The following is a 57,671-nucleotide window of genomic DNA, read 5'->3' on the forward strand; positions in this document are numbered from 1 at the left end:
CTTATCCCGTTTACCAAGAAGAAGAAGCATTGTTTAGGCGGGGAGTGAAAGCCACGAATCCCTCTGTTCAAGCCTCGACTGCTTTTCTCGATTCTTGGGTTGATACGGAAAAAGCCACCAAAATTGCCACGGATATGGTTGCCTCTGGAGTAGATGTTTTGACTTTCAACGCGGGTGAGGCAGGGTTAGCCGCCCTAATAGCCGTTTCGCAAAAGCCAGGAGTCTTTGTGATTGGTAGGACAAAGGATCAGTATGAAGTGGCTCCCGGCAAAGTCCTCACTAGCGTTCTGCAGGACATTCCCAATCTGGTGCTAAATGTGGCAGTGTTAACCCAGCAAGGTCGCTGGGAAGGAAAACTTTACAAGTTTGGGCTCAAGGAAAAGATCTACGACTTTGCCCCTTTCCGTGGTAGTCTCACGTCTCAGGAAGAGGACACTTTCAAGACCATCCGAGAAGCTGTGACGACTGGCCAAATTGATGTGTCTCCTTAGTGCGCGCATTAATTGATTTACCAATATTGATCCTTAAGTCCGATGCAAAATCAACGCAACGATCGCGCTCTGCCGATTGCCAAAAGCTCCCCTTCACATCTCTGGCAACGCTTCTTTTCTATTGCACATCAGCTCCGCTATGGTTTGATATTTTTGGTTCTCCTGAGCTTACTGCCCACAGGTGGCTTGCTGATCTACCTCAGCTTTCAGGCCCAGATCCAGCAATCGCGATCGCTCCAACAAGCGCGTAGCCAGACAGCAGGAGGGCAGATTGATAATTATCTAGATGACTTGAAACGAAAACTGAGCTATTTAGCTAGGGTCAAAGGACTCACCAACTTTCAATCTCAAGTGCAGCAGAGCCTGTTGGAAGGGTTGATTCGTCATAATGATGCTTATGAAGCCGTTGCCATTTTGAATAGGAAGGGACAATTTGTTGCGTCAGTTTCACCCTATAAACCGCTTCAATTAGAAAATCCAGCCAATTCGCCACTGTTTATTCGTGCCTTCAAACAGCAGGAAGATTATGTCAGTCCTGTAGAAATTAATCCTCAAACCAACCAACTAACAACAATTATGGCGGTTCCGATTCGGAATGATCGAGATGAGGTGGATGGGGTGCTATTAGCAGAGATAAATCTCAACTTTCTCTGGTTTATTGTTTCCCAAACGGAGGTTGGCAAGACGGGTTATGTCTATGTAGTTGATGAGCGTAATTTTCTCATTGCTCAAAAGGGTAGTAAGCCAGAAACGTTTCAGCTTCAAGATATTTCTAAGCGTCCCTTTTTTCAATTTTTGAAAGCATCGGAAGATACTAAGCACCTTAATGTTTATCTGGGTCTAAAGCAGGTAGAAGTATTGGGAGCCAGTACCTTAGTTCGGAGCGTGAATTGGACGGTGGTTGTAGAACTGCCAACGGCTGAGGCCTATGCTCCCGTTTACCAAATGCTCTCAATTATGGGAGGCTCATTGACGCTGGTGACGATCGTCGCTGTTGGCATTGGGTATCTATTTATTCGGCAAATTGTGGTGCCGCTACAGCGCTTAACCACGGCAGCTACTGAACTCAGTGCGGGGGAATTAGAGACGCGGGTCAACATCGACAGCCAAAACGAATTGGGGACATTGGCGATCGCCTTTAACAATATGGCAACTCAGTTAGAGGAACTGATTACAGCAGTTGAAGTGGAACGCAATTTTGTTTCAGCCATTCTTGAAATTGCAGGTGCCCTGGTAGTTGTGCTCGACCCGCAGGGACAAATCGTTCGCTTTAACCGAGCTTGCGAACAAATGACTCATTACTCGTTTAGTGAAGTGAAGGGGCGCTACTTTTGGGACTTGTTCCCGAACTCAGACTTAGCTAGACAAGCCAAAACTACTTTTGAGTCTTTAAAAGCTGGTAATTTTCCGCTGCAGTATGAAGGCAGTTGGGTGAGTAAAGATCAACAACTTAGACTTATTGCCTGGTCAGATACTGCTTTAGTCGATGATCGAGGTGAAATTGAGTACATCATCAAAACAGGGATTGACATTACTCAACGGAAACAGGCAGAAGAAGAACTCAAAGCGTCGGAGCAGCGGCTATCTTTTTTATTCTGCCAAACTTCACTGGCAGTTGTGGAATGGGATTTAAACTTAAAAATCACTGCCTGGAATCCAGCGGCCGAGAAGATTTTTGGTTACACGGCGAAAGAGGCGATCGGACACCATCCCCCAGAATTAATTGTGCCTGCGCCGACCAGAAAGACTGTCGATCGAGTTATGAACGAGCTGTTGATTGAGACCGGAGGACGCTACAGCGTCAACGAAAATCTTACGAAAGACGGCAAAACCATTATTTGCGAATGGTTCAATACGCCTTTAGTAGGGGATGGTGGAGAGATTCTTGGAGTTGCATCCTTGGCACTGGATGTTACTGAGCGCAAGCAAGCCGAAGCTGCGTTAAGGCAAGCAAAAGAGGAAGCTGAGGTTGCACTCAAAACCTTACAGCAAACTCAGGCACAGCTTATTCAGGCAGAGAAAATGTCTGGTTTGGGGCAACTTGTTGCTGGTGTTGCTCACGAAATTAATAATCCAGTCAACTTTATCTATGGCAACCTGAGCCATACTGCGGACTATACGCAAAATTTACTAAAGTTGATTCAGCTTTACCAGCAAACCTATCCAACTAATACCGAAATTCAGGAAAAAATTGAAGAGTTCGAGCTGGACTTCATTAGTGAAGATTTACCCAAAATCCTGACTTCAATGAAGGTAGGAGCCGATCGCATTCGTGAAATTGTCCTGTCGCTACGAAACTTCTCGCGGCTGGATGAGGCAGAAATGAAGCCAGTTGATATCCACGAGGGAATTGACAGCACATTGATGATTTTGCAAAATCGACTGAAGGCGAAACCGGATCATCCTGCTATTGAAATTGTTAAAGATTACGGCGACTTACCTCTGGTAGAGTGCTATGCCGGACAGTTGAACCAGGTCTTTATGAATCTTCTGGCAAATGCGATCGATGCTTTAGAAAACTACGACAATCAGCGTTCTCGAAAAGACATCCAAACAAATCCCAGTCGCATCACTATTCGGACGAAGCTAGTCACAAAGGAAACTGGGCCCAATTGTTCTAAAAACGTGGTGATTCAAGTTCAAGACAATGGGCCAGGGATGACGGAAACTGTTAGACAACAGGTGTTCAATCCCTTTTTTACCACCCAACCAATTGGTAAAGGAACTGGATTAGGACTATCCATCAGCTATCAAATTGTAGTTGATAAGCATGGTGGCTTACTCCAGTGTTTCTCTCAACCCCATCAAGGAGCAGAGTTCCGCATTGAAATTCCTGTGTTACAAAGCGGTGCTGTAGCATTCGTGGGTAAATAACTGCGATCGCATTCTCTGAAGTGGTTGTCACCCCGTTTGAACCAGGAGGCGAATGAGTAGCAAGGGAGACGATCGCCGCCAAGTGATTCAATACCAGCAGATCGCCCCCAACCACCTCAAAACCGACTTAATATCACCCGGTAATCAAACGATTTTCTCGCTAGAAAGTTCGCCACTAGCAGGAGGCTCTACTGTATCGCCAAAGGCAACCCGCAGAAAAGGCGGCGCTAAAAATGTCGTCAGAATCACCATGATAATAATCGAGACTTCTAACGGTTTATCCAAAATCCCACTCGCGGAACCGATGCCAGCAAAAACTAACCCGACTTCGCCCCGAGGAATCATCCCCACTCCGATCGCCAATCGATTGATTCCCGGCAGACCAAACACCACCCAACCAGTAATCAGCTTGCCCAAAATCGCAACCACAATCAAAAATACGGCAATCAAAAGGCCAGCCCGATTATCCGGCACTGTTGGGTTCAAAACCCCCAAATCCGCGCGAGCTCCCACGGTTACAAAAAAGATGGGAACCAGCAAATCCGCGATCGGCTTCACCAGTTCATCCAACTCGTTGCGGGCATCGCTTTCATCCAACACCAAACCAGCCGCAAACGCACCCAAAATCGCTTCGAGATGAATTGCGTTGCCCAGAAAAGCCATGAAGAAAGCAAAGACAAATGCCGGGATGACTATATTGCCGCGAGTTTTGAGTTTCTCCACCACCGCAGTGAAGCTTTTGTTGAAGATGCCGCCCAACAGAATAGAACCCAACAGAAACGCAGTTGCACTGACAATCAAATAGATGACATTAACAACATCAATTTCACCGGTTTTGGCTAAACTGGCGACAACAGCCAGGACAATAATTCCTAGCACATCATCAATCACCGCTGCACCAACAATGATTTGACCTTCTTTAGATTTGAGTTGTCCTAATTCCGACAAAACTTTGGAGGTAATTCCGATGCTGGTTGCCGTCAAAGCAGCCCCCGCAAAAATCGCCGGAATCGCCGCCGTGTGGAAAATTATCATCAAGCCCGCAGTACCAGCGGCAAAGGGAACTGCCACGCCGGCACAGGCGACAACGACGGCTTGAACCCCCACTTCTTTGAGTTGTCTGATATCCGACTCTAAGCCAATTTCAAACAGCAGAATAATCACGCCTATTTCAGCCAGCACTGAAATGACTTCACTCTGCGATTCAAACACACTGGTGAGGGCGGCAGGAGACAGATGATTAATCGATTGCACAACTGTCATAATCCCTGAGTCTGAGGCTGACAGCCCTGCTTCGGGAAAAATGACCAGGTGTAAAGCAGATACGCCAACAATTACCCCTGCTACAAGTTCACCCAAAACCGGTGGCAAATCGAACTTTTTAGCCGCTTCCGCGCCTAATTTACTGGCGAGATAAATCACTACCAAACTGAGCAAAACTCCGCTCAGAACGATCGGCGAATTTTCGGCTTCGACTGTTGCTAACAAAGGTATGGGAGCAACTAGGGATGCCATACCAGAACTTAAAGCTGTAATTGTATGGTTCAAAAACATGGTTACGATGATGGTAAGAAATACGATTCTACGCTGACTGTTGACTGTGAGTCGGAAAATTGATAACTGTTACATATTGGGTAGCCAGTTAACTCGACATGATTATCAAGCAAAGCTTGAAGAACCCAAATCTGGGGGTACATCCTGCCACCGCCCTTGTCCGACTGCTTGAATTGCTTCTTTTAGCAAGATATCGCCGGTATAAATTGCCCTACCGACGATCGCACTTTTGACACCAATTGGTTCCAAAGCCAGCAAACTCAATAAATCGGCGATCGAACTAACGCCACCGGAAGCAATCACCGGAATCGAAATAGCGTTAGCAATTTCGCGTAAAGAGTCCAAATTCGGCCCTTCCATAGTACCGTCACGGTGAATGTCGGTGTAAATAATTTCAGCCGCCCCTAACTCGGCCATTTTTTGCGCCAATTCTGTCGCTAAAACTTCCGAAGTTTCTAGCCAGCCTCTAGTAGCAACTTTACCATTTCTGGCGTCGATGCCAACCAGAATTCGATCGGGAAATTCGGCGGACAATTCGCCGACTAATTGGGGTTGTTCGACGGCGACAGTGCCGAGAATGACGCGGCGGACGCCTAAATTGAGGATACCAGCAACCGAGGCGCGATCGCGCATTCCGCCACCTACTTGACAAGGAACGTCTACTGATCGGACGATCGCTTCAATGGCTGCTTGGTTGACTGGATGACCGGCTTTGGCGCCGTCGAGGTCTACTAAATGCAGCATTGTCGCGCCTTCACTTACCCACTGTCTCGCGACTTCGACGGGGTTGTCGTTAAAAGTTTGAGACTTCGCGTAGTCTCCCTGATATAATCTGACGCATTTTCCATCCAATAAGTCGATCGCTGGAATTACATTCATGATTTTTGCTCAAATTGCTAATTATACCAGTTAAAAAACACAATGCAACTTTAACATCCCACCCATACATAATCATTCATTATAAACTTTATAAGCTAAAGTAAAACATTATTACCATTCGTTAATACCATTTATCTTTGACATTCGCAGCCGCTATTTAAATGAAACATAATCGCCGAAGAAAGCGTTGACCATAAAGGAGTATTGACATCGGCTTTTTCCAAAGCTTCTGCCGTCCAGTCATTGCAAGTTTTCCAAATAGAGTAACTGCCTTTTGCTTCATAAAAACTATCGCTGTTGTCGTAGCCGTAGCTAATTTTAATTTTATTACCGGCTGCGTCTAATTGGAATGAATTTTTAATAACTTTTACCAGTTTAAGATAACTTTTGCCGCTAATTTTCACACATTTGGTTTCTATACTTTGGGGGAAAACCCGATAAGTTTGAACGTGTAGGGTAGACGGAGTAGGGAGAAATAGAGCTTTGAAAGCTGTAACTGGGTTGATACTTGCTGATGTGGGAGTTTCCAACATAAAAGCTCGATCTCCCCAGCCAAAAGACAAATATTTATAATCAGAATTCGCCTCCCGCCCTATTTCTATTAGCGGTAAAAATTGATTCCAGTCAAAATATTTATTTTTAACTGGAACAATGATTTCGGTGTGAATGCCTTGGCTGGAAACGTATAGAGACATGGTGCAATCTGCTTGCGAGTAATTTCCCCACTTTGTGGGAGTGAGATAGCCAATTGTTAGGAAAGCGCTTAAAGATAAGATGACAATTCCTAAGCGCTGTATGCTTTTTCTCATTTTAACCGTGGGTTTCAAATTCTGGCTTCTGAGGGCGGGCGCTGCATCTTTGTGGGAAAGAATTCTTGCAAGGCAGAATTGCGCTGTTCCGGGGTTTCCTTCGCCCAATTCGACAAACTTTCGTAGAAAAAGAACGACACGCCAGCGAAATCTCTTTTTCGCACTTCTTGCACTTGTTCTTGAATTTGTTTGAGGGGAACAGAATTATTTTTAAGACCTGTTAAAATGCCGATCGCAGTTGGAATATTAAGTTTAGCCAGTTTAACTTCTTCCCGTTCCAGTTCGGCACTAAAACGCTTGATATCGCTGCGATAAACCTGCAACACAATTTCGTCGATGTAGCCGCGTCTTTCCCAGGTAAACCAGTCCTGCAAGTGGGCGGGTAAAGAAAAGTGAAAAGGGTTGGGAGATAAGCTGACAATACATTTTTCTTTGCGGGATTTGATGTCGCGGGAAACTCGTCCCACGAAGTCGTTGATTTTGTCAGCGCGCCAGCGCACCCAGAAGGTTTCGCGGGGGTCGTTGGAGGGAGGACTTTTGATTTGTTGCTGATACATTGACACGGTTAACGGCTCGTAGCCAAATTCTACGGGCAAGCCGAAATGGTCGTCAAATTGAATGCCATCTATATCATAATTATCGACAATTTCTAGAATTAAATCTGAGATGAATTGCTGGACTTCGGGATGAAAGGGATTCAGCCAAACTCGATCGTGTTTGCCTTCTTTCCAAATAGTTGAACCGTCGCGCCGCTGCGCCAGCCAGTCGGGGTGAAGTGTGGCTAATTCCGATTCGGCGGGAGCCATGAAACCAAACTCAAACCAGGGGATTACTGCTATACCTTTTTGGCGGGATTGTGCTATAATTTCTTTGAGGATGTCTCGGTCTTTCAATCCGGGCGAGGGGTCGATCGACTGTCCGAATACTCGTTGGGCTGCATCGCTGGGATAAAGCGTATAGCCTCCTTGCCACACCGTGGGATAGATGGTATTAAAATTGAGTTGATCCAGTCGATTTACAGCGTCAATGATGTTGTTGCGGGAGAAAATAACGTCGCTGTCAATGTTCGTCAGCCAGACGCCGCGCAATTCGGTTGTTGGGGCTTTGGGCGGGGTTTGAGCCAAAAGACGCGGAGATAAAATCGCGGAGGAGGTAAGGGCGATCGTAAAAACAACTATTAAAGCCAGTATCCGCTGCCATTTGTGCAGTTTAATCATCAATTTGTCGCAAATATGATTATTGTGAGAGTTCTATTTTACCTCACTCAAGAGCACCATTCTCAGCAACAGGCTTTCCGGCCTGTTCCACAAGAGTGAATTTTTTTCTTGTGGGCCGTTGCTCCTCGCCGGCCCTTAAAAAGCTTATTCAAAATGATGCAATATCTCAGTTTTACCTCACATCTTGCACCATTCTCAATAATCCTTTTATGAACAGGTAAGATGCCTGTTCCACAAGAAAATTTATCTTTTGTGGAACAGGCCGGAAAGCCTGTTGCTGACAATGGTGCAACATCTCAGTTTTACCCTACTAAGAATAACCTTGCAGTTTCATCACTTGCCGATAGTGCGCTTCAATCTCGCTCACCGTTTGCGATTGACGCTTGCTCGTCCACTCGCTGCGATCGAATAATTCCCGCCTCAAAGCATCAACATCGATCGTTTTCACCTTACCTTCGGCGACAATTTGCTTGCCGTTTACCCAAACGCTGTCTACCGCATTAGTCGGGCGCCCCAAAATTAGCAAGCCAATCGGGTCGGTGCGCGGCAGCAATGATAAACTGGTTAAATCATACAGCACAAAATCTGCTTTTTTACCCACTGTCAGCGAACCCATTTCATCGGCGAGATTCAAGCCTTTTGCTCCTCCCAGGGATGCCATTTCTACAGACTGGCGCGGTGTAATCCATTGGCGGTAATCCAAATCCGTGATATTGTGCAAAATTGAACCAATTTTAATCGCTTCCAGCAAATCTTGAGAGTCATTGCTAGCAGCGCCGTCGCAGCCAAAAGATACGTTGACTCCCGCTTGACGGTATTTCAAAATCGGTGCAATCCCGCTTCCTAGCCGCAAGTTACTGAGGGGATTGTGTACAACAGTCGCTCCCGTTTCTGCCATAATTGCAATGTCGGAATCGTCCAGCCAAACGCAGTGCGCTAAAGAAGTTCGGGGACTCAAATAACCAATTCTTTGCAGGTGTTCGACAGCGCTACAGCCGTATTTTTCGTAAGCTAACTGTTTTTGAGCGGGGGTTTCCAAGAGGTGGGCGTGCCGACAAAGATTGTAGCGATCGCTCAAATCGATGCAGCCTTCAAACAAAGCATCGGAACACAGTTGAATTCCCGTCGGCGCCAATAATATATTAACACCTTTTTCGGGATTGTGAAACTGTTTTATGGCTGTTTCCATTAATTCCAAAGTGGCCTTAGTCGATCGAATGTAAGCCGCGTGTTCGATACCGCTATCGCCCGCAGGCATTCCCGCCGTCAGGGATTCATCTTGAATTAACGGCCCGATAAAAGCGCGGATACCGATTTCTTGATAAGCGCGAACTGCGGCGGCGATCGTCTCTAATTCTTGCCCCGGAATCAAAACTAAATGATCGACTACGCTTGTACCGCCCGACAGCAAAGTTTCTACCGCAGTTCCCAAGGCGCTCAAATAAACTTGTTCGGGATCGAGAGGTGTAAAATCGTATAATTCGGCAATCCACAACTCTAGGGGCAAAGGCGGAATGATGCCTCGTTGCCACATTTCTGAAGAGTGAGTGTGCGCGTTGACAAAACCGGGCAGCAGCAGCTTATTTTTGCCGTTAATAACTGTTTGACCCCCCCTATCCCCCCCTTGGTAAGGGGGGGAATTAGAGGTGGAGTTATTGGGCGCGATCGCACTTATGCAATTATCCACCACTTGCACATCTGCGGTTTCATAACCGCTATCAACCGGAATTAAAGTATTTTGAATTGTCAAGCTCATAGATTTACCCTTTTTGTAAATTTACATTGATTTTTATTGTATGATTCCCTGGCGCTAACATTGGCGATCGCCCAACGAGAATAAAGTTAATAAATCCTAAACTTTCTCAAAAAGTTACCCCGGATACTTAATTATAACCAAGATTTAAGATATGACAAGTTAGTGACAATCAAATAGTTATAAGATTGAAATTGTTTTTGAGTCAAAATCAATATGAATCCTGATTCTCTCCGCACCTTGGGCGTACCGCCGAATGCTTGGAAAGTTGATGCCAAAATTGCCGATATCACCCGATCGCCGATCGCGCCTGCACCTGTTACCCTGGAAACAGAAACTAAAACCCTGCGTTTAGACTTAGCAAAAGCAGCGATGTTGGTGATAGATATGCAAAACGATTTCTGTCATCCCGACGGTTGGCTAGCACATATTGGCGTAGATGTAACGCCCGCCCGAACTCCAATTAATCCTTTAAAAAATTTGCTGCCAAAATTGCGATCGCACGCAGTACCAATTATTTGGATAAACTGGGGAAACCGCCCCGATTTGCTCAATATTAGTGCAGCTTCCCGTCACGTTTACAATCCCACAGGATCCGGCGTAGGTTTGGGAGATCCGCTGCCAAAAAACAACGCACCTGTACTGATGGCAGGGAGTTGGGCGGCGCAGGTTGTCGATGAATTAAAACCCAAACCGGAGGATATTTGTGTTGATAAATATCGGATGAGTGGCTTTTGGGATACTCCTTTAGATAGTATCTTGCGGAACCTCGGCAGAACTACACTTTTCTTTGGAGGAGTAAACGCCGATCAGTGCGTCATGGCTACCCTGCAAGATGCTAATTTCCTCGGTTACGACTGTATTTTAGTCAAAGATTGTACAGCTACGACATCTCCAGAGTATTGCTGGCAAGCTACTCTGTATAACGTTAAGCAATGTTTTGGTTTTTTGTCGGATTCTCAGGCTATGTTAGAAGCAATTAAATAGTAGTCAGCAATGATTCCTAGAATGAGTGTAGGGGCAATCCCCCGTGGTTGCCCCTCTTGATTAAGAAACTGAGTAGGCGGGTACGGGGCTGGGGGGGGCACGGGGCTGGGCGGGCACGGGGGCACCGCCCCTACGATAATTAACAATTAAGCACAAAAAAATGACAAACCAGTGCGTGATTCCTGTTATAAAGTCTCCGAAAGACTACCAAGCATTTCGCATCAGTCCGGGCGATACTAATAGATTAGCGATCGTCTTCGATCCGGTAATAGCTAATGTTTCATTAACAGTTTGCGTGGAGATTTTCGATGCGGGCGGCAAAACTCCTCCCAACCGCCATCAATTCGCAGTAGAAATGTTTTTTGTACTCAAAGGAACCGGGCAAGCAACCTGCGACGGCAAAACAGTTAGTATTCAACCGGGAGATAGTTTGTTAGTGCCTCCAACGGGGACTCACGTAATTGAGAATACGGGGAGTGAACGTTTGTACACTTTGTGCATTATGGTGCCGAATGAAGATTTTGTGGAACTAATTCGCAGCGGTACACCAGTCGAACTCGATGAGGAAGATATGAGAGTTCTTGGGCGATCGGATGTACTCGTATCCTGCTAGGTTTGTAGTATAGCAGTTTTTAATTGGATGAAATACAGGACACGGCATTGCCCAAAGCGTGTCAACTTAAGCTATCAGTCCGCCAGTCCTCCCGCGCACCCGCCATTCCGCCAGGGACTGAAGTCCCTGTCTAATAGCTAAAGTCCTCTAAAGAGGACTAATGAGTTGAAAAGTGTTTTTCTTAGTCCTCTTTAGAGGACTTTAGCTTTGAGGCAGGGGTTTCAACCCCTGCCGGAATATGGGTTGTACGTTAATTGGACACCAATGGGCAGTGCCGTGTCCCTACGAACAATTATCAGGTTTGTAGTAAGGATCTCAGTCCTTTATCAGAACTTTTTTATTTGATGTTTTGTAGGATTTATGCTGAAACTTCGTCCGAAAGAAACAGCGTCAATGCTAACTAAAGATGGGGTTCGTTTAGATGCTGACATCTACCGCCCCGATGCGGAGGGCGAATTTCCAGTATTATTAATGCGGCAACCTTACGGAAGGGCGATCGCCTCTACAGTAGTATATTCCCATCCCGCATGGTACGCCAAACACGGCTACATCGTTGTCATCCAAGACGTGCGGGGACGCGGCACTTCCGAAGGCAAATTTAACCCCTTTGTTAGCGAAACACAAGACGGTTTTGATAGCGTCAATTGGGCAGCTAATTTGCCGGGAAGTAACGGCAAAGTCGGAATGTACGGTTTTTCCTACCAAGGCATGACTCAACTCTACGCGGCGGCTGCTAAACCAAGCGCATTAATCACAATTTGTCCGGCAATGGTAGGCGGCAATTTATACGCAGATTGGGCCTATGAAGGCGGCGCATTTTGCCTGCAATCAAATCTCGGCTGGGCAATTCAGCTAGCGGCAGAAACCGCTCGCTTAAAAGCCGATATTTCTGCCTATCAAGCCTTTTATGCAGCTTCGAGAAATCTCCCGCTATACGATACCGTGCCCGCGCGTCCTGACATTATTAAAAATCTCGCACCCGACTCATATTATCATGATTGGTTGGATAATTATCGACCGAGCGAGTATTGGGAAAAGTTATCGCCAAACATCAAAGATTTAGACTTGCCAATGCTGCACGTTGGCGGTTGGTTTGATAATTATTTGCGAGGAACAATCCATATTTACAAGGAAATGGCGAGCCGGAGTTCCTGTCCGCAGCATTTGATAATTGGCCCTTGGGCGCATTTACCTTGGGGGCGAAAAGTGGGAGAGTTGGATTATGGTTTGGCAGCTTCAAATCCTGTGGATGAGTTGCAAATTCGCTGGTTCGATCAATTCCTCAAAGGAGTTGATACAGGAATATTAGACGAGTGGCAAATTTCACTATTTGAGATGGGGAGGAATGATTGGCGGAAATTTGATAAATGGCCTAATAATAATCATAAATCTTATTTTTTAGCAAGTACCGGACTTGCCGCGATGAGAGAAGATGCTGGTATTTTAACAGATAGTTGCGCGGATGTTTGCACTGATGATATATTCGTACATGACCCTTGGCGACCGGTGCCATCCTTGGGAGGTCACGCTGCATTTCCTGCCGGTGCGATCGAGCGATCGACTATTGACTGCCGCACCGATGTGTTAACATACACTTCGGCACCGCTAACAGCAGATTTGCACTTAGCTGGAGATATAATTGTCGAAGTATTTTGTACCGCAGATGCGCCGAGTTTTGATTTGTGTGCGATACTTTCTGAGGTCAAAGATAGCGGCAACGTCTACAATTTTACTCAAGGTTACGTCCGGGTAAATTCAGGTGAAACACCTGTAAGAATTGTACTGCAAGCAACTTGTATGCAAATTGCCAAAGGTAATGCGTTGCGTCTGAGTTTGAGTGCGGCTTGCTTTCCCGCTTACGACGTGAATCCGGGAACGGGCGCGCCGGACGGTGAAGCGCGGGCGATCGATGCTAAAATTATCACGCTGACAGTAAGTTGTGGCGGGAATTGTCCCTCTCAAATTTTGCTGCCAATTCTCCATTAAACCTAGAACTTATTCAATTATGAGCGTTATTTTTCACATCACCCGCAGCCAACAGTGGGAAGAAGCAAAACAAGTTCAATCCTATCGCGGCGATACGCTAGATACTGAAGGATTTATCCACTGTTCGACTCTGCCACAAGTTCTTAAATCTGCTAATAAATTTTTTGTGGGACAAACAGGATTGCTGCTGCTTTGGATTGACTCGGACAAAGTGCAAGCTGAACTTAAGTATGAATTGGCGGCGGGTGAGAATTACCCGCACATTTACGGGCCGCTGAATGTTGATGCTGTGTTGAAAGTTGTTGAGTTTGAACCGGGTGCAGATGGCAAGTTTGAATTGCCGGAAGAATTAAGGGATGTTGTTTAAGATTCTGATTTTTTAGCATTGTAAACTAACTTTTTAGGGCGGGCTAGAAGCCCACCCCACGGGAAAGTTGAATTTTGTGGAACGGGCATCTTGCCCGTTCTAATTTATGAAATATATCAATTTAAACTTACTGATTCACCAACTCTGCCGCCAATTTCAGTGCATCTTCGCGAGTCGCAATTCTCCCCTCCACTCGCGCTAATTGAATGTCCATCAACAATTGACCGATGCGCGGACTTCTGGGCAATTTCAAATATTCCATTAAATCATTGCCGCTAACTAATTGTGTGGCATGAGCAATAATATCATCAGCATCCAGATAGCGATTAATTAACAGTGAAATCTCCTCAACAGCAACTCCCGTCGCCACCGCCAAAACTGCTAAAACTGGAAATACTATTCCCACATCCCGAAACAAAAAATACTGTTCTCTCAAAGACATTTCCGCGATAGGTTTTGCTGGCAATTGTGGTAAGTATTTCAAAAGCCCGATCGCACTTTTAATCTCCGCATTGCTGTACTTCAACCGCAGCAACTGCGTTTCAGCAATTGTCGGATCAGAATCTGCCAAAATAGCCAACTTCGCAACCGCCAACAACGGCGTTTTAATCGTATCTCGAATCTGACGCCCGAATTCCTTCCCTAATTCCGGGTAAATTGCCGCTAATTGGTCAGCAGACGCATCAATTTTTGTCAAAATATCAAAACGGTCGATCGCACTTTCAAACCAAATCGAAAACAAACCATCTTCGCAACCGCGACAAATCCAAGGAACACCGTCAGGATTGCTCAACAAATAACCTAATTCCGTCCGCACCCGTTCCACGGCTACCCGACTCAACAGCGGCGCCAATTCCCGAATCGCCGATTGAGTTTCAGCTTCGATCGCAAAACCCAACTGCGCCGCTTGGCGGTAAGCTCTTAATAACCTTAGCGGATCGTCCTCCAAATTTGACCGCGAAATCATCCGCAGCACACCCAACCGCAAATCAGTTTGACCGTCCAAAGGATCGATGATTTCTCCTGTAAAAGGATTGCAGGCGATCGCATTTATCCGAAAATCCCGGCGCAGCAAATCCCCCTCCAGACTCCCCCCTTCCGCCTGCGCCAAATCCACCGTACCGCCCGCAAATACAACCCGCGCAATTTGCCGTTCCGCATCCAACAAGACAAATCCACCTTTCGTGCGATCGGCAATTTTTTGAGCAGTCTTCACGGCCCGTGTTAGCATAACGAAATCCAAATCAAAATAGTGCGATCGCCTCCCCAGCAGCGCATCCCGCACCGCACCGCCCACCAAATAAGCAGGCGGTGTCAGCAGTTCCAAATCAAACGGCCAAGAATCAGGAGATAATGAAGAGGGCAAATTAATCGGCATCGCAACAAAAATCTACTTTCCTTACAAACAATTAAACTCTTGCTACGCTAGATTAACAGAAAGCTCAAATTTCACCAATCTTTTTGAAATGCACAGAGGATATCAAGAATGTGTATTTGTATTAACTGCCACTATGTAGACCGCTGCTTCACCTACCACGCCGTAGAAGAACAGCACGAACAGCTTCACCTCACCGAAACACCCGATTTCGACCCCGTAGAACCCACCATCAACGTCAACATCCGCCCCCGCCAAGACGAAATTGAAATGGAATGGGATGTAGTTGGGTGTCAGAGTTTCAAGCAAGAGACCGGCAAATGGGCCTCATTGCGGCCAGGCGAACTCGTACCAACTTAAGGAAGAAGTCATTAGTCAGTAGTCATTAGTCAGTAGTCATTAGTCAGTAGTCAGTAGTCATTAGTTATTTGTTGGTTGTTGGTTGCTATTTGTTGTTTTTTATAGGTTTTTTGTGAGTGGTTGGCGATAACAACCAATAACCAATTCCCAATTCGCAATGCCCGATGCCCAATTCCCCATTTTCAATTACCAATCTAAAATCTAAAATCTAAAATCTAAAATCCAATGTGCTATTGCTTAAACCCAACTTGTCAGAATCCGCAAAACCCAGGGGATGCAGAATTGTGCAAAAGTTGTGGATCAAAATTGTTGTTGACTATTGACGCAGAAACACCCTCCGCATCTCGCTACCGAACCATAAAGCCGATCGGGCAAGGAGGCTTTGGCCGAACCTTTCTAGCAGTTGATGAAACCAAACCCCTGATTTTTTCGCAGTGCGTAATCAAGCAATTTTTGCAGCAAAATACCGCAGCCGAAAAAGCCGCTCAACTATTTCACCAAGAAGCAGCCCAGCTACAAACCTTGGGAAAACATCCCCAGATTCCCGAATTAATCGCGCATTTTGAACAAGACGGGAGACAGTATTTAGTACAAGAATTTATAGACGGCAAAAACCTAGCCAGAGAATTAGAACAAAAAGGAGCATTCACCGAAACTCAAATTCGGCAAATCCTCAACGATTTATTGCCAGTGCTCCACTTCGTCCACAAATCCAAAGTTATTCACCGCGATATCAAACCCGAAAATATCATTCGCCGCCGACTAACTCCAACTCCTTTACCCGCCTTAGAAAATTCCTATCAGCCCTCTCCTTTCCAAAAAGATATTGTTTTAGTAGACTTTGGTGCAGCTAAGAAAGTAACAGCAACCGGGTTGCCGCAAACAGGTACAATCATCGGCAGTGCCGCTTATACAGCCCCAGAACAATTGATGGGGAAAGCAGTTTTTGCCAGCGATATCTACAGTTTGGGCGTTACCTGCATTCACTTGCTGACTGAAATTCCTCCCTTCGACTTGTTCGACAGCACAGAGGATTCTTGGGCTTGGCGAAATTATTTGAAGACTGCTGTTAGCGATGATTTCGGCCGCATCCTCGACACAATGCTTCAAAGTGCCACCAATCGGCGCTACAGTTCAGCATCAGCAGTCATCCGGCACTTGAACCCCAAACCGGTGTATTTAGACGCACCGCCGGTGCTAGACGCGCCGGAAACGCCTGCAGAACGGGTGCTTACACCTGCGCCCGGTGTGTCGCTTTTCACTCGCCAACAGAAAGCCGAAATTCAGCAAGCTTTGCAAGAGGATCTCGCCCCCTACAATGTTACAATCCAAGTCAGTCAAGCCAAGCAACAGCTCACTATCGTCATCAACAGAACCGAAGACAACCCCGTTTACTATCCGCACTTATCTCAAATAATTGCCACCAGACTCACCGATTTGCAGTTAAATAAAGTCGCAGCCGTGAAGCTGTTGGGAAGAGTCAACAATTCTCGCCGCCCGGAGTGGAAGCAAATATTGCAAATCGATCCCAAGATTAAATTGAGAAACAAACTGTTGCGGCTGCAACACAATCAATTACTCAAGAAAATCGCCTCTGTTACTACCCAAGAATTTTGGCTGCCGAAGTTGAAAACTCAGGATTTTTGGATAGATGCGCTAATGTTTGCGTTAGTTTGGTTTATCTTTGGCTCTCAAATAGTCATTTTTAATTCGTGGTTTGCGCTAATAGTTTCTTCGGGTTTTATGACGGTGAAACATCAAGTTTCCCAAAACAAAGAATTTGCCAATAAAAATTTATTTGCAAGTTTAGTAGTGCTGTTTTTGATGACTGGAGGAATGGGTAATTCTAGGATTTTAAATACGGGAATATTTGGCATTCTTTTGGGTTGCTTAGTTGTGGCTCTGCCTCTGTTTTTTGTTAAGGAAAATTATCAGTAATCGTGAATAGCAATCCCCAAGACGGAACATCAGTTAAAAAATACGGCTTAGCCCTGCACACAGCTAGTCGGGAACTCGGTTTAGCCATCAGCAATTTTGCCGGGGATTCTCGCTGCAAAACTTGGAATTTGGATCGGGATTTAGCGACTCATTTGCATCAGTATTTAGTCGAGTTTATTGGGCCGCAAACTTGGGCGGATTTGGCTTTTATTGCAGTGGCGAAGGGGCCCGGAGGTTTCACGGGGACTCGGATGGGTATGGTGACGGCGCGGACTTTGGCTCAACAGTTGGATATTCCTGTTTTTGCGGTTTCAACTTTGGCCGCTGTGGCTTGGGCGGAACCCCCCCAACCCCCCCTTGCTAAGGGGGGGCTTTTGAGTGCAGAATCCCCCCTTGCTAAGGGGGGGCTTTTGAATACCGAACCCCCCCAACCCCCCCTTGCTAAGGGGGGGCTTTTGAGAGATGATATCGCGGTGCAAATGCCTGCACAGCGGGGACAATTGTTTGGCGCTGTTTATTCAATTAACAAAGATTCAGGTTTAACTGAGTTGTTTCCTGATACTGTGATGACGGCGGAATCCTGGCAGGAAAAGTTGGAAAGTTGGGAAAAATCTTATCAGTTGATTGAAGTTGGTAGCGAGTTGGGTTGGTCGGTTTCTAGCGTGTTGGAATTGGCTTATTTGGAGTGGCAAATGGGAAGTCGTCCTGATTGGTCGGATGCTTTGCCTTTTTACGGTCAACATCCGGTTAAGGGACACTGAATATTGGTAATTGGTAATTGGTAAATTGTTTATTTAAGGGCGATACAAACTTCGAGGCAAAAAGTTAATGTTAGCGGGTCTGGGTTTTCGGTTCGCAATCGATCGATCTCAGCTCGATCGCAGCCGCGAGATTCCATAAAATCGAGCATCCAGTTCGTTATTGTGGCGAGATCGATGTATTTTGCTCCGAGACAAACAGGGCAAATTTCTGGGCTAAGGGTACCGGTGCCGCCGCATTCGGGGCAATCCCAGTGGGTTGTTACGGGATCGGGGGTAGTTAGGATGTTGTTCATGCTGGGAAACAGTACGCGCCGCGTAGCGATCCCGCAGGGAATCGCACTACTCGTTAACTCTAGCAAAAATGCCGATCGCCCTGACTTCTTCCTGCCTTAACACTAAGCAGCCTAGCGACTAAAATTGACAAAAATACAAAAGGGGTGGCTATGTTCGATCGCACTCAATGGTTTTTGGCTGGTATGTCGATCGCGCTTTCGCTTCAGCTAAGTCAGCCAGTGGCAGCAGCCGTGCCCGTTGGTAAAGTCGTACAAACAGCACAAACTAACAGTAGCGAGGCGGCTGAAAAAGCTTTAAAAGAAGCAGCACAACTCTACAATCAAGGAACAGCGGAAGCAAAAAGAGGTACGATCGTCAAGTTGGAAGAAGCCTTAAAGCTGTATAGAGAAGCGGGCGATCGCCGCCGGGAAGCTGTCACCTTCAGCAACATCGGCTTAGTCTACTCAGGTTTGGGAGAAAAACAAAAAGCGCTAGAGTATTACAGCCAGTCGCTTCCCCTGAGTCGGGCAACAGGCGATCGTGGTGGGGAAGCTATCACCCTCAACAACATCGGCAGTGTCTACTCAGAATTGGGAGAAAAACAGAAAGCGCTAGAGTATTTCAGCCAGTCGCTTCCCCTGAGACGGGCAGTAGGCGATCGCCGTGGGGAAGCTGTTACCCTCACCAATATCGCCACTGTCTACTCAGGTTTGGGAGAAAAACAAAAAGCGCTAGAGTATTACAGCCAGTCGCTTCCCTTATTTCAGGCAACCGGCGATCGCGGTGGGGAAGCTGTCACCCTCACCAGCATCGGCAGTGTCTACTCAGAATTGGGAGAAAAACAGAAAGCGCTAGAGTATTACAGCCAGTCGCTTCCCCTGAGACGGGCAGTAGGCGATCGCAGCGGGGAAGCTAGCACCCTCAACAACATCGGCTTAGTCTACTCAGGTTTGGGAGAAAAACAAAAAGCGCTAGAGTATTACAGCCAGTCGCTTCCCCTATTTCAGGCAACCGGCTATCGCGGCGGAGAAGCTACCACCCTCAACAACATCGGCAGTGTCTACTCAGCATTGGGAGAAAAACAGAAAGCGCTAGAGTATTACAGCCAGTCGCTTCCCCTGAGACGGGCAACAGGCGATCGCCGTGGGGAAGCTACCACCCTCCACAACATCGGCAGAGTCTACTCAGATTTGGGAGAAAAACAGAAAGCGCTAGAGTATTACAGCCAGTCGCTTCCCCTATTTCGGGCAACCGGCGATCGCCGTGGGGAAGCTACCACCCTCTATGGTATTGCCTATGCCAAACGCGCTCAAGGCAATCTCACTGAAGCGCTCACTAACATTGAATCCTCTCTCAAAATCATCGAAAACCTCCGCACCAAAATAGCCAGCCCAGAACTCCGCAGCTCATACTTTGCCACAGTACAGAACCACTACGAATTCTACATCGATTTGTTAATGCAACTGCATAAAACTAATCCTAAATCCGGTTATGATACAAAAGCCTTAGAAGCCAGCGAACGTTCGAGGGCCCGCAGTCTCCTCGAACTCCTCCAAGAAAGTAACGCCAACATTCGCGAAGGTATTTCCCCCGATTTACTGCAACAAGAAAAGAGCGTGCAACAGCAACTCGATGACATTGAAAAACAGCGCATCGAAACAATCAGCAGCCCCAACCCCAACGCAACTAAAATCGATGAAATCGACAAACAGCGCCTCGCACTTTTGCAACAATATCAGGAAGTTCAAACCAAGATTCGTACCGCCAGCCCCCGCTACGCTGCCCTCACCCAACCCCAACCTTTAACGCTACCAGAAATTCAGAAACAGATTCTCGATGAAAACACGATTTTATTGCAATATTCCCTCGGCAAAGACCGCAGTTATTTGTGGGTTGTGACATCAACAGGAGTAACCAGCTATGAATTACCAAAACGCGCAGATATTGAAACAGCAGCTAAGAACTTCCTAGAGACAATAACTAGCCCAATCCAGAGAGATATTCCCCAACAAGTTGCCCAAGCGAGTGCCAATCTAGGTCAAGTGATTTTACAGCCCGCAGCAGCCCAATTAGGAAACAAACGCTTATTAATTGTTCCCGACGGCGTGTTGCATTATACCCCTTTTCAAGCTTTAAATATTTCCCAAACCGCCGGACAAAATACCAATGTTCCCTTAATAGTCGAACATGAAATTATCACTCTGCCTTCTGCCTCAACTCTCGCCATTCTCAGGCAAAATTACGGAGATAGAAAACCACCAAGCCGAAATTTAGCAATTTTAGCAGATCCTGTTTTCAGTCCAGAGGATGAAAGAATTAAAGGAAAAATTACCCAAGCAACAACAGAAAAATTAGAAGCAAATAACCTCGGTTTAAATCAATCGCTTCGTGCTTCTAATCGGCAATGGCCACCCGAACGCCTCGCATTTACCCGCCAAGAAGCCCAAACGATATCCAGCTTATTTCCCTCAGCTTCTAGCACTCAAAAGATTGATTTTGATGCCAGCCGCACTACTGCTACCGACGGCAGTTTAGCTAATTATCAAATCGTTCACTTCGCCACCCACGGCCTTGCCAACAGCCAAAATCCCGAACTGTCAGGAATTGTGATGTCGATGGTAGATGACAAGGGCAATCTTGTCAATGGTTTTTTGCGCCTCACGGATATTTTCAACTTGAAACTGGCGGCAAATTTAGTAGTTTTAAGTGCTTGTCAATCGGGCATGGGACAGAATGTTAGAGGCGAAGGAATGGTGGGATTAACAAGGGGTTTTATGTATGCGGGGGCGCAGCGGGTGGCGGTGAGTTTGTGGAATGTGGATGATGAAGGAACTTCTGTGTTAATGCAAAAGTTTTATCAAAAAATGGTGCAACAAAAGTTAGCGCCGGCGGCAGCTTTGAGGGCGGCGCAGATTGAAATGATGCAGGAGGAAAAATGGAAATCTCCCTATTATTGGGCGGCTTTTACCCTTCAGGGCGAGTGGAAATGATACAGCACTTTTGCTGGTAAGTAAGTACATAGCCCTTGTAGGGACACGGCAATGCCTATTGGTGTCAACAAACACGTTAAATCGGTAGTCCGATAGTCCGACAGTCCGACAATCCGACAGTCCGACAGTCCGACAATCCGACAGTCCGACAATCCGATAGTCCGATAGTCCGACAATCCGATAGTCCGACAATCCGATAGTCCGATAGTCCGATAGTCCGATAGTCCGACAATCCGATAGTCCGACAATCCGATAGTCCGATAGTCCGATAGTCCGACAATCCGACAGGGAATGAATTCCCTGTCTAATAGCTAAAGTCCTCTGAAGAGGACTAATGAGTTTAAAAATTCGGCGTTGCTGGGCGTTGCTAAATACAGGTAGGAATTCAGATTTCCCAATTGCTATAAAACCAGTATGGTCAGTTTTGTAACATCAAGCAAAAAGTTGATTCCTACCGCGAATCAGCAACGTCAAAAATTCTTCTTCCCAGTCCTCATAGCGAGGACTTTCACTATGAGACAGGGGTTTCAACCCCTGGCGGATTGGCGGACTAACGGGTGGGCGGCGTGAATCAGCAACGTCAAAAATTCTTTTTCCCAGTCCTCTTTCAGAGGACTTTCGCTATGAGACAGGGATTTAAATCCCTGGCGGATTAGCGGACTATTGGGTGGGCGGCGTGAATCAGCAACGTCAAAAATTCTTTTTCCCAGTCCTCATAGCGAGGACTTTCGCTATGAGACAGGGATTTCAATCCCTGGCGGACTACCGGGTGGGCGGGCGGACTACCGGCTGGGCGGGCTGACAGCTTAAGTTGACACCAATGGGCCGAAGAGCCCGGAACGGGCAAGATGCCCATTCCACAAAGAATGAGTTTTCTTGTGTGTTGGGCATCTTGCCCGCCCAGAAAAGGGTTTATCGCCCGCTAGCCAAAGCCTCCCGCAATTTGCGGTCCCGCGATTTATCCCGAAGTTCGGGAGTCGCCATCCGCAACACAAAATCCAGCAACCAAGGCGCAATTCGGTGACACCAAACTGCTAGATGACTTTGCCATCCTACCAAGATTTCTGGCGCATCTTTCTGCAATCCCGCGACAAGTGCTAGGGCAACTTTTTCGGGAGTTGTGGGCACTACCCAGCGGAATTGCTCCAAGTCTCGCACCATGTCGGTATCTGTTAGAGATGGCAGCAAAGCTGTGACTCGAACATTGTACTGAGTTAACTCGCTCCGCAAAGCTTGGGTGAATCCCAATATGGCAAATTTCGTAGCAGAATAAGTCGCCATTGTCGGAGCGGCAATTTTGCCCATCAAGCTCGAAACATTGACGATTGTTCCCTCTTTTTGAGTCGCCATTCGCCGAGCTATCAAGCGGGTAATTGTGTAGGTTCCGAGCAAGTTTAAGGCGATTTCTTCCTCGATTAACGGCAGCGGGGAACGCAAGAAAGATGCTTGGTGGGCGACGCCTGCACAGTTGACTAGCAGGTGAATGGGGCCGCTATCTCGCCAAGCTTGGGCGATCGCAATATTCACCGCTACTGACTGAGTTAAATCCAAAGCTAACGGCACTACTTCTGTGCCCAAAACATCGATTTCCTCTGCCAGTTCAATTAATTGCCGGCGGTTGCGCGCCACAATCAACAAACGTTTGACTCCTTGTCTCGCTAATTCCAGGGCGATCGATCGCCCAATTCCGCGCGAAGCCCCTGTAACAAGAGCTGTTTTTCCTTGAAGTTGCATAGATTAAACCTTTTGGTAGATGCTCACCGCGGCACGGAGTTATGAGTTGTGAGTTGTGAATTATTAGTTATGAGTTGAATGTTTTGGCGGTAACAACTCATAATTCATAATTGTTGAAAAGGCTATCTTGTTTCGATAGACCTCATTTACTTGTGGGGTTAACTCAAAACTAAAAACTTTTGAATCGCTAACGTGCGCGTGAGCTGAACTAAACTTTTGGTTTGCCAGAAATCAGTTAATTATCTGGTCTTTTAACCTCATGCCAGCAGACAAAGCTGAGATGGGCAAACCTAGTCGATAATCATGTCAAAGCGGGCTTTATTACCGCTTTTTCTTCAGTCTGCAGAGGCGGACTTTGCCTGTGTAGCCGCGAATTTATTCGCCAGGTATTGGTTTCCTTCAGTCTGCAGAGGCGGACTTTGCCTGTGTAGCCGCGAATTCATTCGCCGGGAATATTCGCCGGGATTAGTTATTCGCCAGGGCTTAATTACCCCTCTTTTTTTAGTCCGCAGAGGCAGACGAAATCCTGTGCAGCGGCGACTTACAATCGCCGGGGATTCGTGCGAATTGGCACAGGATAATTGAGCAATGCAGATTATCAATTCCACACCTCCTAGATATGAGAATTTCCTATCTACACACACCTTAACAACTTGACAGAGAAGCGGCAACAATTTTTAATAAATCTTCCGCAACACTTCTTTACAATTTTCTCAGACTGCCGATTTCCAAGTGCCGTGAAAGCCCAAAGGTATGACACCGGGCAGTTCTAGCTTGCAAACAGGTTCGCGATCAAGCCCTTCGCTGTCAAATATCCAGACTTCGCTGCTGTCAGAATTGCCGTCGTAAACAACTGTTACTATCCAACCTTTCTCCGAGGAAATATCTGGAACGTAGATGGGCTCTGCGGGATAGCGATTTTCGCCACAGTCGGCAATTGTGAGATTGCGGCTTTGCGTGTCGAAACGGGCGATCGCACCGAAACGTTCCGGTACAATATCAACGTCAGGGCGATACATTGCCAGATAAATATATCGTGAGTCTTGCCCTATTTCGGCAGCAGGTACGATCGGAAACTCACAAGGTTTATCCAACAATTCTTCTATTCCTGTCACTTTCGCCGTCAGAGGATTGAGATGCACTCGGCAAAGAGTACCCTCCGCATCCGTGCTAGTTTCACCAGTCGGTACTTCTTTCAGTCGCTGATTAGTTTGAAAGTCAGCGAAGCGCACAAAATCTACAGCCACGGAACCATCTTCCTTGACAAAACCGTTAGCAAAATGCCACTGAAACCAAGGTTCAGTTTCGCCGCGACTAACTAAAGAGAGAGTTTCTGAGTCAAAAATTAATATCTGAGTACCTAACTCCGGTTTCCACTGAAAGGACTCGCTATAACTGCTAATTCCCGTTAACAATGGCAAAAAATTGACTTGCACCGGCGGGATAAAAAATATCAGATATTTACCCGCCAAAACAAAATCGTGGAGCGCGTAAATTCCATCTAAAGCAACTGTTGATTGTTGCACGACTTGGCCAGTAAAATCGCTTTTATACAGATTCAACTTTGTAGTCGCACCGTTGGTAACTCCAAAGTTGAAAATATTGCCAGTAATCGGGTCGCGCTTGCAGTGAGCAGAATAAACAAATTTACTATCTAAACTGCCTAAATCGTCCGTTCCCTGAGTTTCCAGGGTTTGCAAATCGAGGCGGTGAGGCGGGCCACCTTCCCACAATGCCAAAAGGCGATCGGGCAAAGCTAAAACAGAAGTATTGGCAGCATTTTTAACAGTTTTAGTCCACCGCAACCACACAGGGCCCGGTGCTGTCATGCCATAATTACTGTAGAGAAATTTATCAGCTTTTTCTTCAGCTAGATATCCCGCTGTTTTCACGTAGCGATAAACAGCCGTAGCACCGACATCGGTAAAATGTACAGCCAAAATTGCACCGTCGCCATCAAACCAGTGTCCCGCAGCAACACCGCCACGTTCCAAACGTCCGGGCCCGTTGCGGTAGAGAGTGCCGCGCAATCCGTCGGGAATTTTACCAGTTTTAACCGATAGCTGAGTCAGCGGAAACTCCGCAGCAGGACGGGCTAAAGCTTGAGCCCAAGATTTTTTAGCTGAGATTTTAGTGTCTGTTTTCATTGGAAACTCGCAATTTTAAACTGATCTGACAGATATTTTGCTATACAATTATAGCAAAAACCATCTATAACAGTTCTCGCGTGAGCCATTCATCAATGAATTAACAATTGCTCAATCCCCCAATCTAAAATCTAAAATCTAAAATCTAAAATCTCAACCTGTACCTCACTTAATCGAACAAGGGTATAACACTTATGACTCTCCGCCGCCGTGCTCTGATCAGAACTTTTGGGCTGACTGCTATTGGTACTCAGCTTTTGCCACTCGCCCAAACTAGCCTATCTCCCAAAACTGCGATCGCTAATCCGCGCCGCCTGCAAGTCGGCGATACTGTAGCCTTAATCAATCCTGCCGCTTTCAACTACGAAAAAGAAGTGCAGCCATTTTTTAAAGTTCTGGATAACCTGGGTTTAAAAGTTAAATTGGGAGAGCATTTTTACGATCGCTACGGCTATTTAGCCGGCAAGGATGCCGATCGCGCCGCCGATGTCAACGCAGCCTTTGCCGACGACTCAGTGCGAGCTATTTTTACCGGGATGGGCGGCTGGGGCTGCGGTCGGATATTGCCACTCCTAGATTACAATATTATCCGCAACAATCCCAAAATTATTATGGGATTTAGTGATATTACGGCGCTGTTATTGGCGATTTATGCTAAAACTAATATAGTTACTTTTCACGGCCCTTTAGGTGTGTCAACTTGGAGTCCATTGACAGTAAATTACGTCAAAAAAGTTTTGTTTGAGGGCGGCTCTATAACCATGCAAAACTCCCCAAGCGTGCAAGTTCAAACAATCGGGCGCGGAACAGCTAGGGGAAAACTAATCGGTGGAAATTTATCAGTAATAGCAGCAATGGTGGGTTCTGCATATTTACCTACCTGGGAAAACAGTATTTTGTTTGTTGAAGAAGTTGGCGAAGAAGTTTATCGCATCGATAGAATGTTGACGCAGCTTAAATTAGCGGGCATTCTTGATAAAATATCAGGTTTTATTTTCGGACAGTGTACCAAGTGCGAAGCTGAAAAACCCCAAGAGTCCCTAACCTTGCCTCAAGTCTTGTCCGACCACATTCGGCCTTTGAAGATTCCCGCGTGGTATGGTTCTATGGTGGGACACATCCGGGAGCAGTTCACTTTGCCGATCGGCCAAGAAGTCGAAATCGACGCTGACTCTGGTACAATTAAATTGTTAGAATCTGCTGTCAGCTAAATCTTAAATTATTCTCGATATTCGCTCGGCTCTTCCTCCAGTTCTGCATGACCGCGCAGAGCCTGGTAATGAAAAAATTAAACATACAATTAGGACGATCGTGAAAAACCGACAATTCATTAAACCGCTAGCAGCAATTATCTTAGCAATAATGTGCCTGTTGCCGCTCAACGCCTGTGCAGCAGCAAGTAAAACCGCCAACAGCGACTCCATTTATCAGCAGCGAACCGTCCACAATCCCGACGGAATCGGCAAATTTTACATGGGTCGAGAAATTGCCCAAGTCATGGGATATCAAGGCGCTAGTTGGCTAGAAAGACCGTCTCGCGGCATGGAAGAAAAATCAGCTCGATTAGTCAACAATCTCGATTTAAAACCAACCGATATTGTAGCAGACATTGGAGCCGGAACGGGATATTTTAGCTTTCGCATCGCTCCCTTAGTTCCAGAAGGAAAGGTTTTAGCAGTTGACGTGCAGCCGGAAATGATTAATTTTCTGGAATTGAATAAACAAGAAAAAAATATCGCTAACGTTGAGCCAGTTTTGGGCAGTATCGACAATCCGAATTTGCCAGAAAACAGCGTAGATTTAGTTTTGATGGTCGATGCTTATCACGAATTTGCATATCCCAGAGAAATGATGCAAGGAATTGTGAAAGCACTCAAACCGGGAGGCCGCACAGTATCGATCGAGTATCGGGGCGAAAACCCGCTGATTCCCATTAAAGGTTTGCACAAAATGACGCAGAAGCAGGTGAAAAAAGAAATGGCCGCCGTCGGTTTAGTATGGAAAGAGACAAAAGATATGTTACCCCAGCAGCATTTGATGGTGTTTGAGAAAAAATCTCAAATTTAGCAGCCAAATAGAGCGATTCTATACCATTTTTACTGAGTTTTGTCAAGGTACAAAAGACGTATTTTTGAGGCGCGCAGGCGATCGGTCAAAAATTCTAAGCCTTAAGTAACCCTTAAGAGAGACATTTTACTAAAAATACCATTTACAATTAAAAATTGATAACCCAGAGGCGCTTCCTTCATTTTTCAAGCGAAGAAGTGTCGCTATTAAGAAGTACCAGCGTGAACATTCCAAGTTCCATCCTCACCATGCTCGCCGGCATCGGAGTGACTCTGATCAGTCTCTGGTACGGGCAGAATCACGGTTTGATGCCGCTCGCCGCCTCTGACGAAGCATCCCAGATAGACGGACTATTCAATACAATGATGACCATTTCCACTGGACTATTTATCATGGTCCAGGGAATTCTCATCGTTGCTGCAATTAAATATCGCCGCCGTCAAGGAGACAACACAGACGGGCCGCCTTGGCATGACAACTTTCCCTTAGAAATTCTTTGGACAGCCGTGCCAGCGGTGATTATTTTAGGAATCGGAGTCTACAGTTTTGAGATTTACAACTCAATGGGAGGCCTCGATCCGATGGGCAATCATGACCACGGCACCATGCAAGCGCACTCTAAAATGCGGGGAAGTGCGATCGCAGCCACACTCTCAGATACACCCCAAAACGCCCCTCAAATTCCGTCTAGAAAACTTGTTGCTTTAGGCGTAGGCGCTTCCCCAGAAAATGAAGACAAACCAGCAGATTTAGTTGTAAATGTCACTGGTTTGCAGTACGCCTGGATTTTTAGCTATCCAGAAAGCGGCGTTAGTTCCGGCGAACTGCATATGCCAGCCAACCGCGACGTACAGCTAAATATCGCAGCTCAAGACGTGCTGCACGCATTTTGGCTGCCAGAATTTCGCCTCAAACAAGATGCAATTCCTGGGCGGCCGAGCGAACTGAGATTTACACCAACTAAAACCGGCGAATACCGGGTGGTTTGTGCTGAATTGTGCGGCGCTTATCACGGAGCGATGAAAGCTGTAGCAGTCGTTCACACGCCCGAAGAATTCGACAGTTGGCTGCAAGAACAGCAAGTTGCTAGCAGTCAAAACTTAGAGCAAGCAGTTGCAGTCAATCCAGGGGAATTGTCAGACGGTGAATTTTTGGCTCCCTACGTCAGGGAAATAAAAATTAATTCCGAAACCCTAGAACAACTTCACCCAACTCATCACTAAAAATAGTCATTAGTTCCTGGCACTGGGTGTTTGACCCAGAGCTAATAACTAATGACTAATAACTAATGACTAATAACTATGACACAAGCACAGTTCCAAGAAAGTGCAAACACTGAGGCTCGCGGAACAGCGCCCGCCGATAGACATTGGCGCGACTACTTCACTTTTAATACCGACCACAAAGTCATCGGTATTCAATACCTAGTCACAACATTTATTTTCTATCTAATCGGCGGCGTGATGGCAACTTTGGTGCGAACAGAACTCGCCACCCCCGACGCCGATTTTGTCACCCCCGAACTCTATAACAGTTTATTTACTGTTCACGCGACGGTGATGATCTTCCTGTGGATCGTACCCGCCGGAGCCGGATTTGCTAACTTTTTGATCCCCTTAATGATTGGGGCCAAAGACATGGCATTTCCCCGGCTAAATGCCGTTGCCTTTTGGATGATTCCCGTAGGTGGCATTTTGCTGTTGAGCAGTTTTTTGGTAGGAGCTCCACAGGCGGGTTGGACTTCCTATCCGCCTTTGAGCTTAGTTACTGCTCAAGCGGGGGAAGAAATTTGGATTCTCAGCGTTTTGATTCTGGGAACTTCTTCGATTTTGGGGGCGGTGAATTTTGCCGTTACCATCTTTACCATGCGCGTTCCGAGCATGGGTCTCAATGATATGCCTTTGTTTTGCTGGGCGATGATTGCGACTTCAGCGCTGACTTTGATTGCTACTCCAGTCTTAGCAGCAGCTTTGATTTTGCTGTCGTTTGACTTGTTAGCAGGGACGGCATTTTTTAACCCGACCGGCAACGGCGATCCCATCGTCTACCAGCATTTATTCTGGTTTTATTCGCACCCGGCAGTTTACATTATGATTATGCCCTTTTTTGGGGTGATTTCAGAAGTTTTGCCGGTGCATTCGCGCAAGCCAATTTTTGGTTATTTGGCGATCGCCTATTCGAGTCTCGCAATCAGCTTTTTAGGGTTGATCGTGTGGGCGCACCATATGTTTACCAGCGGCACCCCCGGCTGGCTGCGGATGTTTTTTATGATCACCACTATGATCATCGCCGTACCAACTGGGATTAAAATATTTAGCTGGTTGGCAACTATTTGGGGAGGCAAACTCCGGCTTGTCAGCGCGATGCTATTTGGGATGGGTTTTATCTCAACATTTGTCCTCGGCGGCATCACCGGGATCATGGTAGCTTCCGTACCTTTTGACATTCACGTTCACGACACTTATTTTGTCGTCGCTCACCTACACTACGTGCTGTTTGGCGGCTCAGTGTTTGGAATTTACGCTGCTTTTTACCACTGGTTCCCCAAAATGACGGGGCGGATGATTAATGAATTTTGGGGTAGAGTTCACTTTGTTTTAACCTATGTGGGCTTTACTGTAACTTTCCTGCCGATGCACGCTTTGGGGATGCAAGGAATGCCCCGGCGGGTGGCAATGTACGACCCGAAATTTACCACAATTAATGTCATTTGTACTGTCGGTGCTTATATGCTGGCAGTGTCTACAATCCCGTTTATCATTAATGTGATTTGGAGCTGGATGTACGGCCCGAAAGCAGGTGACAATCCTTGGCAAGCTTTGAGTTTGGAATGGATGACGACTTCGCCACCCCCGATCGAAAATTTTGAAGGAGTGCCGGTATTGGCAACGGGCCCTTACGATTACGGCATGGAAAAAATTCAGCATACAGGGGAACGTCTCAGGCTCAAGCTGAGGGAAAATGCTACCCGCAATGCCCAGAAAACAGGTATTCCTATTGCGGAGGCTCAAGCTTCAACTTTCTTTGGCGGTACTGCCACTTTGGTCGCTCCTGAATCAGAGAGAGATGTTGATTCTCCTGCTGATGAAAGTCAAGATGGCGAATAGTTATTAGTCATCAGTCATCATTCATCAGTCATCAGTCATTGGGCATTGTTGACTGTTGACTGTTGACTGATGACTAATGCCCACGGACAACTGACAACTGACTTCTTCATTACCAATTTCTTATGCAAATTCCAGCGATCGATCCGACAAAAACAGCCCTAAATTACCACCACGAGGGCGAAGTAGAAGCACACGGCGTCGAGCATCCCGACCACAGAATGTTAGGCGTAATTGTGTTCCTGTGCGCTGAAGGCATGATATTTTTCGGTATGTTTGCCGCGTATTTGATTTATCGGGCGATGGCTCCCGTGTGGCCTCCTGAAGGTACGCCTGGACGAGAGTTATTGCTGCCGGGAATTAATACGGTGATTTTGATTGCTAGCAGTTTTGTGATTCACAATGCTGATACTGCAATTAAAAAGAATGATGCCACTGGAATGCGGAATTGGTTGCTCGTAACTATTGCTATGGGCGCAGTTTTCTTGGCAGGTCAGGTTTACGAATACACTCATTTAGAGTTTGGCTTGACGACTAATTTGTATGCCAGTTGCTTTTACGTTTTGACTGCTTTTCACGGCTTGCACGTTACGTTTGGAGTGCTGCTGATGGCGGGGGTAGTTTGGCGATCGCGCACCCAAGGTCACTATTCTAGCGAGCACCACTTCGGCATCGAAGCGACTGAAATTTACTGGCACTTTGTCGATGTGATTTGGATTGTTTTGTTTTTGCTGCTGTATATTTTGTGAGCCCAGAGGCTTTTGGGCCTCTGCCACAAGAGATTTGTATGACCCCCAATTGGGGGTTTTTTATTGTTTGGAGAGTGCGATCGCCTTTCATATCAAGTCCGGTCGAGCGACCGCGATTTTCGTAGGGGCGGGTTCGCCAACAATACCTGCCAATAATTGACAATCTCAAAAACCCGCCCCGACCGGGATATTATGGTTAATCGATCGCACATGATATCATTCACCTCCTCAAAGCCGATCGCGCTAAACTAAAAGTAGCAATTCTCCTATCCAGCAGCATTGAGAAAATTATGCAGTGCGAATTGTGCGATCGACAAATGGAAGCATTAACCGCCCATCACCTCATCCCCAAACAAAACACCAAGCGGAAAAACGAAGATCCCAGCCCGACAATCGACATTTGCTCAGCCTGTCACCGCCAGATTCACTCTCTATTTGACAACAAACACCTCGCCCAAGAGCTCAACACCCTGGAAAAGCTCAAAAATGACCCTGAACTCCAGAAATTTGTCTCTTGGATTAAGAAACAAAAAACCGACAAACGCATTCAAGTACGCGGCAAAAAAGCTTGATTGCAGGGCCAGAAATTAGGTATATACTCCTGGACGCAGTTACTGTCTGATGCCCGGTTTCTTCATTAATTTTCGTTTCCTAACCCAAAATTTTATATAGCAACCCGGTTTGTTTGCCTAAATCCTAGTATAGTTATTTACTTATTCGTAACAAGCTGCCAACAATTATCATGAACCTCACCTCCCTCGAACTCGCAAAAGACCGAGCGCGCATCTACAAAAACTACCTCCAAATGGAAATAGATGCCCAAGCTAACATCAACAAACTAGCTTTTTTAGACAGGGGCGTTGAAAAATCCCCTTACCAACAACACATTAAAAACTATCCCGATTATCTCAAACAGAAACCCGACGGCTTAAAAGTAATTAGCTCTATTCCAGGCCCCAATAATCCCCTCAAACCTACTCCGTTTCCCAGCCTGGGAGAACTACCTCAAATTAACTCTCAAGCTTTAAGTTTCCTCCACGCAGACATCAAAGAAGCCTGCGTTTGCATTGGTACTTTTGTAGATGGCAAAATTCAGGCGCAGTGGCTGGGAAAAAACGCACTTACCAAAGCTGAACAGTGGAGTGCTACTAAAATTATCGCACTCCTTAATATCGTTAGTCAAGTAAATACCAAATATCCAGACTGCGACATTGACAACTGCGTTGTTAGAGATGGCAACGGGCTAAGACACGATTTTTACTTTTACGATTTAGCAAAAGATATGATTAGCTATGCCTCAAATATAGCAAGTTCAAACTCCTTAGCTGCGATGTTCAAACGCTTCGATACTCGCATAGGATTAGAGCAATGGCTCAAGAGCGCTACTGGCAATAATGACCTAATTTTTCGCGGCGATTACGGCGAAAATCCTTATCACAACAACCCCAAAATCTTCGATCTCACCAAAAAACAAGTGCTGCTAAGTGCGGCATTAAACAGTACCAAACAAAGTAATACCGTATCTGCTTATGATTTGACCAGGCTAATTTCCATGTTAGGATGGCACTTCCACATCGAACAGCGATCGCGCATGAAAGGATCTCAGTGGAACAGTTTAGAAAGCATTGTCAGAGCAATGGGACATGATAGCGCTCGATATGTGGACGTAGCAATTAAAACTTTGGGGATGGATACCCTTATTACTTCTCCAGTAATTATCTCAAAATTGGGTTACGGACTCAGCTCGATCCGGGGAACCCTAGAAACAGTTTATGTGGCTTTAGTGCGGTTTGTTGACGAGCGACCGAAGGCGGCGGGAAATCCCGCAAAACTCAGAACTTTAGCCATGACTTTGCGGGCTGAAAAACCTGTAGGCGGTTCCAGTGTCGATCGCCTAGCCATCGAACTCGACGCCAGATTTTGCGCCGAAGTCACGGAAATTCTCCGCCGATTGTTTGCGGAAGAATTTTAAAGGCGGGCGATCGACTAATGAGAAAGTCGGTGAAACTTGCGATAAAGCATCCTCTCTACCGGCTTTCCTCCCCGCAAATGTTGCTCAGTTATTGCCGCAACTTCTTCAGGGCAAACCCCATTGTACCAAACCTCTTCTGGTAGTACCAACACCATCGGCCCGTTGCCACACTGTCCCAAACAACCGCTAGCAACAACTTCAACTTCTGAGGGCGACAATTTCTGAAAAGCTGCCAGTACCTTTGCTGAATTTTGCTTGCGACAAGTGCGGTTTTGGCAAACGAGAACTTGCCTAGAAGATTGGATAATTTTCATGTTTTTTCACTTGACAATCTGCTCAATATATGCTATTTTTTTATCATGGGAATATGTGTGGCCATATATGCCCAAATTGTAGGAAAGTCGTTAAAAACTTTGGACGGGCTAGAAGCCCATCCCACAACTCATTAAACTTGAATTGCATTCAATCGCTTTGAATTCCTCAAATTATCGTGGGGAGTAGGGGCCCTAGCGTCCCGCCCGCCCGAAAAATACAATTTAGATGCGGGACAGCTTAAGACTTCAACGCACCCTATAATTAATCTGGTGACAAACCTTTGGAAGCCAACCATTGTCGATCGAACAAACGCGACTGATACCGAGCCCCGCCATCACAGAGTACCGTCACAATCGTATGTCCAGGCCCCATTTGCTTCGCCAAAGCCACCGCCGCCCCCACATTAATCCCCACAGAACCGCCCATAAACAGCCCTTCTTTCCTCAGCAGTTGGTAAATCACCCGGACAGCTTCAGTATCGTGAATTTGGATGGCGTCGTCTACCGGGGCATTCTCCATATTTCCAGTGACGCGACTGGTGCCAATTCCCTCAGTAATCGAACTACCTTCAGTCTTAATTTCCCCAGTTTTGAAATAACTGTAAAGCCCGCTGCCCATCGGGTCTGCCAAGACAATTCTCACAGCAGGATTTTTTTCTTTCAAAAACATTCCTACCCCAGCAAAAGTGCCGCCTGTACCCGTTGCGGCTACCCAAGCATCAATTTTCCCATCAGTTTGTTCCCAAATTTCCGGGCCAGTTGTCTCGTAATGAGCTCGGCGATTGGCTAAATTGTCAAACTGATTTGCCCAGACAGCATTCTCCATTTCTGCCGCCAATCTTCCCGACAATTTGACATAATTGTTCGGGTCTTTGTAAGGAACAGCGGGAACAGTCCGAACTTCCGCGCCCAAGGTTCTTAAAGCATCGATTTTTTCTTGAGATTGGTTATCGGGAATCACAATCAAACATTTGTAACCTTTAGCGTTGCAAATGTGGGCCAAACCGATGCCAGTATTGCCCGCAGTGCCTTCAACAACGGTGCCGCCCGGTTTCAGCAAGCCTTTTTCTTCTGCATCTTTGATGATGTATAAAGCAGCCCTATCTTTAACGGAACCGCCGGGATTGAGAAACTCTGCTTTGCCGAGAATTTCGCAGCCAGTTTCATCGCTGAAGCTGTTTAAGCGAATTAGTGGTGTGTTGCCTATTGTGCCTACAAAGCCGTTTTTAATATCCATATTTTTTTGATTTTTGCATCCTATTATTAATTTTTACAAGAAGTTGATATTTATTGCTACCAGTTCTACCAAATCTTGCTCATATTAAGTACGAATCCCGGCAAAACGGGGTCGCCGCTAACTGTAGCCGGATTCTCCAAACATTCTTCGGGCAAACCGGGACGGTAAATATAAACTCTGCGATTTTTGCGGTCAATTAACCAGCCTAACTGCACTCCTGGTTCTCTCATATATTCTTGCATTTTTTCTTGCAATGGCTTGAGATTGTCAGAAGCCGACCTCAGTTCTACTACAAAATCCGGGCAAATAGGTGGGAATTTATCTTGCTGTTCTGGTGACAAAGTATTCCACCGTTCCAGTTTAATCCACGAGGCATCTGGAGACCTGTCACCCATTGAAAGCTTAAATCCCGTACTGGAGTCAAAACACATACCTGTTCCATCTTGGCGAGCCCAAATATACAACTCTCCAAAGACGCTACCGCTGCGATTTCCTGTTGTTCCACCAGTAGGGGGCATAATTAGCAATTCTCCCGATTTGTTGCGTTCAATGCGTAATTCACTATTGATTTGACAGAACTCGAAAAACTCGTCTTCTGTCATTTGCAATTTTGGCGGTATTCGCAACACAATTGTTGATGACAGCATTTTGCCTTTCCTCCAATCTAAAGTGTTTACACAAGATTGCACAATTTCTTTGTTTGTAGTTAGCACTTGAGTGCTCGAAAATCAGGATTAAGGACTCAATTCCTAACTATAAGCTGGTGTGGGATCAATTCCGGTTGTATCGGAATGATTAAACCACAGAGGGCACAGAGAACACAGAGAAAGAGAAGAGAGAGATGCATAATTCCGATGTCAACGGATTTGATATTACGTGCGAATTATAGAGGTAAGGTGCTCCGTGGGCACCTTACATAATTAGGTTCTGCGTCCAGGAATGTTAAACCTATTTATTCGGCTGAGGAGTCATCCGCAAATAAGGCTTAATCGGCGTATAACCTTTAGGAAATTTCTCTGCCAACTCTTTCGGGTCGGTAATCGAAGGTACGATGACGCAATCGTCGCCGTCTTTCCAATCAACCGGAGTCGCGACGCTGTATTTGTCGGTAAGTTGCAAGGAATCAATTACTCGCAAAATTTCATTAAAATTCCGACCAGTGCTCGCGGGATAAGTAATGCTCAAACGCAATTTCTTTTCCGGGTCAATAACAAAAACTGTGCGGATTGTTAAGTTGTTTAGCGAGTTGGGATGGATCATGTCGTAAATGTCGGAAACTTTACGATCGCCATCTGCTAAAATCGGATAATTGAGGGTGACGTTTTGAGTTTCCTCAATATCTTTAATCCAGCCCATGTGAGAATCCACATCATCGACGCTGAGGGCAATGGTTTTGACTCCCCGCTTTTCAAATTCCGACTTGAGACGGGCCACTGCACCGAGTTCTGTGGTGCACACTGGAGTATAGTCTTTCGGGTGGGAAAACAACACGACCCAGCTATCCCCAGCCCAGTCGTAGAAATTGATTTCGCCTTCAGACGAAGCTTGGGTAAAGTTGGGAACTGTATCGCCTAATCGCAGAGTCATAACTGATTTCCTCTAATTTTATTTAAGGACTGTTCCTTATCATGCCATAATTCCCCGGTTTCTCGATCGAGCTGTAAAGGATTCTAAACTTTTTGGTCGATCGATCGGCAATTCCACTACTGTAATGTATGTGTGGCTTATACCGCTAAATTTGATTGCTATGCTTTACTTTTTGCTCAAGGCAATACAGCCTGTTTTAGTCCCGCTGTGTTTTGTCTCCGCCTGGGGTTTAGTTTTTTTGATATTTTCGAGTATCGGGCGTACTGTCGCCGACTCCCTGCGCCGAGCTCAGCGGATGCACCAAATCCCTTGTGCTAACTGCGTATTTTTCACCGGCGATTACCACCTCAAGTGTCCCGTTCAGCCTACCATAGCTTTATCTGAAGATGCGATCGACTGTCCTGATTATCGAGGGCATTCGGGAATTTACGGTTGAAAAATCCGGCCGCCACTTTACATATTTCTTAACATCTCTGGCTCTTTCAATTAAACTTAAGTTGTGGTAAAGAGATTTTCAGGAGTGTCGAAAGAATGCTAATTCAAAAGCTAAATGCCTGCGACGAGTTTATTGCTGGCGACGGTACTCAACTGCGAGAATTGCTGCATCCAGACAAACAAGCTGTGGATTTGCGTTACAGTTTAGCCCACGCCACTTTGCCACCGGGACAAACTTCTGCGCTGCACTCCCTGACAACTTCTGAAGTTTACTACATTCTCAGTGGCGTTGGAGAAATGCACATCGACGAGGAAAATCAATTCGTGGAAGCCGGAGATGCAGTTTACATTCCGCCAAACGCCAAGCAGTTTATTTACAACTGTGGCACAAAGCCGCTAATATTTATTTGTATCGTCGATCCCGCGTGGCGAAAGGAAGACGAGACAATTTTCGAGTAATTTTCTAGTTTTTCTCCTGGTCTGCTCGTTACCAGGTTCTGCCCGGTAACGCATATCTAGAGGCTCTGCCTTGACTGAAAAAAACATCACAAACCAAAAATCTATTTTAACAACAACAGCACCCAGCCATATGTACCGAGTGATTTCCTCTTTTTTCAACTTCGATGTGGAGTTGCAATAATCCTCGGATTCAGTTGCATTGCTCCCCTCTCATTAGTTGAGGAAGTATCAGCTTTGTTGGTGGGTGCTGCTATTGGTTTTTAATGAGACAGATGTGAGATTAAACAGCGTTTTTACTCCTTAGATTCTATTGTGAACTTCGCTGTGCTATCTAGATGTGGTATCTGTCAGAGAAGCTTTTTGTTCGCTTCATATTATTAATTTAGCACCTTATTCTAGAAGCGCAAGTACCTGCAACTAAACTTTACATTTTTAGAAGTAACGGCGGAAAATGATGAAGTTAAATTAAGCATTGAGCTTTCTAGCTGCTCAGGTAAAATAGTAGAGTTCGGCTGTGCTTGCGGCTGCGAGAAACGGCATAATATTTGTATGAAAACAACCAAACTCATCAAACTGTGCGCCTTGTCGCTGAGTATCTTTCTGCTGTGCAGCAGTGCAGTGACAGCCCAAACGACGGCGAACCCTCAACCTGGGCAGACTTACACTAACCAAGAGATTCTGCAACAGTTGGTGAAGGCAAAAGTCGTGTATCTGGGAGAAACCCACGATAGTGCGGAAGACCACCAAGCTCAACTGAAGATTATCCGAGAAATGCAGCGGCAAAATCGGAAAATTGCGATCGCGATGGAAATGTTTCAGCGTCCCTTTCAAAGTGCGATCGACAACTACTTAGCAGGTAAACTGACTGAACAGCAATTAGTCGAGCAAACAGAGTACGATCGCAGATGGCGCTTTCCCTGGGAATCTTACGCCCCCATTTTGCGGTTTGCCAAAGAAAATCAACTACCTGTCCTCGCCTTAAATACACCATCCGAAGTAACGAGAAAAGTTGCCACTCAAGGTTTAGAAAGCCTCACAGCGGAGGAAAAAAAGCACATTCCGCCAATATCGGAAATTCGCACCGACAACGCGGAATATCGGCAACTGCTGCTAGAAGTTTACCAGCAACACCAAAAGGCAGGACAGGGAAATAGTACGGCTTTTGAAAGATTCTTGCAAGCTCAAGTTTTGTGGGATGAAACTATGGCGGAAAAAATAGCCCAATTTGTCAAAGCAAACCCCGACTATCAAGTTGTGGTGTTGGCGGGGAAAGGACACATTATTTACGGTTACGGCATTCCCAGTCGCGTCGAAAGGCGTTTGGGTGTCGGGAATGTAAAAATGCGATCGGTTTTACTCAATTCCAATGACAATCCTGTTTTGTCGGCAGATAGACCCATTGCTGACTTTGTTTGGAATCACTCGGAATAGTACAATTATACGCGGAAGCAATAATTAGGAAAAAATCCATGACAAACAGACCAAAAATTCTCGCATTTGCCGGAAGTACCCGCGAAGGATCATATAACAAACTGCTGGTAAAAGTTGCGGCGGCTGGGGCTACTGCGGCGGGTGCAGAAGTTACTTATGTAGATTTGCGCGATTTGCCGCTGCCGCTATTTGACGAAGATTTGGAAGCAAAAGAGGGAATGCCAGAAAATGCCCGTAAATTGAAGGAATTAATGGTAGCGCATGACGGCTTTTTGATAGCTTCCCCTGAGTATAACAGTTCAATTACGCCTGTGTTGAAAAATGCGATCGATTGGGTATCGCGCCCAGCACCGGGTGAACCGGGATTGGTGGCATTTACTGGCAAAGTAGCGGTAATTATGAGTGCTTCTCCAGGCGGAATGGGCGGTTTGCGGGGATTGGTTCATTTGCGATCGATCCTGGGGAATATTAACGTATTGGTACTCCCGGATCAGAAAGCAGTTCCCCAAGCTTTTGAAGCATTTAATGCTGACGGTACGATGAAAGATCCCAAACAGCAGGACGCTGTTGAGAATCTAGGTGCTAAGTTGTCTAATGTGCTGTCGAAATTAATCGCCTGAAGCAATAAATTCATTTTGCAGTAGGGACACAGCAATGTTGTGTCCCTATCTTAGTATCTGTTATTTTGCTGGCTGCATCAAGTGCGATTCATAGAATAAAAGCCTTGAAACGGCATTGTTAAAATGCCCAAAATCCGACTAATTTCATTAACAAAAAAGTCTCGCTTGTCAATGAAAATTGTGCTGTTACTCAATTTAAGAAACTTCCAATCAGTACCCGTAGTAACAGCCCCATAAATGCTTTCAATTTGCTCTCCGCTGCGCTGATTAAATAATTGGGCGGCTACCATTTCTGCAATACACTGGCCTAAACCGGATTTAATACTTTCATTCTTAGCCTCTGTGAGAGTAATTACGGGGGCGCGAATTTCATAGGAATCCTTCGATGCAGTGAGAATATAATCGCAATACCCGTTTAAGCCCGCTTCTATATCTACATTGAATTCTGAACCAGAGAAAAAACCAACTTGAAAATTAAATTGCCGCCTGACTTCCAATAATATTGGAGCAATAATTAATTCAGCGCGAGCCTTTTCTGTATTAATTGCAGTAGCTAAAGACAGGTTTTCAGTTAAAGTAGTTTGCAAATAGGAACTTGGCTGTACCTCTGGGATATCACTAAACAAATCTAAAGGTTCTTCTACGGTTAAATTAAAAGATTCTCTAACTTTCGCTAAAGTTGTAAAGTCGCTGTATGCCACAGGTTAACCTCCTTGCTCGATTTTGGCGATCGCATTCTCAAATTGCTACAATTATAATTGATTGCCTGTTATTCTCACCCCCAAATTAACATGACATTCACCGGAGATCCAGACTCAGCACCTGCTTTACCGACAGCAGCAGAAGCAGCGGTTGCCAAAACCAGCAGCCGCGCTTTAGAATCGCACTTGCAAAATCATCCGTCTGGCGAATCCCTCAAATTGATATTAAACGAAAAAGAGGGAAAGACAATTGACATACCTGCCGCAGCATTGCCACTGCTATTAGCGATTTTGCAACAGACAAGCAGCGGCAATACTGTCAAGCTGATTCCAATTACTGAGGAACTCGATATCTGGCAGGTTGAGGCCATACTCAATGTCTCCCGCGAGTATGTGTGGCAGTTACTAGATTCTGGCGAAATTCCTTACAAAATGGTAAGTACCTGTCGCCGGATACGTTATGAAGATGTAATGAAATATAAAAAGCAGGATTATGACAAAAGAAGTAAAATACTTGACGAACTTGTCGCAGAATCAGAAGCACTCGGTTTGTACGACTAACTCATGGAAATTGTAAAAGTTGTCTGCGATGCTAATGTTTTGTATTCAGCCGCACTCCGCGATTTTTTGATGGAATTAGCAGTTGGTGATGTGTTTGAGCCGAGGTGGACAGAAGAGATTCACGGCGAGTGGATGAGAAACGTGCTTCAGAACAATCCAAATCTCACATTAGAACAGCTTGCCAGAACCAAAAATCTGATGAATGCAAGCATTAAAAATTGTGTGGTGACTGGCTACGAGCCAATTATACCAGAGTTGGAACTTCCAGATCCGGGCGATCGGCACGTTCTAGCAGCAGCAATTCATTCTCGCGCGGATTTTATCGTTACTTTCAATCTCAGGGATTTTCCTACTGAGAATCTCAAACAATATAACATTGAACCGCTGCACCCAGATGACTTTATCCTGCGCTTTCTCAACTTAAAGTTTGAAGGTGTATGCAAAGCAGCCGAGAAACAAAGAATCAGGCTCAAAAATCCGCCAAAAACGCCTGACGAGTATTTGGGAACGCTGGTAGAATTGGGACTGCCGCTGTCAGCAAATCGGATGCGAGAATTGTGCTATGGAGATTAGTGCGATCGCCAACCGCAGACTTTTCCGAGTTTCTTCCCAGGTTTATTCTTGTATCTTCTCACAGGCTAACTCTTCGGCATAGCCAAGATACCACTCATCTACTTTTTCCCACACCGCAGTAAATCTATTTACCCTTGTGCCTCTACTTGAAAACGGGTATAATTTTATTTCCGAGAGATAATAGCTCGTGAAAACATTACCACAAATTGTACCGAAACCGCATCACCCGATCGACGTAAAACAAAACCACCCGATCGCAGATTGGCAGAAATAGACAACAGTAGGCATACTTGAACCATCGGTCATCGGTCGGTATATTTCTTCCAAACAGCACGGCAGGCGTGGGAGACTCCTCCGTTACGCCTGCCTTGCAGTTTTATTTGATAATTGAGCGATTTGTGCGATCGCCAATGATACCAGTTCGCAAAAAGAATGAAACTGTAGATTATATTCAAACCCTTTGGGAATTAGTAATTCCTTAATCGAAAATCTAAAATCGAAAATCTCAAATAGTATCACCCCATTTTTTTCTTCTTCCAAGCCTCCACAAACGGCAAAAACACCGACACCAACTCCTGCCGATTCATCACCAAAGTCGGATAAGAAATCCTGCCGTAATTCTTCCCCACTTCCAGCGGAAAAATAGCCGGGGATTCCAGCGGCAACCAAACCGCACCAGCAGCCTTCACAATTACCCAACTCCCCGCAATATCCCAAATTTTGGGAGTCGCTTCCACCCCTCCCATAGCCACACCCGAAGCCACAGTCAAAAAATTGTAACTAGCCATGCCCAACATCCGAACTTTACTCGGAAGATGAGGCCCGATTCCCACACTCCGCGAACACAAATTAAAAAAATGATTGCCGCTCATTTTATCAGCAGTCGGCCGAATTTGCTGCCCGTTTAAAAAAGCACCTTGAGGCATATTGTCAAACACGCCGCCCGCAAAATCAGGTGCATAAAAACCGTGAAAAGACTGATTAATTGGCGGCAAATGCACGCAGCCAAAAACCGGGGTTCCGCGATACAACAAACCCAAAGAAATACCCCAAATCGGAATTCCCCTAGCAAAATTAGTCGTAGCATCCAAAGGATCGACAACCCAACACCATTCAGTATCTGGGAAAACGTGTTCGCCCTCCTCACTTAAAATCCCGTGACTGGGAAAAGTAGATGCGATCGCACTTCTAATTTCCGCATCAGCCCAATTATCCGATTTCGTCACCAAACTCCCGTCATCCTTCTCATCCGCTTGCGCGGAACCGAAATCTTGCAACAACTGCTGTCCGACTTTCTCGACAGTAACCCGTGCAAAACTTAAAATAGAATCCCAAAAATTAGTCATTAGTTATTAGTTATTGGTTATTGGTTATTGATTATTGGAACTAACAACTGCCACAGCCCAACTGACAACTGACACCTGCTTTCCTGACAACACATCAGTCTAATTCATTTTCAAGAATAGTGGCGATCGCACTTTTAGCATTATCCTGAAACTCCCGAACATCCACCCTACCCAACAGCCAAACAGCCAGAATCATACCCACCGCCGGCACAGCAAAAACCAACCCGTAAGCCAACATCGGCACCCCAAACAAACTTCTGCCCAAATCCAAAATAGCACCGCCAGTAATCGTCGCCACACCCCGCGCCATCGCCTGCGACAAACCCCAAGCACCAATAAAAGTCCCAGCAGTTTCTGCAGCCGTCAAATCCAACATCAAACTCAGCGCACCCGTCGTAGTAATACCCGAAGCAAAACCAAAAAACATTAAAGCCGACTTAAACACAATTGGATTACCTGTGAATCCCGATAAAATAATTAAAACAAAACAAGCCGCCACCGACAAACAGCCCAACCTAATCGTATTTTCCTTGCCAATGCGCGGCACAATTAAAAAACCAGTTGCACTCAAACCGATCAGAGTACCAGTACCATAAATAGCATTCAACTGCGTAGTTTCCGAAATCGACATCTTAAAAATTTCCCCGCCGTAAGGTTCCAAAACCGCATCCTGCATAAACAAGCAAATTGTCATAATCAGCAGGAAAGTAAAAAACAAACCGGTTTGGCGGCTAGCAGTCAAAATCCGCAGCGCACTTCCCAGAGTAATTTTATCTTCTCGATTCACTGCGGACGATCGCATCTTGTACCGCGAATACTTTTTCTCAACGCCAAAAGTTGCAATCCCCACCAACAGCAAAACCAGCGCCGGCACCTTCACAAACAAACCATTAATCGAAGCCTGCAACACTTCCCGCGGCACATCCCCATCAATTTGCTTCAGCAAACCGCTGCTAACAATCGCCCCGATAATAATACCAACCATCAGCATCGACCACACCACACCCACTAACTTCGATCGATCCTCCTCATCCGAAACATCCACCAACAAAGCAGCAAAAGGAGTCGAACTCGAACAAATAGCAATACCATAAAGCGCAAAAATCAAACCCAACAAACCCACCCAACCGTAAGTAGGAGTAGTCCACCCCACAGCCTCCAAACTGCTGCCCAAGCGCCACATCACCTGCACCGCCAAAAAAGCAGAAATCACAAACAAAACCCCGCCCATCCACACATAACCCGTGCGGTGATGGCCAAACAAAGGCTTAGCATCAGACATTTGCCCGAACCACACCCTAGCCGGGGCGACAAACTGGTGCATAGCCAGCGTACCCGCCACCACAGTAGCCGGAATCGCCAACTCCTTAATCATGACGCGATTGAGTACCCCCAGGGTCAAAATCGACATCATGCCCAATCCCATCTGAAACAAACCCAACCGGAACATAGTCAGCAGGGTAACTCTCTTTTGGGCAGGAGTCGCGGAATCTGTTAATCTTGAATCTGGTAAACGGTCGATCGACATAACTACTCAAATAAACACATCATTTGCACTTATAGTAACTGAGATATCGCCACCAGCCGCCATTCCTCCCCCGGCTAGAAGCTCGATCGGGATTATTCGTATAAATTCATATAAAAATAAAGAGAATCAATAACTGTGGATTTACCAACCGTGACAACCATTACCCTAGGACAAAACGGCCCCGCCGTCATTCCCCTGTGCGTCGGAACTTGGGCTTGGGGCGACAAACTATTTTGGAACTACGGCAGCAACTACGGCGCCGCCGAAGTCGAAGCAGCATTCAAAACATCCCTTGACAACGGAGTCAACTTTTTTGACACAGCCGAAGTCTACGGTAACGGCTTGTCAGAAGAATTACTGGGGCAGTTTCTCAAAAAAACCAGCCAACCCGTGCAAATAGCCACCAAATTCGGCCCCGTACCTTGGCGGATTACAGGAAAATCAGTTTCCGACGCTTTGAGTGCCAGCTTAAAACGCTTGCAAGTAGAACAAATAGCCCTCTACCAAGTGCACTGGCCATTCACTTTTTTACTCAGTCAAGAAACCCTGATGAACGCCTTAGCCGATGAAGTAAAACAAGGCAGAATTCAAGCAGTAGGAGTCAGCAACTATTCAGTAGAACAGATGCGCCAAGCCCATAAAATCCTAGCAGCCAGAGGCGTTCCCCTAGCAACAAATCAAGTCCGTTACTCCTTGCTGTCGCGGCAAGTAGAAAAACAAGGAATTGTGGGTGCAGCCCGCGAATTGGGAGTCACAATTTTAGCATACAGCCCCTTAGCCCAAGGATTGCTCACCGGCAAATACACAGCCCAAGAACCACCTACAGGAGCCCGCAAAATGGACTCCCGCTTCAGCAAAAGCGGCATCGAAAAAATTGAATTAGTCATGTCTACCCTGCGGAAAATGGGCCGAAAGCGCGATCGAACTCCCGCCCAAGTTGCCCTAAACTGGTTGATATGCCAAAACGGAGTCATCCCCATTCCCGGCGCCAAGACTGCCAAACAAGCCCAAGAAAATGCAGGCGCATTAGGCTGGAATTTGAGCCAAGATGAAGTCAATCAATTAGAATTAATGACTCGTCCTTGGCGAGAATAAATTTGTTAATTGTTGACTGTTGACTGTTGACTGTAGGTTGTTTTTACTTCGGTCTACCCAACCTACAGTTCACTTCCTTCTTCCGATTCTTCACCTTCGATAATTAATCCGTGTATCCGTGTCAAAATCAGTGTCGTGCCTTCCCTCTTCCTTCCTCTTACTATGAAAATCTTAACTGACTGGGGCTTCACGCGCGAAGGCTGGCGCAATAACAGCCGCGGCGAATATTTAGTTTTGCTTCAAGGAGGATTGCTCACAGCATTTACAATCTTGCCAGTTTATCAACCGCCGGGATTCAAAATTCAATCAACCCACTTACTTTATATTATCTGGTTTATGGCCAGTATTCTCGGCTTAACCGGATTAATTTTCATCATCAAAGGATTGATAGACTTAGGAAAAAACCTCACACCTTTACCATATCCCAGAGAAGACGGAGAATTAGTCCAAACAGGCATTTACGGAATAGTGCGGCATCCATTATACAGCGGCTTAATTTTAGCAGCCCTCGGCTGGACACTTTTTCAACTTAGCTTGTCTCACTTAGCAGCCACGGTAATTTTACTCATATTTTTCGAGATCAAATCCAGCCGCGAAGAAACTTGGCTGCTACAGAAATATCCCGACTATTCAGAATACCGCCAGCGAGTAAAAAAACTAATTCCCGGAATTTATTAAAAGTTCGATCGCCCTCAGATGTTGCACCATTGTCAAGAACGGGCAAGAGGCCCGTTCCACAAAGAGTAAGTTTTCTTGTGGAACAGGCATCTTGCCTGTTCCTAAACAAGTATTGAGAATGGTGCAAGATGTGAGAGCCCCCGTAGTTGGCGATCGCCAATGAATCAGTTGAGATTTCGGTATTGTTTTTACCTCAGTCTAGAACCCCCTAAATTTCCCTTAAAAAGACCCACTTAGAGCTACTTTTCGAGCCATCGTTCTCTAACATACTCGGCGATCGCAGGTTGTAGCATTAAACTGGTTGATGCGGTATAATTGATAGATCGCTCATCGAAAATGAGCGATCGCTCCGCTAGGGATTCCAATGCTTCCATCAGTCGTCGGCCCGAAACTTTGGGTAAAATTTCTGCTTTTAAATTCGCAGGAGTCGCTCTTTCTTGATTAATTGCAATCCCATACATAATTTGTTGCTGCACAGGAGACAAGCGATCGAACTGGCGATCGAGCAAATCCCACAAATCGCTAAAAACAGTATTTCCTTGCGCTAAAAATGCGTCAATGTCACCGCTAAAAATATTTTTAATCGTAGTTGCAGCAAGTTTGATCGCGAGGGGATTACCGCCAAAGTAGTTGACAATATTTTGACACTGCAATAGCGTTGCCTTTAATCCTTTATCGGCGAGTATTTTCTGGCATACGGGCGGTGAAACTCCGAAGAGTTGGAGCGATCGCACGGGTGAATTTTCGCCCGATCGCACAGCCAACCCGCCCGGTTGTTCTCGGCCGGTTAAAATCAGACAACTTCGGTGGGGTTCGTCAGCTATGCGGGCAAATAACTGTCGGTAATCTTCATATCCTTGTTGGTATTGTCCGCTGCGATTTCCCCCTTGTAAAATCGACTCCAGATTGTCGAAAATTAACAAACAGCGTTTTTGTCGCAACTGTTCCATGAGAGCAGAAATAGAGTTATTTGTTGTCGCTTCTGAACCAGTTAAAATCGGTAAAATATTGCTGAGGATAGCATCTAAGGTTGGTGCTTGCTGCAAACTCCGCCAAATCACGAATTCAAATTGAGATTGAAGTTGTTGGGCGATTTTGATAGACAGAGAAGTTTTGCCGATCCCACCAAGTCCAAAAATACCGAGCGCACGGGTAGTATTGCTACTAATCCAAGTTTCTAATGTTTCTAATTCTTGCAGGCGGTTGTAAAAATAGGAAACATCGATCGCTTCTCCCCAATCTTGGATGCAGTTATCTCCTTCGCTAGCGGGCTGGATGGGGGAATTGCTGCGGTGGTAGCGCCGTAAGACTGCTTGAAGATTTTGTTTTGAAACTTTTTCGCCGGTGATTTGAGATAGATTTCGCCACAAAAGCGAACCGACTTTTTTAGTATAATCGTGTTCGTATTGGTGGCGATCGGCTATTTCTTGATAAGAATGTCCTTCCCAAGTTTCTAGAAAGACGAGGGATTGAATGTCATTGAGTTTGTGCTTTTTGTTAGCGGATTGTAACAGATTATCGATGAGGGCGATCGCCTCTTGTCCCGTCATAGCCATTTTGACCTATTAAGTAAATTTACTTATGTTTCATGACGGCGACTTCCTTTTCAGGAAAGAAAACAAATTGACTGAATTAACCCGAAGGTAATCCCTTTTATCCTTGTCGGTTGAAACCGATACTACACAAGCTTTTGTTCCCCCTTCCGAGACTGAGCAATAAGGGGGATATTTAACCCGGATTGGGGATGAGGTTAATTGCACAATCTCAAATCTCAAATCGATTGAGGATTTACGCAAGTTTACAAAAGATGGTCACTTTTTCTCACCGGCAGGGCGATCGGAGTTGGTTATTCTTTGAGTTAAGGCAGAGCACAAGCTGTTCAGACTGTTCAGAGTTAAACCGCAGATGTGCGAGATAAGCCGATCGGAAAGAGTCTTGTACTACAACTACGGGACAATTAATAGTTCGACTGCTTATTTATTCAAGGTAGGAGTGAAAATCTATGCCATCACTTTCAGTAAGTTTGAATCTCAATGGTAGTGTAGGAAAAGATGGAAAAAATCAAGCTCAAGATGTTCTTGCTGTCAAAAATCGATTAGCCGATTTAGGTTATCCAGTAACGCGAGACTCGATAGTATACCCTGAAACAATTGCCATCATTAAACTTTTTCAATCAATTATCAAAGGAGAGACCGTTATTGTTGGAGACGGTCGGATTGACTTAAATGGTCCCACTCTTAAATTCCTAGAAGCAGCAAATGCACCTCAATGGTTAGAAATGCCAAAAGGTTCTGCTGCTGAAGGCTTTATCAATCATGACCAGCGGCAACCCGATAATCATGATTTTGGCACAAGCTGGATGATTGAAACGATTCAAACCGCTGCCCAACTTTACCTAAATACTCATCTTTCTAGCCATCCAAACGCTGCATTGATTGAAACGAATGACCTGAGTAAGCCCAGAGGAGGTATTACACCTGTTCACGCAACCCATCAAACTGGACTATCTTGCGATATCCGCTTACCCCGTAAAGACGGTGAGTCAGGAAGGATTGTATCTACAGATTCTCAATTCGATCGAGACGCAATGCGCGCAATGCTCAAAGCAATCCGAAATCAGAGCAAGTATGCAATAAAGCGCATTTTTTTCAATGACTTGACCCTGATTACAGAAGGTCTTTGCGTCCCTGCACCAGGGCATGATAATCATGCACACATTGATATTATTCCACCTCCACCGCAATAGAAATTCGCAAGCTCCAGCTTGAATGAATGTTACTAATCTTACTGCGTTTGTCCAATTCATCGATCGACACGAGCCATCTAGCGATCCAAAACTCAGGTCTTTTGCTTTAACATTGCGTGCTGCTAAGAGATCGAGTACCAATGCCGAAGCAATTCGAGTAGACTCTAGTATTGCCCTAGCTGTGACAGAAATTATTCGTCAAATTGTAACAGAAGCGTTTTGACCATTGTTGCGAGAGTCTAGTTTAGAAGAGCCTCAACTTTATTGCAATCAAAATCAGACTTAGGAGGAAATAGCATGGTAGTCATGAAAGTTAAACCGGATAGCCTAAACTTACGTCGCTCTCCAGAGATTAAAGATGGAAACATTATCACCACTTTAGTGTTAGCTCAAGAGGTTGAAGTTATCAAAGGAAACCCTACAGATCGGTTTTGGGAAGTTAAAACTGTTGTCAATGGTTCGACACTTCAAGGTTTCGCGAGTGCTGCTTTCTTACGGCAACCTGTCAGTGCAGCTAAAGAAGCATTAATCAGTGCGGCTGTTAAGGAATGGCTTCGATTTGACCGAGGAAATAAATTAGAGTATGAAGATCCTCACTATAAATATGTTGGGGAATATTGGTCAAAAATTGACTTAAATCTCGACGGTCGAGACCGAGATCAACCTTGGTCAGCAGCATTTATTTCCTTTGTCACTCGTGCTGCTGGTTATCGTGATTTTAAATTTGCATCTGCTCACTCAACCTATGTTTATGATGCGGTAGATAAACGTAAGGCAAATGTTACTACAGCACCTTTTTGGGGATTTGAAGTTAATGAACATAAGCCTCAACTTGGTGATTTAGTTTGCCGTACACGAGATGGGGTTCATATCACTTCAATGGCTTCTTTGCCAAGGGGAGGCTTTAAGAGTCACTGCGATATTGTTGTCGAAGTTAAGGATTCTGAAGTGCGAACTCTTGGCGGGAATGTGAATCAATCCGTATCAATTACTTCCTACCCATTGGATAATGATGGCTTTTTGAGAAAAGTCAATAGTGTCTACGGTGTTCTAAAAAACAATCTCTAAACAATATTTTGGGAGTTTAAAATGGCAGACCTCTACATTGTCAACGCAACCAGTCTAAATATTCGTTCATCAGCTCAGGTTGAGGAAAATAATCAAATTACATCAATACCTAAAGGTCATGTGATTTCCAAGATAGGTGTAGCCGCAGATGAATCATGGTGGAAAGTTTTAACTATTAAAGATGGACAGCGTTTAGAAGGATTTGTGGCGAGTCGATTTTTAGAGGTTGCCCCTAAGAGGATTCAAGGGATCGGCTGGTTTAAAGAGCAGTTTAAAAGTAAGATTGAAGCTGCGATTGTGGGAACTCCCTTTAGTTTGGATATGCTAACTGCGATCGCTTTGCAAGAAACTTACTATATTTGGGGAAACCTTTATAAGAAATTACCTGTCGATGAGGTTTTGAAACTTTGCGTTGGTGATACTCTGGATACCCCTAACCGCTCTGCATTTCCAAAGAACAAAGCTGCTTTGTTGAGTGTAACTAAGGGGGATGAAATGTTTAAGATTGCCCGCAAAGCTTTAGTCGATTTGGGTGTTCATGTCGAAGATTATAAAAAAGTAGCAGATTCTTATCCTAATAAGTTTTGTCATGGCTTTGGTATCTTTCAGCTTGACTTACAGTTTTTCAAGAAAGACCCTGACTATTTTCTGCAAAAGCGTTGGTATAGCTTCGATAATTGTTTAAGCAAGTGTACTAAAGAACTCAATGAGGCCCTTAAACGTGCCTATAGTTCGGGAAAAACTGCTTTAACAGATACTGAAAAAGTATATGTTGCTATTGCTTATAATCGTGGAAGTGTGGATTTTCCAAGGGGTTTCAAACAGGGATTTCGAGATGGTACTGGGAAATACTACGGTGAATATATTTGGGAATACTTGCAGCTTGCTAAATCAGTTCCTTGATCGCCATTATTTGCTCCATCAGTTCGATCGCTAGCGGTACGCCAAGCTGCTGGCTATTAGGATGACGATCGCACCTCGTCACTTCTTCATCTCCTCATCAAATAACAAGAAATGAAGGTTGCAAGTGCGATCGCTCTTTGCTCTCGATCGACAACAATTGAATTAATAGTTAAGTGTATGACACAAGAAATGCTTGAAAAAATGGAGACTCAAACCAATAGATGGCATCGATCGGCCGTAATATTGCACTCTATTTCTGTAATTTTAGGAGTAACTTCGGTACTCTCATCAATAATTGTTGCTACCTTTACCGACGAACTAGGAAGTTTCAGGACAAAAATTTTTGCTGGACTAAGCGCATCTTCGGTAGCTATCCTTGAGACGACAGGTGTTGGACGAAAAGGTAATGGATTCCGTCAAGCCCAAAGACACTTAAAAGCCGAAACAATTAGATTTCGTGAAGGTGAAAGTTCTGTTAAGGATTTAATTCAAGCTTTTACAGACGCCGAACTGATGATAGGAGATTTAGTAATTAAAATGCCATATACATCCGATGCAGAACCAAAATGACACTTACAAGTAAAACTCTAAATTTGAGCGATCGCAGCGGCTTTTCTCACCGGCAGGGCGATCGAGTTGGTTGATTCTTTGAATTAAGAAGGTTGCAAGTACGTGAAGCGAAGCTATCCTGAACGCGCGTGCCTTCGCTGAAGGGTAGGGAATCGCCCTTCTAATTCAAGCTGCTCTAATTGATCGTGCTGCTGAAATTGAATACCCGATCGCAGCCGTTATTGAGATGGCGATCGCTAGTTTTATCGACACAGAGGCATTAGGTTTCGTAGATTGCAAACCAGGACACGGGCAGTAAAATTGTAATATCTTTTAGGATGCCGATCGCACCTCTTCACTCCTTCATCTCCTCACCAAATAACAGGAAATGAAGGTTGCAGGTGCGATCGCCCTCTGCTCTGATTAATGACAACTGACAACTGACAACTGACAACTATCAACTGACAACTATCAACTGCCAACTGTCCACTGACTTTCATTCGTGCGGCGTACCATCAGGCATCACCGCACCCTTTAAATTCGCCCCTGCCAAATTAGTATCCAACAGCAAAGCATTTCTCAGATTAGCACCCTTCAAATTAGCACTTTCCAGATTAGCCATCCACAGATTAGCACCCTCCAAACTCGCCCCTTCCAAATCAGCGTTAACGAGAAAAATACCTTTCATAAAAGCACCTCTTAAGTTAGCATTTCTCAAATTACTCCCTCCCAAATAAGCATCCTCTAAAAACGCCTTTTCTAGATTGCTTCCCTCCAAATTTGCCCCAGCCAAATTGCTGCTTATCAGGTAAACCCCAGCCAAATTTGCCTGTTTCAAGTTAGCGTTTACCAAATGCGCGCTCCACAAATTGGCATCTTTCAGCTTGGCTTTTTCTAAATTGACCCCTTCCAGAAAAACTTCGCTCAAATTTGCCCCGGAAAGATTGCAACCTTTACATTCCCTCGCTGTCAGCAATTGCCGGACTTGATGCTTGACTGACGAACGGTTCGCTGCGAAAATTATTAAACCTGTAGTTGCTAAGGCAATAATACTAAAAGTTGCCAGCCCGATCGCACTTACAATCTTACTTTGCCCCGCGCCTCTAAACATCCGCTTGCAGCCCCTAAAAATATTTCGATAATTGTTCGTATTTATAACCTAGTTCCTTCCTTCCCGTGCCCCTATGAAAAAACAGTTAAAATTTAAATTACTCGCGATCGCCCTTATTGTAAGCTTAGCAACAATCGGTGTCGGATGCGATCGCCTTTTCAAAAAACCCTTTCAACTTCCCGCCTCAGCCAAACAAGAACCCTGGCCAATTCAAACAGGCCTCCGAACCGCCATCCTCCGATCAAACATACCAACAGTCAACCGCGTAGTTTTAGTACCCGACGAAGCCACATTTTTAGCAGCCATCCAAAAATGGAATCTCAAAGGAAACTGGCCGATTCTCATCGAAGATAAAAAATATGCGCCCATGTTTTTGCAGCGCTTTCAACCCGAAGAAATAGTCCGTTTGCCAAGCATCAAACAGCAATTGCCCACCAATCAAAAACTCCAGCAATTAATGCTGAACGCCACAGCAGCAGCCTGGAATGCCACGGATACTCAAACCTTAAAAGCAAAATGGACGCAACTCGGCTGGGAACCCCCAGGAGTAGTAATCACATCAGAAAACGACCCCGCACGCTCAGCAGCAGTTGCCTTAGCAGCCGCTCACGGCCAACCTTTAGTATTTCTAGAAGGCAACTTCGGAAAACCCAATGATACCCTCAATAACACACAGTGGAAAAATCTGCAACTAGCCGTTACAAAAGCTGTCGAATCAACCGGATTTTTTTATTCTCAACTCGCAGACCCGATCGACACAATAACCATTGTACGCCAACAAGCAGTCAAATATCAATCTCCTGAAAAACCAGACGAACAACTAGCCGTTACCGATGGTTTGGGAAGGCACCCCAACGACGAACGCTGGGCTGCTGTCGGCTGGATTTACGGTTCCGAGGTACGATCGATCTATCAAGCCATGTGTGCCATATTTCTAGACAGCCAAACAGCCATGCTTTATGACAGTTACCCCAAGGAAGGAAATTGGGCAAAATATGAAATGGAGGAAGCAGCTAGCGAACTAAAAACCATAGGTTTAAATGTCGAATTAGTGCAGAAACCCGAATCGAGCCTAGAAAAGTGGCGGAGTTTAGCCTCAAAACCGTGGACATTTGACTTAATATTAATTAATTCCAAAGGCTATCCAAAATCATTCCAAGTGGGCAACGGCGACGCTTTAGTTGAAGACATACCAAAACTACAATTTCCCGCAGCAATCCACATGATCCACAGTTGGTCAGCAGCAGCGCCAGATGACACAAACACCGTTGCCGGAAGGTGGCTAGAGAATGGTGCTTACGCATATATTGGCAGCGTCAACGAACCTTTTTTATCGGCATTTATTCCACCTAAAATAATCGTCGATCGCCTAAAGCGAGGAGCACCCTTTTTAATCGCAGCACGTCAGCTCGAATCCCCACCCTGGAAAGTCGCCACCATCGGCGATCCGCTAATGTCGATCGCCAAACCCAGACCAAGAATCCCGCCCAATCAACAACCGATATGATAGTATGCGCGAGCGAGGATTTTAAAATTAGAGATTTGAGATTTGTGGTTTGAGATTTGTGGTTATCAGGGAAAATCTCCCATCGACAATTCTTTAATTTGAAAGTTGTTTTTTACTGAGTTATATGATATTGCTAGTTCACTGATGCGATCGGCATAGCCACCCACAAGGTAAATATAGTTGATTACCATTATAGCCAGAGTATATCTAAGTTTGAATGTAACTGAGCATACAATCACGCCAAATCCGTCGCTCCTCATAATCAGTCATTCCACCTCAGCGGCTAGCCCCAAAAAATTACCCGAAAATACGCCTTAATTAAGTTGTCAATTCCCCTAAAATCACTCAAAATGAAAATAAGAAATAAATTGTAATAATTATATAACTTCTCACCGAAGAATTAACCGCTAAATGAGAGCCATCCCTCCTGTGGATCTGCAGCCACCCGGGCCAACCGCAGCAACTCCCCAAGCCTCCCGACTAAGCCCGCTATTCAACCGCCTGCACCCCAGCCCAGAAACCCTCCTGCTCATCCTCTCCCTAGTCATAGGGGGAGTTACGGGCGCAGGCGTCGTCACCTTTCACTACCTCATCCACTTCATCCACAGCCTGATGCTGGAAGACTTCATGGGGGCGATCGCCTCGAAAGGCTCTTGGACGCTAGCCTGCATTCCCACCATCGGCGGAGTCATCATCGGGCTGATGCGGTGGCGGTTTCGGGACTTTGGCCCGAATATGTCTTCCTTAATTGCAGCCACCCGCGGCCTGCAAGAACTCTCCCCCCTCAAACCCATCACCAAAATGGTGGCAGCCTCAGTTTCCCTCGGCACCGGCGCCTCCCTCGGCCCGGAAGCCCCCAGCGTCGAAATCGGCGCTAATTTTGGAATGCTGCTGGCTCAAGTTTTGCAGCTCTCCCCAGAACGGCAGCGCTTGCTCCTGGGCGCCGGAGCAGCAGCAGGTTTATCCGCCGGATTTAACTCTCCCATCGCCGGAGTCTTCTTTGCCTTAGAAGTCGTGCTCGGCAGCACCTTCGCCACTTCCTCAGTCAGCGTAGTCTTGCTCTCCGCCGTAGTTTCGGCGCTCATCGCTCAAATCTGCTTGGGAGCTCAGCCGGCCTTTTCTTTGCCAGTTTACGATGTCCGCAGCCCCCTGGAACTGCCTCTGTATATGGGATTGGGACTTTTAGCGAGCGGAGTGTCTCTAGCCTACACAGAAGCAATTCAATTAGCCGAGGGCTGTTTTCAAGGAAAAGTCCGAGGATTTGCTTGGCTCGGACGACTGCCCCGGCCGCTTCACCCGATCGTCGGCGGGGCCGCAGTCGGCTTAGTCGCCCTGCAATTGCCTCAAATTTTGGGTGTTGGCTACGAAACAGTCCAAGCCATGCTCCAAGATGTTAAATTTTCCTTGCCTTTGCTGTTGCTGCTGCTGTTTGTCAAACTGGCGATGACCGCAATCAGCCTCGGCAGTGGTTTAGTGGGCGGTATATTCGCTCCGGCGATGTTTTTGGGAGCTTCCCTGGGTTCGGCTTACGGCCTCTTTTTGGAAATGCTGCCGGCAATGAGCGATCGAGTCGCTGGCCCTGCCGCCTACGCAATGGTGGGAATGGCCGCCGTCCTCGCCGGCAGCGCCAGAGCACCGCTGACAGCCATCCTATTGATGTTTGAATTAACCCGCGATTACCGGATTGTCTTGCCTTTGATGGCAGCAGTCGGATTGAGCGTTTGGCTGGTGGAGTGTGTCAACCGCCGATCGACAGCCCACAGCCTCAACCTTCAGCAAATGGGCGTAGACGTGGCTGTCAATACACCGATCAAAGCCAGAGAACAGTTGCAAGATTGGGAAGATGTTCTGGGCGATCGCATCGTCACAGAACTGATTTCTTGCCAAATTCCCACCGACGGCGAACACAGTATCGATCGACCAGAACCAACCGACACTCCAGTGCTAGCCCTAGCCAATTCACATTCCTCTGAAAAAGTCAACCCCAATAAAGAATAAAAAACCGCGTACCAGCAGAAACAGGTAAAGAACGGGAGAATTTAGAATTCTTCCCTCTTCCCTCTGCGTTCTGGAGCGCCCTCTGCGGTTAATTCCTCTTCCTTCAGATTTCAGCTAAAATAACCAAATATTATTAACAATAGGCAGAGAGGGGCTTCGGTGGCAGGAAACGAGGCAACTGCAAAAAACAAAAGTCAAAAAATACCCGGCAAAACCCCCTTGGGCTCGACTCATTACAGCTTGTTAGGGCTGCATCCTTCAGCCTCAGTAATCGAAATTCGGCGATCGTACCGGGAACTGAGCAAACTCTACCATCCCGATACCACCGAGCTGCCGCCCGCAGTCGCCACAGCCAAATTTCAGCAGCTAAATAACGCCTACGCCACCCTCAGCAACCCAGAACGTCGCCTCGCCTACGACCTCAAAATAGGCTATTCTCGTCTGAACGTGATTCAGTCGCCCCCAGGCTTCAATACTCCGGTTTCGGCATCGGGCAAAAAAACTTCCAACTCCGCTTACCTAGATCCCACGGATCGACCCCTTTCTCCCGGAGAAATGTTCGCTCTGTTTATCATGGGAGCTAGCTTAATCGGATGTTTGGTACTGGCGATCGCGATCGGCTTAATTCGCGGCAATTAAAGCCTCCAATCCCAAATCTCCAATCTACAATCGGAAATCCCCAATCCGAAATCCCCAATCTAAAATCCAAAATCTAAAATCTAAAATCCCATGACTCTTCCTTCCGCTGACACTCCTTTGTACAACCATCCACTCCCGGAAATCGAGCAGTGGCTAAAAAGCCGCGGCTGCCAGCAAGATCGGCGAGAACTCCACTGCTGGCAGATCGAGCAACTTACATGGAAAGCAGAACTCTCCCTCGATATTGACCAACTTACCGTCCGCTACATCGATGCTGGAGCCGACGGCCAAGACATTCAGCGAGCATTCAAATACTCCCTCTCACGTCAAGACATTGAAGCGGCCGTTTTCTCCGGCCCCTAATTTGATTTTAGATTTTAGATTTTAGATTTTAGATTTGTCCTCCAATCTAAAATCTAAATTCGTTATGTTGAGCAGGAGATGACCTACTTGGAAACTAAAAAATCAACCAAAAAATCTAAAATCTAAAATCCAAAATCCAAAATCCAAAATCGTTAGACTTTGCCAAATCGGCGGCTGCGCTTCTGATAATCAGACAAAGCGCGGTGAAACTCCGATCGATCAAAATCCGGCCACAGCGTCTCAGTAATGTAAATTTCCGAATAAGCCATTTGCCATAGTAGAAAATTGCTCAACCGCATTTCCCCGCTCGTCCGGATCAGCAAATCCGGGTCACAAATATCAGCAGTATACAAATAGCGTTTAAATAAAACCTCATCAATCTCCTCCGGCTGCAACTTGCCCTCTTTCACCTGAGTGGCGATCGCCCGACAAGCTTGTACAATCTCCTGACGCCCCCCGTAATTCGTCGCCACCGTAAACAAAATCCCCTGATTATGCTGAGTGGCCGTCACAGAACGCTCGATTTGGGCCTGCAAAGACTTCGGCAAAGCCTGCAAATTCCCCATAAATTGAATTTGCACGTCCTCGTCCACCATCTCCCGCAATTCTTGTCGCAACTTTCCCTCAAATAAACTCATTAAAAAATCCACTTCCCCGGCAGGCCGCCCCCAATTCTCCGTCGAAAAAGCATAGGCCGTTAAAGCTGGAATCCCCCAATCTTTGCAGCAGCGCAGCAGTTCCTTCAGAGTGCTAGCTCCTCGGCGGTGCCCCGCAATCCGCGGCAAGCCCTTCTTCTTAGCCCAGCGCCCGTTCCCGTCCATAATCACTGCTATGTGCTTAGGCAGTAGTTCCTGTTGCAGATCCTCCGGCAACTTTTCCAAGCAAATTCCTTGACTCATGGTTTCTCCCGATTACCCGACTAACGGCGCAGTATCCGTTTTAATAGCGTCACTCCCTTCAATCCTATCTGGCGTCCGAGATTGCCGATCGGAATTGGAGCCACAACTCTTTCTCCCTCGGACGGAAACAGCTTTGCTTCCAGCAATTCCTTAAGTTTGTTGCTAGTCAAAGGTCGATTTAAAAGTCCCATCTGGGCTAAAGAAATAGAACCCGTTTCCTCGGACACCACCACGCACACGCAAGCTTGCACCCGTTCCGTAATCCCCATCGCCGCCCGGTGGCGCGTTCCCAACTGCCGCGACGCAGTGCGATCGGACAAAGG

At 45.9% G+C, this 57,671-nt stretch carries 55 protein-coding genes (2 of these 55 cut by a window edge); 34 read left to right on the forward strand and 21 right to left on the reverse strand.

Going from position 1 to position 57,671, the window contains the following annotated elements; all coding sequences use genetic code 11:
- Positions 1–491, forward strand: partial view of a BMP family protein gene (locus QUB39_RS07835; protein ID WP_333055551.1) — the final stretch only. Its footprint begins 580 nt before the window's first position; the window shows 491 of its 1,071 coding nt (coding positions 581–1,071); the start codon falls outside the window, past its left edge; the stop codon is at positions 489–491.
- Between the two features lie 42 nt (positions 492–533).
- On the forward strand, positions 534–3,365 hold the full coding sequence (locus QUB39_RS07840) for a PAS domain S-box protein (protein WP_333055550.1): 2,832 nt from the start codon (positions 534–536) through the stop codon (positions 3,363–3,365).
- A 144-nt stretch (positions 3,366–3,509) separates the two neighbouring features.
- On the opposite strand, the gene QUB39_RS07845 is transcribed toward QUB39_RS07840, so the two are convergent.
- The 5 genes from QUB39_RS07845 to QUB39_RS07865 form a co-directional block, all read right to left on the reverse strand.
- A complete protein-coding gene (locus tag QUB39_RS07845; RefSeq protein ID WP_333208054.1) occupies positions 3,510–4,919 on the reverse strand; it encodes a cation:proton antiporter in 1,410 nt (469 codons plus the stop codon).
- A gap of 105 nt (positions 4,920–5,024) precedes the next feature.
- Positions 5,025–5,798 (reverse strand): 1-(5-phosphoribosyl)-5-[(5-phosphoribosylamino)methylideneamino]imidazole-4-carboxamide isomerase, encoded by a 774-nt coding sequence (gene hisA, locus QUB39_RS07850; RefSeq protein ID WP_333055548.1) that lies wholly within the window; start codon positions 5,796–5,798, stop codon positions 5,025–5,027.
- A 131-nt stretch (positions 5,799–5,929) separates the two neighbouring features.
- Complete coding sequence (locus QUB39_RS07855; RefSeq protein WP_333485043.1) at positions 5,930–6,607, reverse strand: TIGR02117 family protein; 678 nt, start codon at positions 6,605–6,607, stop codon at positions 5,930–5,932.
- Between the two features lie 14 nt (positions 6,608–6,621).
- The gene (locus tag QUB39_RS07860; protein ID WP_333055546.1) at positions 6,622–7,824 is read right to left on the reverse strand and encodes a glycoside hydrolase family 10 protein; all 1,203 of its coding nucleotides are present in this window, start codon (positions 7,822–7,824) and stop codon (positions 6,622–6,624) included.
- 310 nt (positions 7,825–8,134) lie between these two features.
- A complete protein-coding gene (locus tag QUB39_RS07865) occupies positions 8,135–9,580 on the reverse strand; it encodes an amidohydrolase (RefSeq protein WP_333055545.1) in 1,446 nt (481 codons plus the stop codon).
- Between the two features lie 213 nt (positions 9,581–9,793).
- On the opposite strand from QUB39_RS07865, the gene QUB39_RS07870 reads away from it, so the two are divergent.
- The 4 genes from QUB39_RS07870 (at position 9,794) to QUB39_RS07885 (ending at position 13,530) form a co-directional block, all read left to right on the forward strand.
- A complete protein-coding gene (locus tag QUB39_RS07870) occupies positions 9,794–10,564 on the forward strand; it encodes a cysteine hydrolase family protein (RefSeq protein ID WP_333055544.1) in 771 nt (256 codons plus the stop codon).
- 160 nt (positions 10,565–10,724) lie between these two features.
- Positions 10,725–11,177, forward strand: coding sequence for a cupin domain-containing protein (locus QUB39_RS07875; protein WP_333055543.1), 453 nt, complete (start codon positions 10,725–10,727; stop codon positions 11,175–11,177).
- Between the two features lie 360 nt (positions 11,178–11,537).
- Entirely contained in the window at positions 11,538–13,163 is a 1,626-nt protein-coding gene (locus tag QUB39_RS07880) for a CocE/NonD family hydrolase (protein ID WP_333208057.1), read from the forward strand.
- A gap of 19 nt (positions 13,164–13,182) precedes the next feature.
- Positions 13,183–13,530 carry a DUF952 domain-containing protein gene (locus QUB39_RS07885; protein WP_333055541.1) on the forward strand — a complete coding sequence of 116 codons (348 nt, stop codon included), beginning with the start codon at positions 13,183–13,185 and terminating at the stop codon, positions 13,528–13,530.
- A 127-nt stretch (positions 13,531–13,657) separates the two neighbouring features.
- On the opposite strand, the gene QUB39_RS07890 is transcribed toward QUB39_RS07885, so the two are convergent.
- Positions 13,658–14,908: a CCA tRNA nucleotidyltransferase gene (locus QUB39_RS07890; protein WP_333208058.1), complete on the reverse strand. Its 1,251-nt coding sequence runs from the start codon at positions 14,906–14,908 to the stop codon at positions 13,658–13,660.
- Positions 14,909–15,016: 108 nt separating this feature from the next.
- Here QUB39_RS07890 and QUB39_RS07895 point away from each other — a divergent pair, with 108 nt between their 5' ends.
- The 3 genes from QUB39_RS07895 (at position 15,017) to tsaB (ending at position 17,964) form a co-directional block, all read left to right on the forward strand.
- Positions 15,017–15,265 (forward strand): Ycf34 family protein, encoded by a 249-nt coding sequence (locus tag QUB39_RS07895; protein ID WP_333055539.1) that lies wholly within the window; start codon positions 15,017–15,019, stop codon positions 15,263–15,265.
- 225 nt (positions 15,266–15,490) lie between these two features.
- The gene (locus tag QUB39_RS07900) at positions 15,491–17,203 is read left to right on the forward strand and encodes a serine/threonine-protein kinase (protein WP_333208060.1); all 1,713 of its coding nucleotides are present in this window, start codon (positions 15,491–15,493) and stop codon (positions 17,201–17,203) included.
- 2 nt (positions 17,204–17,205) lie between these two features.
- The gene (gene tsaB / locus QUB39_RS07905; RefSeq protein WP_333208061.1) at positions 17,206–17,964 is read left to right on the forward strand and encodes a tRNA (adenosine(37)-N6)-threonylcarbamoyltransferase complex dimerization subunit type 1 TsaB; all 759 of its coding nucleotides are present in this window, start codon (positions 17,206–17,208) and stop codon (positions 17,962–17,964) included.
- Positions 17,965–17,993: 29 nt separating this feature from the next.
- Here tsaB and QUB39_RS07910 read toward each other — a convergent pair whose 3' ends face one another.
- A complete protein-coding gene (locus QUB39_RS07910) occupies positions 17,994–18,323 on the reverse strand; it encodes a hypothetical protein (protein ID WP_333055536.1) in 330 nt (109 codons plus the stop codon).
- Positions 18,324–18,407: 84 nt separating this feature from the next.
- Between QUB39_RS07910 and QUB39_RS07915 the strand changes: the two genes are divergently transcribed.
- Complete coding sequence (locus QUB39_RS07915; protein WP_333359930.1) at positions 18,408–21,227, forward strand: CHAT domain-containing tetratricopeptide repeat protein; 2,820 nt, start codon at positions 18,408–18,410, stop codon at positions 21,225–21,227.
- Between the two features lie 912 nt (positions 21,228–22,139).
- Here QUB39_RS07915 and QUB39_RS07920 read toward each other — a convergent pair.
- Positions 22,140–22,961, reverse strand: a complete 822-nt coding sequence (locus QUB39_RS07920) for an SDR family NAD(P)-dependent oxidoreductase (RefSeq protein ID WP_333208065.1) — start codon at positions 22,959–22,961, stop codon at positions 22,140–22,142.
- Between the two features lie 713 nt (positions 22,962–23,674).
- Positions 23,675–25,108 (reverse strand): carotenoid oxygenase family protein, encoded by a 1,434-nt coding sequence (locus QUB39_RS07925; RefSeq protein WP_333208067.1) that lies wholly within the window; start codon positions 25,106–25,108, stop codon positions 23,675–23,677.
- Positions 25,109–25,302: 194 nt separating this feature from the next.
- On the opposite strand from QUB39_RS07925, the gene QUB39_RS07930 reads away from it, so the two are divergent.
- The 7 genes from QUB39_RS07930 to QUB39_RS07960 all read left to right on the forward strand — a co-directional run bounded on the left by QUB39_RS07930 (position 25,303) and on the right by QUB39_RS07960 (position 33,000).
- On the forward strand, positions 25,303–26,319 hold the full coding sequence (locus QUB39_RS07930) for an LD-carboxypeptidase (protein ID WP_333208069.1): 1,017 nt from the start codon (positions 25,303–25,305) through the stop codon (positions 26,317–26,319).
- Between the two features lie 97 nt (positions 26,320–26,416).
- Positions 26,417–27,175: a class I SAM-dependent methyltransferase gene (locus QUB39_RS07935; RefSeq protein ID WP_333208183.1), complete on the forward strand. Its 759-nt coding sequence runs from the start codon at positions 26,417–26,419 to the stop codon at positions 27,173–27,175.
- A gap of 221 nt (positions 27,176–27,396) precedes the next feature.
- Positions 27,397–28,398, forward strand: coding sequence for a cytochrome c oxidase subunit II (locus tag QUB39_RS07940; RefSeq protein ID WP_333208071.1), 1,002 nt, complete (start codon positions 27,397–27,399; stop codon positions 28,396–28,398).
- Positions 28,399–28,476: 78 nt separating this feature from the next.
- Positions 28,477–30,282: a cytochrome c oxidase subunit I gene (ctaD, locus tag QUB39_RS07945; RefSeq protein ID WP_333208072.1), complete on the forward strand. Its 1,806-nt coding sequence runs from the start codon at positions 28,477–28,479 to the stop codon at positions 30,280–30,282.
- A gap of 122 nt (positions 30,283–30,404) precedes the next feature.
- Positions 30,405–31,028 carry a heme-copper oxidase subunit III gene (locus QUB39_RS07950; protein WP_333151381.1) on the forward strand — a complete coding sequence of 208 codons (624 nt, stop codon included), beginning with the start codon at positions 30,405–30,407 and terminating at the stop codon, positions 31,026–31,028.
- A 290-nt stretch (positions 31,029–31,318) separates the two neighbouring features.
- Positions 31,319–31,600, forward strand: coding sequence for an HNH endonuclease (locus QUB39_RS07955; protein WP_333175565.1), 282 nt, complete (start codon positions 31,319–31,321; stop codon positions 31,598–31,600).
- 170 nt (positions 31,601–31,770) lie between these two features.
- Positions 31,771–33,000, forward strand: a complete 1,230-nt coding sequence (locus tag QUB39_RS07960; protein ID WP_333208074.1) for a hypothetical protein — start codon at positions 31,771–31,773, stop codon at positions 32,998–33,000.
- Between the two features lie 14 nt (positions 33,001–33,014).
- On the opposite strand, the gene QUB39_RS07965 is transcribed toward QUB39_RS07960, so the two are convergent.
- The 4 genes from QUB39_RS07965 to QUB39_RS07980 all read right to left on the reverse strand — a co-directional run bounded on the left by QUB39_RS07965 (position 33,015) and on the right by QUB39_RS07980 (position 36,138).
- Positions 33,015–33,314, reverse strand: coding sequence for a (2Fe-2S) ferredoxin domain-containing protein (locus QUB39_RS07965; protein WP_333208076.1), 300 nt, complete (start codon positions 33,312–33,314; stop codon positions 33,015–33,017).
- 262 nt (positions 33,315–33,576) lie between these two features.
- Positions 33,577–34,551, reverse strand: a complete 975-nt coding sequence (locus QUB39_RS07970; protein ID WP_333055524.1) for a cysteine synthase A — start codon at positions 34,549–34,551, stop codon at positions 33,577–33,579.
- A gap of 65 nt (positions 34,552–34,616) precedes the next feature.
- Positions 34,617–35,198 (reverse strand): Uma2 family endonuclease, encoded by a 582-nt coding sequence (locus tag QUB39_RS07975; RefSeq protein WP_333206102.1) that lies wholly within the window; start codon positions 35,196–35,198, stop codon positions 34,617–34,619.
- 301 nt (positions 35,199–35,499) lie between these two features.
- On the reverse strand, positions 35,500–36,138 hold the full coding sequence (locus QUB39_RS07980; RefSeq protein ID WP_333055522.1) for a peroxiredoxin: 639 nt from the start codon (positions 36,136–36,138) through the stop codon (positions 35,500–35,502).
- Between the two features lie 160 nt (positions 36,139–36,298).
- Between QUB39_RS07980 and QUB39_RS07985 the strand changes: the two genes are divergently transcribed.
- The 4 genes from QUB39_RS07985 (at position 36,299) to QUB39_RS08000 (ending at position 39,083) form a co-directional block, all read left to right on the forward strand.
- Positions 36,299–36,574 carry a hypothetical protein gene (locus QUB39_RS07985; RefSeq protein ID WP_333055589.1) on the forward strand — a complete coding sequence of 92 codons (276 nt, stop codon included), beginning with the start codon at positions 36,299–36,301 and terminating at the stop codon, positions 36,572–36,574.
- Between the two features lie 95 nt (positions 36,575–36,669).
- Positions 36,670–37,032 carry a cupin domain-containing protein gene (locus QUB39_RS07990; RefSeq protein WP_333055521.1) on the forward strand — a complete coding sequence of 121 codons (363 nt, stop codon included), beginning with the start codon at positions 36,670–36,672 and terminating at the stop codon, positions 37,030–37,032.
- A gap of 549 nt (positions 37,033–37,581) precedes the next feature.
- Positions 37,582–38,463 carry a ChaN family lipoprotein gene (locus tag QUB39_RS07995; RefSeq protein ID WP_333055520.1) on the forward strand — a complete coding sequence of 294 codons (882 nt, stop codon included), beginning with the start codon at positions 37,582–37,584 and terminating at the stop codon, positions 38,461–38,463.
- 38 nt (positions 38,464–38,501) lie between these two features.
- Positions 38,502–39,083, forward strand: a complete 582-nt coding sequence (locus QUB39_RS08000) for an NAD(P)H-dependent oxidoreductase (RefSeq protein ID WP_333055519.1) — start codon at positions 38,502–38,504, stop codon at positions 39,081–39,083.
- 77 nt (positions 39,084–39,160) lie between these two features.
- On the opposite strand, the gene QUB39_RS08005 is transcribed toward QUB39_RS08000, so the two are convergent.
- Positions 39,161–39,784: a hypothetical protein gene (locus QUB39_RS08005; RefSeq protein ID WP_333055518.1), complete on the reverse strand. Its 624-nt coding sequence runs from the start codon at positions 39,782–39,784 to the stop codon at positions 39,161–39,163.
- 90 nt (positions 39,785–39,874) lie between these two features.
- Here QUB39_RS08005 and QUB39_RS08010 point away from each other — a divergent pair, with 90 nt between their 5' ends.
- Positions 39,875–40,345, forward strand: coding sequence for an excisionase family DNA-binding protein (locus QUB39_RS08010; RefSeq protein ID WP_333055517.1), 471 nt, complete (start codon positions 39,875–39,877; stop codon positions 40,343–40,345).
- A 3-nt stretch (positions 40,346–40,348) separates the two neighbouring features.
- A complete protein-coding gene (locus tag QUB39_RS08015) occupies positions 40,349–40,918 on the forward strand; it encodes a PIN domain-containing protein (protein ID WP_333055516.1) in 570 nt (189 codons plus the stop codon).
- Positions 40,919–41,433: 515 nt separating this feature from the next.
- Here QUB39_RS08015 and QUB39_RS08020 read toward each other — a convergent pair.
- Positions 41,434–42,264, reverse strand: coding sequence for an inositol monophosphatase family protein (locus QUB39_RS08020; RefSeq protein ID WP_333055514.1), 831 nt, complete (start codon positions 42,262–42,264; stop codon positions 41,434–41,436).
- A gap of 94 nt (positions 42,265–42,358) precedes the next feature.
- The gene (locus QUB39_RS08025; protein WP_333208078.1) at positions 42,359–43,792 is read right to left on the reverse strand and encodes a BCD family MFS transporter; all 1,434 of its coding nucleotides are present in this window, start codon (positions 43,790–43,792) and stop codon (positions 42,359–42,361) included.
- A gap of 150 nt (positions 43,793–43,942) precedes the next feature.
- Here QUB39_RS08025 and QUB39_RS08030 point away from each other — a divergent pair, with 150 nt between their 5' ends.
- On the forward strand, positions 43,943–44,887 hold the full coding sequence (locus tag QUB39_RS08030; protein WP_333208184.1) for an aldo/keto reductase: 945 nt from the start codon (positions 43,943–43,945) through the stop codon (positions 44,885–44,887).
- A gap of 162 nt (positions 44,888–45,049) precedes the next feature.
- Positions 45,050–45,565 carry an isoprenylcysteine carboxylmethyltransferase family protein gene (locus QUB39_RS08035; protein WP_333208080.1) on the forward strand — a complete coding sequence of 172 codons (516 nt, stop codon included), beginning with the start codon at positions 45,050–45,052 and terminating at the stop codon, positions 45,563–45,565.
- A gap of 239 nt (positions 45,566–45,804) precedes the next feature.
- Here the strand turns inward: QUB39_RS08035 and QUB39_RS08040 are convergent, their stop codons facing one another.
- Positions 45,805–47,115 carry an NB-ARC domain-containing protein gene (locus QUB39_RS08040; RefSeq protein WP_333208082.1) on the reverse strand — a complete coding sequence of 437 codons (1,311 nt, stop codon included), beginning with the start codon at positions 47,113–47,115 and terminating at the stop codon, positions 45,805–45,807.
- Between the two features lie 452 nt (positions 47,116–47,567).
- Between QUB39_RS08040 and QUB39_RS08045 the strand changes: the two genes are divergently transcribed.
- The 5 genes from QUB39_RS08045 to QUB39_RS08065 all read left to right on the forward strand — a co-directional run bounded on the left by QUB39_RS08045 (position 47,568) and on the right by QUB39_RS08065 (position 50,852).
- Positions 47,568–48,311, forward strand: a complete 744-nt coding sequence (locus tag QUB39_RS08045) for a hypothetical protein (protein ID WP_333208083.1) — start codon at positions 47,568–47,570, stop codon at positions 48,309–48,311.
- A 22-nt stretch (positions 48,312–48,333) separates the two neighbouring features.
- A complete protein-coding gene (locus QUB39_RS08050; RefSeq protein WP_333208084.1) occupies positions 48,334–48,534 on the forward strand; it encodes a hypothetical protein in 201 nt (66 codons plus the stop codon).
- A gap of 74 nt (positions 48,535–48,608) precedes the next feature.
- A complete protein-coding gene (locus tag QUB39_RS08055) occupies positions 48,609–49,379 on the forward strand; it encodes a DUF2272 domain-containing protein (protein WP_333208085.1) in 771 nt (256 codons plus the stop codon).
- A gap of 21 nt (positions 49,380–49,400) precedes the next feature.
- Positions 49,401–50,282, forward strand: a complete 882-nt coding sequence (locus QUB39_RS08060; RefSeq protein WP_333208087.1) for an SH3 domain-containing protein — start codon at positions 49,401–49,403, stop codon at positions 50,280–50,282.
- A gap of 111 nt (positions 50,283–50,393) precedes the next feature.
- Positions 50,394–50,852, forward strand: a complete 459-nt coding sequence (locus QUB39_RS08065; RefSeq protein WP_333208088.1) for a hypothetical protein — start codon at positions 50,394–50,396, stop codon at positions 50,850–50,852.
- A gap of 475 nt (positions 50,853–51,327) precedes the next feature.
- On the opposite strand, the gene QUB39_RS08070 is transcribed toward QUB39_RS08065, so the two are convergent.
- On the reverse strand, positions 51,328–51,942 hold the full coding sequence (locus QUB39_RS08070) for a pentapeptide repeat-containing protein (protein ID WP_333208089.1): 615 nt from the start codon (positions 51,940–51,942) through the stop codon (positions 51,328–51,330).
- Between the two features lie 73 nt (positions 51,943–52,015).
- Between QUB39_RS08070 and QUB39_RS08075 the strand changes: the two genes are divergently transcribed.
- The gene (locus QUB39_RS08075) at positions 52,016–53,449 is read left to right on the forward strand and encodes a hypothetical protein (RefSeq protein WP_333055501.1); all 1,434 of its coding nucleotides are present in this window, start codon (positions 52,016–52,018) and stop codon (positions 53,447–53,449) included.
- A gap of 65 nt (positions 53,450–53,514) precedes the next feature.
- On the opposite strand, the gene QUB39_RS08080 is transcribed toward QUB39_RS08075, so the two are convergent.
- A complete protein-coding gene (locus QUB39_RS08080) occupies positions 53,515–53,640 on the reverse strand; it encodes a hypothetical protein (protein WP_333208091.1) in 126 nt (41 codons plus the stop codon).
- A gap of 220 nt (positions 53,641–53,860) precedes the next feature.
- On the opposite strand from QUB39_RS08080, the gene QUB39_RS08085 reads away from it, so the two are divergent.
- The 3 genes from QUB39_RS08085 to QUB39_RS08095 all read left to right on the forward strand — a co-directional run bounded on the left by QUB39_RS08085 (position 53,861) and on the right by QUB39_RS08095 (position 56,449).
- The gene (locus QUB39_RS08085) at positions 53,861–55,447 is read left to right on the forward strand and encodes a chloride channel protein (protein WP_333208092.1); all 1,587 of its coding nucleotides are present in this window, start codon (positions 53,861–53,863) and stop codon (positions 55,445–55,447) included.
- A 159-nt stretch (positions 55,448–55,606) separates the two neighbouring features.
- Positions 55,607–56,086 (forward strand): J domain-containing protein, encoded by a 480-nt coding sequence (locus QUB39_RS08090; RefSeq protein ID WP_333208094.1) that lies wholly within the window; start codon positions 55,607–55,609, stop codon positions 56,084–56,086.
- A 90-nt stretch (positions 56,087–56,176) separates the two neighbouring features.
- Positions 56,177–56,449: a DUF3143 domain-containing protein gene (locus QUB39_RS08095; RefSeq protein ID WP_333039717.1), complete on the forward strand. Its 273-nt coding sequence runs from the start codon at positions 56,177–56,179 to the stop codon at positions 56,447–56,449.
- 152 nt (positions 56,450–56,601) lie between these two features.
- Here QUB39_RS08095 and QUB39_RS08100 read toward each other — a convergent pair whose 3' ends face one another.
- Entirely contained in the window at positions 56,602–57,348 is a 747-nt protein-coding gene (locus QUB39_RS08100) for an isoprenyl transferase (RefSeq protein WP_333055497.1), read from the reverse strand.
- A 20-nt stretch (positions 57,349–57,368) separates the two neighbouring features.
- On the reverse strand, positions 57,369–57,671 hold the 3' portion of the coding sequence (gene cdaA, locus QUB39_RS08105) for a diadenylate cyclase CdaA (protein ID WP_333055496.1). Its footprint extends 591 nt past the window's final position; 303 of the gene's 894 nt are visible here — the last part of the coding sequence; the start codon falls outside the window, past its right edge; its stop codon occupies positions 57,369–57,371.

The organism is Microcoleus sp. AT8-B5, assembly GCF_036705565.1.
GTDB lineage: Bacteria > Cyanobacteriota > Cyanobacteriia > Cyanobacteriales > Microcoleaceae > Microcoleus.

Excerpts from the sequence above, each read along its gene's own strand:
- QUB39_RS07980 (WP_333055522.1), bottom strand. The coding sequence starts at position 36,138 with ATGACTCTGCGATTAGGCGATACAGTTCCCAACTTTACCCAAGCTTCG.
- QUB39_RS08020 (WP_333055514.1), bottom strand. The coding sequence starts at position 42,264 with ATGACTAATTTTTGGGATTCTATTTTAAGTTTTGCACGGGTTACTGTC.
- QUB39_RS07865 (WP_333055545.1), bottom strand. The coding sequence starts at position 9,580 with ATGAGCTTGACAATTCAAAATACTTTAATTCCGGTTGATAGCGGTTAT.
- QUB39_RS07920 (WP_333208065.1), bottom strand. The coding sequence starts at position 22,961 with ATGCAACTTCAAGGAAAAACAGCTCTTGTTACAGGGGCTTCGCGCGGA.
- QUB39_RS08060 (WP_333208087.1), top strand. The coding sequence starts at position 49,401 with ATGGCAGACCTCTACATTGTCAACGCAACCAGTCTAAATATTCGTTCA.
- QUB39_RS07885 (WP_333055541.1), top strand. The coding sequence starts at position 13,183 with ATGAGCGTTATTTTTCACATCACCCGCAGCCAACAGTGGGAAGAAGCA.
- QUB39_RS08035 (WP_333208080.1), top strand. The coding sequence starts at position 45,050 with ATGAAAATCTTAACTGACTGGGGCTTCACGCGCGAAGGCTGGCGCAAT.
- QUB39_RS08050 (WP_333208084.1), top strand. The coding sequence starts at position 48,334 with ATGAATGTTACTAATCTTACTGCGTTTGTCCAATTCATCGATCGACAC.
- QUB39_RS07975 (WP_333206102.1), bottom strand. The coding sequence starts at position 35,198 with ATGCTGTCATCAACAATTGTGTTGCGAATACCGCCAAAATTGCAAATG.
- hisA (WP_333055548.1), bottom strand. The coding sequence starts at position 5,798 with ATGAATGTAATTCCAGCGATCGACTTATTGGATGGAAAATGCGTCAGA.
- QUB39_RS08085 (WP_333208092.1), top strand. The coding sequence starts at position 53,861 with ATGAGAGCCATCCCTCCTGTGGATCTGCAGCCACCCGGGCCAACCGCA.
- QUB39_RS07900 (WP_333208060.1), top strand. The coding sequence starts at position 15,491 with ATGTGCTATTGCTTAAACCCAACTTGTCAGAATCCGCAAAACCCAGGG.
- QUB39_RS07840 (WP_333055550.1), top strand. The coding sequence starts at position 534 with ATGCAAAATCAACGCAACGATCGCGCTCTGCCGATTGCCAAAAGCTCC.
- QUB39_RS07890 (WP_333208058.1), bottom strand. The coding sequence starts at position 14,908 with ATGCCGATTAATTTGCCCTCTTCATTATCTCCTGATTCTTGGCCGTTT.
- QUB39_RS07880 (WP_333208057.1), top strand. The coding sequence starts at position 11,538 with ATGCTGAAACTTCGTCCGAAAGAAACAGCGTCAATGCTAACTAAAGAT.
- QUB39_RS07895 (WP_333055539.1), top strand. The coding sequence starts at position 15,017 with ATGTGTATTTGTATTAACTGCCACTATGTAGACCGCTGCTTCACCTAC.
- QUB39_RS08055 (WP_333208085.1), top strand. The coding sequence starts at position 48,609 with ATGGTAGTCATGAAAGTTAAACCGGATAGCCTAAACTTACGTCGCTCT.
- QUB39_RS07930 (WP_333208069.1), top strand. The coding sequence starts at position 25,303 with ATGACTCTCCGCCGCCGTGCTCTGATCAGAACTTTTGGGCTGACTGCT.
- QUB39_RS07925 (WP_333208067.1), bottom strand. The coding sequence starts at position 25,108 with ATGAAAACAGACACTAAAATCTCAGCTAAAAAATCTTGGGCTCAAGCT.
- QUB39_RS08080 (WP_333208091.1), bottom strand. The coding sequence starts at position 53,640 with ATGGTAATCAACTATATTTACCTTGTGGGTGGCTATGCCGATCGCATC.
- QUB39_RS08000 (WP_333055519.1), top strand. The coding sequence starts at position 38,502 with ATGACAAACAGACCAAAAATTCTCGCATTTGCCGGAAGTACCCGCGAA.
- QUB39_RS07870 (WP_333055544.1), top strand. The coding sequence starts at position 9,794 with ATGAATCCTGATTCTCTCCGCACCTTGGGCGTACCGCCGAATGCTTGG.
- QUB39_RS07995 (WP_333055520.1), top strand. The coding sequence starts at position 37,582 with ATGAAAACAACCAAACTCATCAAACTGTGCGCCTTGTCGCTGAGTATC.
- QUB39_RS07855 (WP_333485043.1), bottom strand. The coding sequence starts at position 6,607 with ATGAGAAAAAGCATACAGCGCTTAGGAATTGTCATCTTATCTTTAAGC.
- QUB39_RS08095 (WP_333039717.1), top strand. The coding sequence starts at position 56,177 with ATGACTCTTCCTTCCGCTGACACTCCTTTGTACAACCATCCACTCCCG.
- QUB39_RS08010 (WP_333055517.1), top strand. The coding sequence starts at position 39,875 with ATGACATTCACCGGAGATCCAGACTCAGCACCTGCTTTACCGACAGCA.
- QUB39_RS08065 (WP_333208088.1), top strand. The coding sequence starts at position 50,394 with ATGAAGGTTGCAAGTGCGATCGCTCTTTGCTCTCGATCGACAACAATT.
- QUB39_RS08075 (WP_333055501.1), top strand. The coding sequence starts at position 52,016 with ATGAAAAAACAGTTAAAATTTAAATTACTCGCGATCGCCCTTATTGTA.
- QUB39_RS07860 (WP_333055546.1), bottom strand. The coding sequence starts at position 7,824 with ATGATTAAACTGCACAAATGGCAGCGGATACTGGCTTTAATAGTTGTT.
- QUB39_RS07950 (WP_333151381.1), top strand. The coding sequence starts at position 30,405 with ATGCAAATTCCAGCGATCGATCCGACAAAAACAGCCCTAAATTACCAC.
- QUB39_RS07845 (WP_333208054.1), bottom strand. The coding sequence starts at position 4,919 with ATGTTTTTGAACCATACAATTACAGCTTTAAGTTCTGGTATGGCATCC.
- QUB39_RS08100 (WP_333055497.1), bottom strand. The coding sequence starts at position 57,348 with ATGAGTCAAGGAATTTGCTTGGAAAAGTTGCCGGAGGATCTGCAACAG.
- QUB39_RS07875 (WP_333055543.1), top strand. The coding sequence starts at position 10,725 with ATGACAAACCAGTGCGTGATTCCTGTTATAAAGTCTCCGAAAGACTAC.
- QUB39_RS08025 (WP_333208078.1), bottom strand. The coding sequence starts at position 43,792 with ATGTCGATCGACCGTTTACCAGATTCAAGATTAACAGATTCCGCGACT.
- QUB39_RS08040 (WP_333208082.1), bottom strand. The coding sequence starts at position 47,115 with ATGACGGGACAAGAGGCGATCGCCCTCATCGATAATCTGTTACAATCC.
- ctaD (WP_333208072.1), top strand. The coding sequence starts at position 28,477 with ATGACACAAGCACAGTTCCAAGAAAGTGCAAACACTGAGGCTCGCGGA.
- QUB39_RS08015 (WP_333055516.1), top strand. The coding sequence starts at position 40,349 with ATGGAAATTGTAAAAGTTGTCTGCGATGCTAATGTTTTGTATTCAGCC.
- QUB39_RS07915 (WP_333359930.1), top strand. The coding sequence starts at position 18,408 with ATGTTCGATCGCACTCAATGGTTTTTGGCTGGTATGTCGATCGCGCTT.
- QUB39_RS07990 (WP_333055521.1), top strand. The coding sequence starts at position 36,670 with ATGCTAATTCAAAAGCTAAATGCCTGCGACGAGTTTATTGCTGGCGAC.
- QUB39_RS08045 (WP_333208083.1), top strand. The coding sequence starts at position 47,568 with ATGCCATCACTTTCAGTAAGTTTGAATCTCAATGGTAGTGTAGGAAAA.
- QUB39_RS07955 (WP_333175565.1), top strand. The coding sequence starts at position 31,319 with ATGCAGTGCGAATTGTGCGATCGACAAATGGAAGCATTAACCGCCCAT.
- QUB39_RS07970 (WP_333055524.1), bottom strand. The coding sequence starts at position 34,551 with ATGGATATTAAAAACGGCTTTGTAGGCACAATAGGCAACACACCACTA.
- QUB39_RS07965 (WP_333208076.1), bottom strand. The coding sequence starts at position 33,314 with ATGAAAATTATCCAATCTTCTAGGCAAGTTCTCGTTTGCCAAAACCGC.
- QUB39_RS07985 (WP_333055589.1), top strand. The coding sequence starts at position 36,299 with ATGCTTTACTTTTTGCTCAAGGCAATACAGCCTGTTTTAGTCCCGCTG.
- QUB39_RS08070 (WP_333208089.1), bottom strand. The coding sequence starts at position 51,942 with ATGTTTAGAGGCGCGGGGCAAAGTAAGATTGTAAGTGCGATCGGGCTG.
- QUB39_RS07960 (WP_333208074.1), top strand. The coding sequence starts at position 31,771 with ATGAACCTCACCTCCCTCGAACTCGCAAAAGACCGAGCGCGCATCTAC.